This window comes from Motilimonas pumila (assembly GCF_003596335.1).
Lineage (GTDB): Bacteria > Pseudomonadota > Gammaproteobacteria > Enterobacterales > CBDFNC01 > Motilimonas > Motilimonas pumila.
In genome coordinates, this window is the sequence record NZ_QZCH01000014.1 from 1 (window position 1) to 57,671 (window position 57,671).

A 57,671-nucleotide genomic window follows, 5' to 3' on the forward strand; every position below is an offset into this window, starting at 1 on the left:
CAATGGATGAAGGTCTACGTTTCGCTATCCGTGAAGGTGGCCGTACTGTAGGTGCTGGTGTTGTATCTAAAATCTTCAGCTAATACTGAGATTTGATACTCACCTCAAAAGGTCGCTTAGGCGGCCTTTTTTTTATTCAAAAAAAGCCATATTGTGGTCAGCTTATTAGATTAAGTAGAACAAAATAGTTAGGAAAAACAATGAAAGTCGTGGTTACTGGAGCAAATGGTCAAGTCGGCCAAGAGTTATGTGCAAGAATAACAGCGCTAGGGTGGCAGCTCATTGCGTTAGATGTTGCGGGTTTAGATATTACCGACGAGCAAGCGGTGAGCGAGCTTTTATTAAAAGAAAGCCCAAATCTAGTCATTAACGCAGCGGCATACACTGCAGTAGATAAAGCCGAAGAGCAGGTTGATCTGGCGTATGCTGTCAATGAAAGCGGCTCCATAAACCTAGCAAAAGCGACCGCAACATTAAACATTCCATTGTTACATATCAGCACAGACTATGTGTTTGAAGGTAATAAAGAGGGGGTTTACCAAGAAACAGATGTAACAGGGCCGACCGGTGTTTATGGTAAAAGTAAGCTCGCAGGAGATGTCGCACTCGCAAAGCTAAACTCACAGCATATTATCTTGCGCACAGCCTGGGTATTTGGCCAACAAGGTAACAACTTCGTTAAGACCATGCTAAAGCTCGCCGATCGTGAAGAACTGGGTGTAGTCGCAGACCAATATGGCTCGCCTACCTACGCCGGTGATATTGCAGCTGCATTACTAACCATTGCTGAAAAGGTGCAAGCCGGTGAGCGTATCGCGTGGGGTGTATATCACTTTACAGGTTTGCCATATGTTAATTGGGCCGAGTTTGCTGAGTATATCTTTGAGCAGGCTAAAGCGCAGAAGTTGTTAACGGATACGCCAAAAGTAAACCATATCACTACGGCTGATTACCCAACACCCGCTACGCGTCCAGCTAACTCAAAGCTTGCATGCGGAAAAATACAGCAGGCATTTGGGATTGAGGCCAGTGATTGGCAAGCAGCATTGTTAACGCTTCATAAGTATCAAATTCACTAAACGTCATTCAAAACCTCTTGCGCAGAGCTAGAACAGAAGAGCTCTGCAAGAGTTGGTAGGAATTGCTTTATGTAAAGCGGCCTATAAATATCTAGCGCACAAATATTACTTTTCCATTGTTGTTTATGTGCTCCTCTATCATTCCCCCCTATACTTAAGACCAGTAAAGTATGAAAAACTGTTAAGATATTGATGCGTAACTCTATGTTGCAAATGGCGGTACTTAGATAGCGGAGGGTGACTTGCAAAAGCTTACATGTTTTAAGGCCTATGATATCCGGGGGAGGCTTGGTGACGAGCTCAATGAGGAAATTGCATACCGAATTGGTAGAGCTTATGGAGAAGTGATTAAGCCAAAGAAAGTTGTCATTGGTGCAGATGTAAGAGCCACAAGTGAGTCCCTAAAAAGTGCAACAATAAGGGGGCTAAACGATGCCGGTGTGGATGTCATCGATCTCGGAATGACAGGAACAGAAGAAATTTATTTCGCTACCTTTTTTTTGGAACTTGATGGTGGGATAGAGATAACAGCTAGCCATAACCCTATTGACTACAATGGCATGAAACTGGTTAAAGACAAAGCTCAGCCAATAAGTAGAGAATCTGGTTTAGACCAGATACAAGCACTTGCTGAAGCTGCCAACTTTTCAGCTATAAAAAAGCAAGGCCAGTCGAGAAAAAGCACGGTAATTGACGAATATATAAAACATATTTTGTCATATATCTCGTTAGCGAATATTACGCCTCTAACGCTTGTTGTTAATGCCGGTAATGGCGCCGCTGGCCATGTAGTTGATAAGTTAGAACGAATTTTTCTGGACCAAGATGTCCCAATTCATTTCATTAAAATTCATCATCAAGCCGATGCCAGTTTCCCCAACGGAATCCCAAACCCTCTATTGCCCGAAAATAGGTCTTCAACAAGCAAAGCTGTGATTGAACACAATGCAGACTTTGGCATTGCATGGGATGGTGATTTTGACCGCTGCTTTCTCTTTGATGAAAAGGGGCAATTTGTTGAAGGTTATTACATTGTCGGGTTACTTGCAGAAGCTTTCCTTACAAAAGAGCAAGGAGCTAAAGTCATTCATGACCCTAGGTTAACCTGGAATACGATAGACATTGCGCAGCAGTGCGGCGGACAAGCAATACAAAGTCAAACGGGGCATGCTTTTATTAAAGAGCGTATGCGTAAAGAAGACGCTGTCTATGGTGGAGAAATGAGTGCTCACCATTATTTTAAAGGCTTCTCTTATTGTGATTCAGGAATGATTCCTTGGCTACTTGTAGCCGAACTCGTTTGTATTAAAGGTGTACCATTATCAACAATGTTAGCGCAAAGGATCCAAGCTTATCCTGCGTCAGGGGAAATAAACCGAACCATTCTCTCCCCCCAACCGGCTATTGATGAAGTGAAAGCGGTGTTTGAGGGGGAAGCAATAGCAGTAGACCTCACTGATGGTTTAAGCATGGAGTTTAAAAGTTGGCGGTTCAACCTTCGAATGTCTAATACAGAGCCCTTAGTTAGGCTGAATGTAGAAAGCCGGGCAGATCAAGCGTTGATGGAACAAAAAACCAAACAGATATTAGGAATTTTAGACAATGCGAAATGATGTATTTCCCGTTATTTTATCGGGTGGCTGCGGCAGTCGACTATGGCCAGTATCGAGGAAACATTATCCAAAGCAATTTCTCAAATTAGCCTCAGAACACACCATGTTACAAGACACAGCTTTAAGGTTAAAAGGCTATAATTCACCCATAGCGGTTTGTAATGAAAGTCACCGTTTCATTCTGGCGGAGCAGCTACAACAAATTGGGCACCAACCTGCAGCCATTATCCTAGAGCCCGTGGCTAGAAATACAGCCCCAGCAATTGCATTAGCAGCACTGGCTGCGCAAGAGTTAAATGAAAACGCTATGCTAGTGGTGTTGCCGGCAGATCATGTAATCGAAGACCAAGAGGCTTTTCAATCCGCTGTTGAAGTCGCTTTAGAAGAAGCAAAAAATGACACGTTAGTCACTTTTGGCATTATCCCTACAAAGCCGGAAACTGGTTTTGGCTACATTCAGGCCCATGAACAAAAGACAACGGTGAGCAGGATCGCTCGATTTGTTGAAAAGCCTGATCAAAAAACCGCGCAAGCATACCTTGATAGTGGTGACTATTACTGGAATAGCGGCATGTTCGTTTTTAAAGCTGATGCATTTTTAAAGGAGCTGAAAAAGCATGATAATGCGATTTATCAAGCTGCAGCCTCAGCTTTTCAAAATGCGGCGTCTGATTTAGACTTTGTGCGTGTTAACAGCGATGACTTTATGCTTAGCCCAAATGACTCTATCGATTACGCCGTGATGGAAAAGACTGATAAAGGCATGGTCTTACCCATTAATGTGGGCTGGAATGATGTAGGTTCTTTCTCTGCAATCTGGGATATTCGTGCGAAAGATGCAGCGGGAAATGTGCAAATGGGAGACGTAGTTAACATAGATTCAAACAATTGCTTAGTGCAATCTGAAAATCAATTTATTGCGACAATCGGCGTTGATGATCTCATTGTGATAGGCACCAAAGATTCTGTTTTAGTGGCCCATAAAGATAAGGTTCAAGATGTAAAAAAAGTCGTGCAATACCTTGAGCAAACAAAGCGCTGTGAGCATTTACTGCACAGAGAGGTACATCGGCCCTGGGGCAAGTACGATTCAATCGATAATGGCAAGCGCTACCAAGTGAAGCATATAACGGTGAAGCCAGGTGCTTCTTTGTCACAACAAATGCATCACCATAGAGCAGAGCATTGGGTGGTAGTTTCAGGCACCGCCATTGTCGAAATTAATGAAAAAGAGCAGTTGTTATCAGAAAACGAGTCCGCGTATATTCCCTTGGGAGCAACCCATCGGCTTACCAACCCTGGTAAGATTAACCTTGAGCTCATCGAAGTGCAAAGCGGCAGCTACCTAGGCGAAGATGATATTGTTCGGTTTGATGACGTATTTGGGCGAAATTAACTGGCTTAGCCTGGGCCGATTGATTTGGCACTTATCTTGAATCAATGCAATAACGGTGAGCGGTCGCAAGGCTGTAGTTTGTACTTGAAATCTCATGGCGCTGCTATTAGCATGCTTCGCTTAAGATGTCAGATAGTAAGAAGCGCATGAGGCTCTCACAAGCAATTCCTTTAATTCATGTTCAAGCATGCATGAAGCTCAAGTCACAAGCCAACACACTGGTATTTAGTTACCTATGGTGGGTGTTAGAGCCACTATTATTTGTCCTGCTATTTTATTTCGTGTTTAAGCATGTATTAAACCGTGGGGGAGATGATTACTTCTTATTCCTCATGATGGGGAAAATTCCCTTCTTGTGGTTTTCTAAGGCCGTCAACTCTGGCGCAATGAGCATTCAACAAAACAAAGGCCTCATTAGCCAGCGGGTTATTCCTAAAGTCATATTCCCCTTAGTAAACTGTCAAGAAGCGTTATACAAACAGGCGTTTGCATTTTCTATACTAATAGTATTTCTTGTAGCCAATGGTCATCATGATGTGTTGAATTGGTGGCAAGCCATTCCCTTAATCATACTGCAGTACTTATTAATTGCGGGGGTCGCGGTGTTGTTCTCATGTTTTGCGACATTTGCGCGCGATTTTACCGTAGTAATAGGTATGTTTATGATGTGTTTAATGTTTACGTCGGGTATTTTCTGGGATGTAAATACCATCCAAGATCCCGCCTTGAGAGATTTGCTACTTATGATAAACCCATTAGCCGCTATCATTGATGGCTATCGGAAAGTCTTTATGTACCAAGAACTACTGAATTTAAAGTACATGTTGTGTGTTTTGGCGTGGTCGATTACAACCTTTGGGGTGGGGTATTGGGCGCTTAATCGTTACAGTAACACATTAACAAGAAGGTTATTTGCGTGACGCTACCTATCATTAATGTCAACAACGTAACAATCGAATACACTTCTAGGGTCGGCTTTTTTAAGCGCTTTAAGCATAAAGCATTGGATGACGTTAGCTTTGAAGTTCAACCTGGAGAGGTGTTTGGCATCCTAGGGGGAAATGGTTCAGGTAAGTCTACTTTGCTTAAGGTACTCGGCGGCATTCTTCACCCTGATGAAGGTGAAATACTCGTTAAGCCAGGGGTTTCTAGAGCCTTGCTGTCCTTGGGCTTAGGCTTTAACCCCGAGCTAACCGGGGAAGATAACGCAATAATTAGTTCAATGTTAAATGGATACAGCAAGAAGCAGGCGCAAGACTTGTGTAAAGATATTGCTGAGTATTCAGAGTTGGGCCATTTTTTCTACCAGCCGGTTAAAACCTACTCTTCTGGAATGAAGTCTCGCTTAGCTTTCTCAACTGCAGTATTGACAGAAGTTGATGTGCTGCTCGTTGATGAAGTTCTAAGCGTAGGCGATAAAAAGTTTAAACAAAAAGCGCAAGAGACATTGTCTGAAAAAATAAAAGGGCATCAAACAGTGGTCTTTGTTTCGCACAGTGAGCAACAAGTTAGAAAACTGTGTGACAGATCAATTTGGTTAAAAGATGGTGTCCTGCAAGCTTATGGACCAACAGCCGAAGTGATTTCAAAATACAATAATGGTTGAAGGCTTCAATGTTGCTTTCATCAGTAAAATCAAAAAATACACCCGCATGCAAGGTGCAAGAGAATTTATTGATAAACCTTTGAAGCTACGCATTGCTGACAAGCTTGTTATCATTCATAATTTGCACCCGCTAATATAGCTGAATAACTGAGATGGGCTTACGTAGATGCTTGTGTGCAGTTACGTATGTGGCGCGTGTTGCTATTAATTGATTTTTAGTTTTCCCGTACACCGTATCTTCAATTTGTAGGAATAATATCTATGACTAATGAAATATCTGCTGCAAGTAATAGGATTGTAAGCAAGATAGATGAATTAATAGATTTAGATAAAAAAATATTCATAACGTCATCATTTCAAACTCAAAGTTTACCCTTGTTACATATCATCTCCCAAGCTAAAAAAACGGTGCCGGTAGCATTTATCGATACAGGATACCTTTTCCCTGAAACGTACAAGTTTAAAGATTACCTCGTGGAACGTTTGGGTATAGAAGTGGTATCGCTTACTAGTAATGTCAGCATGTTAGAACAAAAATCTAGCAACGGCGATTTGCTGTTTCTGACCAACACCGAAAGATGCTGTCAGTTAAATAAAGTTGATGTGTTGCAAGAGTACTCAAAGAACTTTGATATTTGGGTGAGCGGTGTGCGTGCTGATCAAAGCAAAACCAGAAGTCATTTAAAAGAGTTTCAAACTAACACCAATGGTACTACTCGCTATCACCCTATGCTGCCTTGGACATCAAAAATGGTGTTTGATTATAGAAAACTGCATAACTTGCCTGAACATCCCCTTGAAGCTAAAGGTTATTTGAGCGTAGGGTGTATGCCTTGTACAAGCACTTACCTTGAAAGTGTTGGTAGCGAACGGAGTGGTCGTTGGCAAGGCATGAAAAAAGAAGAATGTGGATTACATACAAATTTAGCTTGATTAGGTTGAAAAATTGAAAGTATTGATTACCGGCGGCGCAGGGTATATAGGCGCAAATTTAACCAGTGAGTTATTGCAAGATTGCAAAATTGCTAAAGTGACAATTTATGACAATTTTAGTCGTCAAAACTTTAATTGTTTGTCTCTTTTAAAGAACAGAGATGATGATAAGCTAAGTCTAACTCATGGTGAAATCTTGGATGGCGAGGCAATTGCGGCTCAGGTAGAGCAAGCTGACTGCATCATTCACTGTGCAGCTGTCTCCAAAACTCATTATAACGGCGAAAACCCACACTTATTTGATCAAGTGAATCACTGGGGCACGGCTAATTTAGTACGAGAGTTATCCAAGGCAACAAGTCGTAAACGGGTTATCTTTGCAAGCAGTGGTGCTGTGTATGGCAGTACGTCTTCGACAGTGACGGAAGAACAAGAAGCTCACCCTACAACTTCTTACGCCAATTCAAAATACCATGCTGAGCAGCAGATTCGTCGTTTAGAAGGCTCTCATGATGTAAGCACCTTAAGAGTAGGCAGTGTTTTTGGGTTTGGCATAGCAACCCGGTTTGACTCCGTTATCAATAAGTTTTTTTTGAATGCGACCTTAGGTCGCCCAATAACCATCGAAGGCAACGGTGAGCAACGTAGGCCGTTTATTGCGATAAATGAAGTAACAAAACTATTGCACATGCTTATCCATAATTCGGAACATACTGGGTTATTCAACGTTAACACGCATAACTGGAGTATTAACGAAATTGCTCATGGGTTTTTAACTGAATTTAAAGATCTAGAGATTCAATACGTCAATAGAAGTGAAAAGTTACAAGATATAAATATGCAAGAAACCGCAATCGTAAAGAATGTTATATCTGAATACGAAAATAAAGATTTTATAAGCTATTTGCTTGAAATGAAAAAAAGCTTTGATGCCGTCGAAGCCAATTTATAGGAAAAGAAATGTATTTAAGTGATAAGAATATTTTAGTAACCGGTGTTTGTGGCACGGTAGGCAAAGAGCTTGTAAAACAAATTTTGTCTGGCAAGTTCGGTAAAATTAAAGAACTTGTTGGTATAGATAACAACGAGTCTGAGTTATTTTTTACACAACAAGAGTTCGGTTCAAAAACGGCTAATTTTTACTTACGTGACTTACGTGATTACGGTGGTGTAAGAAATGTAATGGAAGGCATTGATATTGTTTTTCACGCGGCAGCTCTGAAACACGTAGGTATTTGTGAGATTTCACCCAATGAAGCCGTCAGCACCAATATTGTTGGCCTGCAGAATTTAATTAAAGCAGCCAAGTGCTCACAAGTAGAGCGGTTTATTTTTACTAGCTCTGACAAAGCGGTAAACCCTACTAACGTAATGGGAACCTCTAAGTTGATGGGTGAGCGCTTAGTATCTGCGGCAAATAACTCAAGAGAAAACAAAGGCACCATTTTCACATCGACACGGTTTGGTAATGTACTGGGCTCTAGAGGCTCGGTAATCCCAATTTTTAAGAAGCAGATCCAAAGTGGCCAAAGTGTCACTTTGACTGACCGCGAAATGACGCGCTTTATTATGACAATTGATGAAGCTGCTAATTTAGTTTTAGACTCAGGGCAACTTGCGGTAGGAGGAGAAGTCTTTATTACCAAAATGCCGGTGTGTCGGATTGAAGATATTGCAAATGTTATGGTGGATGTATACGCAGAGCAAGGCATTATTTCAGAGAAGCCAGCAGTGACTGAAATTGGTGTGAAGCCGGGAGAAAAGCTATACGAAGAGTTGATGAGTCATGAAGAAATGCACCGTTCAATAGAAACGAAGCAGTATTTTGTGGTAAAGCCAGCTTTTAGAGATATGTACGATTTTGAATACAAGTATGACAACGTAGTGAGCGAAGAGGTTAATAACCCATATAACTCATCAGAAGAGCCTGCAATGTCAGTTGATGAGCTTAAGGCATACTTATTAAAGCATTCGATTATTTAACTTAAGGTAAAAAAATGAAAGTTCTAATTTTAGGTGGTGATGGGTATTTAGGCTGGCCAACGGCGATGTACTTCTCTGAGCGTGGACATGAAGTGGCAATTCTGGATAACTATCTACGCAGAAATTGTGCTCGCGACACTGACATGGAAATTCTTTACCCTACGCCGAATATGCATGAGCGAGTAAGCATTTGGAAAGAACATACTAATAAAGATATAGAAGTGTATGTAGGCGACTTAAACGATTGGGATTTCACTTCAAAAGTATTTGCAGAGTTTAAGCCTGACACGGTTGTTCACTATGCTGAACAGCCTTCAGCCCCTTATTCTATGTTGAATACAGACACCGCACGGCTGACCCTAAATAATAATATTGGGGCTACAGGTAACGTCATTTTTGCCATGAAAGAGCATTGCCCAGAAGCGCATTTAATCAAGCTGGGTACCATGGGTGAATACGGTACACCAAACATTGATATTGAAGAAGGCTGGTTAGACATTGAGCATAATGGTCGAACCGGTAAGTTCTTATTTCCTCGCCAAGCGGGCAGTTTGTATCACACCACAAAAGTGATGGATACCGACTTATTGTGGTTTTACGTAAGGACCTGGGGCCTTCGAGTCACCGACCTTATGCAAGGGCCTGTTTATGGCATTTTCACAGATGAAAATAAAGTTGACGAGCGCTTACTACCTTGTTTTGCGTATGACGAAATTTTTGGCACTGTGCTGAATCGTTTCATGGTACAAGCCGTAGCTGGCTATCCTTTAACGGTTTATGGTAAAGGTGGTCAAACCCGAGGTTACCTCAACATAAAAGACACCTTACAGTGTATCTATCTAGCGGCGCAAAACCCTGTTGAGAAAGGTGACTTAAGGATCTTCAACCAGTTTACTGAGACCTTCTCTGTAAACCAGTTGGCTGAAAAAGTGCAAACTGTAGGCCAACAAATGGGGCTTGATGTTGAAGTGAAAAGCATTGAAAACCCAAGAAAAGAAATGGAAGAGCACTATTACAATCCAAAACACACAGGTCTATTAGAGCTAGGCTTAGAGCCGAACTATTTAACTGACGAAGTGCTAGCCGAAGCGATGGAAAAAGTGCTGAAACACAAAGACGCTATTTCAGAGAATCGCATTTTCCGCGGAATCAAGTGGAATAAATAAGAGTTGAAGTAAAGGCACCCTGAGTCACATCGTGGCTTGGGGTGCTTTTGTTTTTGCGTAACAAAGAACAGTAATAGGGAAAAGACATTGAAAAAGTTAAATTGGTTGATTACGGGTGGTTTAGGTTTTGTGGGGCGCACACTCATTGCCGAATTATTGAAGCAAGATTTAGCGCAGGCTATTCGCGTTGTTGATAATTTTTCTACCGGCTCGCCAAGTGATTTACAACCTGTGACCGACTTTTCTTTAGTTACGCTAGATAATATTTCTGCTATGTCTGCTCACTCTGGCATTGAAGTGGTTAAAGCCGATATTAGAGATGCAGAGCCAGCCGTAAAAGTCACAGCAGGAGCGGATGTAATTATCCACCTAGCAGCCAATACCGGTGTACAGCCTTCTATTGAGTCGCCACGCTTAGACATGGAGTCTAACGTGATGGGTACGCTTAATTACCTCGAGGCAGCAAGACAAAACCAAATCAAGCAATTTGTACTGGCATCATCTGGTGCACCTATTGGGGAAGCTGAGCCGCCTATCACGGAAAAGTCACCGTGCCGCCCAATATCGCCTTATGGTGCCAGTAAGTTAGCTGGTGAAGCTTACTGCTCTGCATATAATGGCAGCTTTGGCATCAATACTATTGTGCTTAGATTTTCAAATGTGTATGGCCCACTTTCGGGCAAAAAAGGCAGTGTGGTTGCTAAGTTTATCAAACAAGCTTTGGCTGGGGAAACTTGGACGATAAATGGCAATGGTGAGCAAACTCGTGACTTTATTTATTCTCAGGATCTAGCCAAAGCGGTGGTTAAGGCTGCATATCATCCTAAAGGTGGAGAAATCTTCCAGGTAGCCACGCAAGAAGAAACCAGCGTCAGAGAGTTAGCTGACCTGTTGTCTGCTCAAATAAAAGAAGTTTTTGAATTGGAAGTTACCATTGATTATGGCGAGCCATTAATTGGCGATGTGGCAAGAAATTTTGCTGATATTACACATTCGAAGCAAGTGCTCGGCTGGCAACCAGAGGTTAAGCTCGCTACGGGAATTGTTGATACGCTAAATTGGTTTAGAGAGAAAAATAAGTAGCGATAAAATGAAAAGATTTAATAAAAGTGAAGTCGTTTCTGATTTTTATCTCAAAGAAGAAATCTCATACTTTAATCCAGTTGATCCAGAAAGGATTAAAATGGAAAAGAGATTTCTAAAAGTGGGGGCGATTGTTAGCGATAGGCTAGCTGATGGTTTAGAACCTGAAGTTGATCTTCACTTTCTATTGGAAGAAACTTGGAAAGGCTCTGTTAGTTATAGTGACTTAGACTTTATTCTCATTGAATCTTGTTTAGAAGATTGCTTTGGAAACTGGAAAGGGGAAATATCAAATTTTAAAAAAACAAATGAACTTTCCGAATTAATTGCTCATGCTAGAGAAAAAAGAATACCTGTGGTGTTTTGGTTTACAGCAGATAATTTATACCACAACCTCTATAAGGGAGTTGCAAGTGAAAGTGACTTCTGCTTTTGTGCTGACGAAATAGAAAAAGAAAAGCTAATATCTGATGGAGTTGGTTGTGATATTTTATTGCCTGCTGTTCAGTTTAAAAGCTTTAATCCTATAAAAAAATATAATGTTAATTCTGACTTTTTTGTTAGTGAAAACTTAGTGTCAGTAGTCAAAAACCGCAAAGAAAATGAAGAGATACTGAAAAATTACTCCCAGCTTAATGGCGTTTTATCTGATCCTAGAGCTAGTTTATCCTATGAGGATACACAATATATTCCGAAAGAAGTAATACTTGGTCGAGTTAGAAAAAAAACTAGAAAAAAGCTACTCAAAGAATCTTTGGCTTACGTTATTTTCAATGATAAAGATACTTCGAAGACGGAGCAGGCATGGCGAGCACTAGATGCAGCAGCATCAGGTGCACCTCTACTCATAGAATCAGGGTTAGAAGAACGTTTTGAATTTCTGCAGGGGTTTTCTCAGGTTTTTGAAAAAACAGACCATTTATTTCTAGAGTTGCTTAGAATAAAAAGAGATAAAAAATATCATAATATTAGAAAGAAGGAAGTTTGGAATAAAAAGCTGTTCGAAAATTCTTTCTCTGAAAGACTAGAAAGTATTTGCAAAAAAATTGATTTCTACTTACCTACTTCTTCATGCATAAAAGCTAATTTTTATTCTAAAATTGATAGTTTATATTCTATTAAGTCGACGATTAGCAAATATGATTCAATCGATTTTGATGGAAAATCACTAACAATTTATACTTCTGAAAATTCTATTTTAACAGAGCTGTCGGAAAAAGTTTCTGACAGGGACGATATTATAATTGAGTTTTACCCCGGAGAAGTTTACGAAGGGCATATCATAAACTCTATTGCTTATAAATCTAATTGTGATTACTTGGTTTTTATGGATAGGGATATAGAAGTACTAAATGTCTTTATAGAAGACTTTAAACGTTATATTTGTTTTTCAACTTTTGATATTTCAGTCAAGCTGAGAGATATTGATTATCGCTCTGATTGGCTTATGTACAATTCGGAAACGAAAAATGAAAAGAGCATAATTGACATTTACTCGTTAAAAATTGATTTCTTGAAAAAAAATCCATTCCCTGAATCTTTTATTGGAGATGTAGAGACTCTCTACTGTAAAAATGTCTCGCAGGATGTAGATGCTTCAATCCTTGTCTTTTAACAGCTTAAATCGAGGTATTAATTGAAAGTTTTTATATATTGTCAGCCACTAGCAGCCGGCAAGGGTGGCATGGAAAAAGTGGCAACAAACTTAGCAAACTATTGGGCTGCTAAAGGTTGGGAAGTATACGTTGGGTTTATGAGTTACCCGAAGAAAGGACGCTTAAAACCAGCTTATGATGTATCTAGAGCTATAAATCTAGTTCCTTGGGATAGAGAAGAAAGCTCCATATTCGACTATAGAGAAGTCGTAGGTAACATCAATCCAGATGTGTTTCTGGCATTTGGTTGTTCACATACCGCTTTAGATATTGCTTATATTCTTGATAATCAAAATATTCCTTACATTATTCATGAAGGAAGTAACCCTGAGAGAATTATTGAAAACAATTGGGCGAGACCATTAGGGTTGTCAAAAGTTGAAGCTATGTGGCAGAGGGAGCTACTTCTCTCTAGAGCTGATGCAATAAGGTTGACTATGTCTAATTATAAGGCATCTATTCCTGAAGAGTTCCAATATAAGGTTCGTGCATTCCCTAATGCATTCAAAGTGAAAAGTTTCACTTTAGATAATAAAATATCAGAAGATGCACCTGTTAGAATTATAAATATTGGGGGGTTAAAGAAGAATAAGAATATTTTCCCTTTATTAGAAGCCATGCTAATTTTAAAGAAAGAATACAATAAATCTCTACAACTTTCAATATTCTCGAATAGCAACCAGAAAGACTACATAAAAAAAATATCAAATTTTATCAAAATAAACGGCTTGACCGACTGTGTGTTATTGGAAGGTGAAACTAATAATATTGATAAAGAGTATTTGAAAAGTGATATGCATATTATTACCTCATTATCAGAAGGGCTAAGTTCGTGTGTTGCCGAAGCTATGTGTCATGGTATTCCAAGCATTGGTATAAAGAATGTTCCTGGTGTTGATGGCTTGATAGAGCATGATGTGAATGGCATTTTAGTCAGTAATAATAATTTACCTATTGATTTAGCCAGAGCCATTATGAAATTGTTAGATTCGTCGGAATATAGAGCGAAATTAGGAGCTCAGGCAAAGGAAGATGCAAAGATATTTAGCCCAGAAAAGGCTTATAAGAATTGGGAAGAGTTAATAGATTTAGCTATTGAGAATAGGTTTTCAAAAGCGAAATCCAATGCTTCCTATGGGATTCTTCAGCAACATTATGACTCAGTTCGCTATGATTTTTATCTAAGAAAATATGGGGTAAAAAGCCTGGATATTTTGAATGGAGAAAAGCGGACATACCAAAAACCTTACTCAAATAAAGAAGAATTCTTGAGGTTTAAAAGACATGAAGTCACACTTCGGTGGAGTGAATATGAATTCTAAATTTAAGTTACTGCTTTTTGCCGCAGGTAAATTAGATAAAATCGGGGGGATTCAACGTTCTTATCAAATTTTACTTAACTTTTTAATAGAAAACGGATGGGATATAACGCTAGTTGGATTTTGGGAAGGGAGAGAATATGATAGAAATAAACTGAGTTACTCTCTTTCTAATAAAATTAAAATTAAAATAATAAATTATGGCTTCGAAACCAATGATTTGAAAGAAGTTGAAAAAGTTAAAAATATCATAAGGGAAGAAAGTCCCAGTATATCCTTGATTGTCAACAGTAGTAGAGTCGGTCTCTCGTTCGCTCAAATTTTGAATGAAATGAATGAGAGCTATGTGTATTCGATTAGAGGGAGCTCGGAATATTGTCTAAAATATCTTTGGCCGTGTAGAAAATCACTAGAAGTGGTTTTTCAAGCATCTAATTATAGCCATGTCCTAATGCCTTCATATGCAGATTTTTTTCCTAAAGATATTAAAGAAAAAATACGTGTTATTCCAAGTCAAATTGAACCAGCCCAAGTTATGGCTAATGTTGCTGATAAAAATTCGGATGAGGATTTTGTTATTCTTTATTCAGGGCGATTTTCATTTGAGAAAAGAATTGATTTACTAATTTCGGCTTTTAGCATGATAAAAGACTCGAACCCAGAGTGGAAGTTATTACTTGTTGGAGATGGACCTGAAAAAGAGTCCTTAATCAACCTAGTAAAGGATCTTAGTTTATCTACCCATATTAGCTTTTTGTCAGTTAATAATACTGAGGCTATGTATGATATCTACCCGAGAGTACATCTTAAAGTCCTCCCCTCTGAGCAGGAAGGATGTCCAATGGCTTTAAGAGAAGCTATGGCTCATTCAATACCTGTCATTGCTTTTGAAGAGTGCTCAGGAGCAAATGAAATTATCGAGCATAATAAAAATGGGCTGCTAGTTGGCGGAGGAGATAGAGTTAGTAACTTAGCACAAGCAATTGAAGTACTTATTCACTCGCCTGAATTAAGAGAAACTATGGGAGGTAATGCACTTGAGACTTCAAGAGAATATGATCCCGAGATTATAAATAAAGCTTGGGAGAAGCTAATTTTAGATGGAATGCAAGCTGAGAGTAATTACTCGAAAGAAATGATTTCATCTAGAGCTGAAGCGAAGCATACTCTGAGAAAGTTTAGTGAGTCCGAAAAATATTGGAATCATTATTTGTTTGAGCGCGATAAAACGGTCTTTGAAAACCATAAAGATGATTACTACCTAGTTTTTGGTAGCACATTTTTTGATCATGTTTACTACTTGGAAAACTATGTTGATGTAAAAAGGAGCGGAGAAGATCCCTTACTTCACTATATTAGTGTTGGCTGGAAATGTGGGTTTAACCCTTCAGAAGAGTTTTCAACAGAAAAATATATAAAATACTATATGGATGGTGATGCGAAGGGGCTATGCCCTCTCACTCATTATTTAGAAGTCGGGCGTTTTTCGGGTGCGAGAGCTATTTTTGTTTCCTCTGGTTATTATACTAAATGGCCACGAAGAAGAAGAACATGGAAGCAGAATAAAAAAGATCCATACTTGACAGTTTTTAACAAAAATTTAAAAAAGTAAAGGCAATGAAATCTAAACGAAACACTGTTGTTTTAGTCGTTGGTTCTGGTAGGTCTGGAACTTCTGCCGTAATGAGCACATTAAGTGAGATAGGCTGTTTTATATCAAGTAATTTAATTCCAGCTCAATATGAAAATCAGCGCGGATATTTTGAGAATGTTAGTGTAGTCAATTTTAACAAAAAAACCATAAGTGATATAAACTCTGATTCAAGTTTTTTGTTACCAAGCCAATTGGAGTCTCTTCAAGTTAGCGATTACGCAGTAGCGTTACGAAAAGTTCTTGCAAAAGAAGGGTTTACCGATAAGAAGATGACCGCGATTAAAGACCCTCGAATTTCTACACTTTTCCCTATTTATAGAAAAGCTCTAAGTAGCTCTGATCTAAAAGTTGTCCTCGCTATTCGAAATCCAGCCTCAGTTGTTGAGTCTCAAAGAAAGGTGAGCATGCAAAAAACAATAGATATAGAGTTAGTTTGGTTAATAAGAAATGTACAAGTTCTGACTCAAACTGCTTTAGATTGCTTTATTTTACACTATGAAGATCTCGTGAGTGTAAATAAAGATATTCATATAAGTGCTCTCTCTAAATATATAGGTGGATCTCACTGCTTAGATAAACCAGTGTCCTCTATAGATGAAAAATTGAATCGAGCACAGTTTATTACTCAGTATGAATGCTCACCGTTAGTCAATTATTTATACAGTTTACTTATTCTGTGTAAAGGAATGGAAAGAAAGGTACACAAGAAAAAATTAATATTATTGTTAAGCTACATTCGAAAAGAGTTCGACAATAGCTACGATGGAAATTTAGAGTTGTTTGGTGAAAGGATGGAAAAAGTAATGAACCTAGAGGTGGATAGCTCTAATGAAGTAAATGAAATAATGAATTTAGATTATTCTGGTATTTCTGAAGAAGAGCTTAATGAAAAGGAGAAGGAAAATAAGCAACTCAGATACGACCTTTCAGAAATGCTAGAAAAATATCAAGCACTTCTATCAGAAAACCGCGAGCTTTCAGCTTCAGTTGATGAGTATCGAGCAGCCGTTATTAAATTTAAAAGTAATGATGTATTGGTTCCTCCTTCTCCCGCAAAAAAGTGCCAGAATGAAAATGTTAATAGTGTAATTTCTGGAGAGAAAAATTCATCTTCAAAAGAAAAAAAATCGCTTCCTTCAACTAGAAAAAGTGAGGTTAGAGATAAGAAAATATTGAACTGTTTATATGAGTCAATTTACATCTTTTTCTCTAGAGAGTTCGATTCAACCTGGTATAAGAATCAATACCCGGACCTAAAAAATTACAAATTACCTGTTGTTTATCACTATGTTTGCCTTGGCGCTAGTGAAGGTAGAGAGCCGAATGGGAATTTCAACAGCAAGGTTTTTAAAAAAGAAAACACTGGTTTAGATTTTAAGCTACATACACCTCTTTATTATAAATTAAAATTTTAATTTTAATTTTGGAACTGATTGAACAATGAAATGCTGATGTTGATGATGTCAGAGCTTGAAATATTGAACTTGTGGTTCTTTATCATGCGGGGTTTAGTTTTTTACACTTGTAATGTAGCTGTGTGATTTTATTAGTGAAGGAATAATGGAATTTTTAAGTAAAGTAAATGGCTGTTATAGAAATGATGTTCAAGCTCTTAGAGCTTTTTCTGTATTTTTAGTCCTTATTTTTCACGCAGAACCAAGCTGGCTGCCCGGAGGGTTTTTAGGTGTAGATATTTTCTTCACGATTTCCGGGTTTGTCATATATCGAATTTTGGTTAATGGAATTTACGATAATTCATTCTCCTTTCCGAAGTTCTATGCACGTCGAATTACTCGTCTTCTTCCTGCTGTTTCCGTTACTATACTTCTTTCCGTCGTTCTCAGTGTTATAATTCTGCCAAGCGAATTAGTTAGGGAATCGGTGAACTCAGCTGTTTGGAGTTTTTTTTCATTATCTAATTTCTACTTTTACTTTGATAGTGGCTATTTCTCTTCGGAAGCACTTGATAAACCTCTGCTTCATCTTTGGAGTTTAGGTGTCGAAGAACAATTCTATTTATTCTTTCCTTTAGTTTTATTTCTAGCATTTAAATTAAAAACTAGCTTTAGAATGGTTGTTTTTTTCATCTTATTCTTGTCAAGCTTGTCACTTTCAATCTATCAATCGATGTACTTTCCCGAGGCTGCTTTCTTTTTGCCTTTATCTCGTGTATTTCAATTTATGCTTGGAATGATAGGCGCACACCTATATTTTAAAGGTAATACAAGAAATCTGAGCTTTTATTGGCTTACAGTTGTTGTGATGATTACTTTTCTTGCTTTCTTCTATTTTGATGAAACTTTGTTTCTTCCTGGTTGGAGAGCACTAATCCTTGGTCTATTAGTAGTTTCGTTGCTTGTAATAGGTGGTAGTATTCCAGCTGACTCCTGGGTGAATCGTAATCGTTTGTTACAATACTTTGGAAACGCATCCTACTCTATATACCTAGCTCATTGGCCTGTTGCGGTTTTCCTAGACTATAGATATGCCGGTACTGATTCAACCTTACTGGGTTTTTCAAAGTTTTTTTTAGGTCTAATGCTTGGCTGTGCTTTATATCATTTAGTTGAAAAAAAATGCAGAGGGATGAATTTAAAGAGTGTTTTTATCTACTTAATCGCATTTCCTTTTCTTCTCACTTTTATTGCTTTTGTTTTTATTCTTTCAGTAGAAAATGACGATACAGTTGTTGATGTAGAAGTAAAAAGTGATATAAATTCTTTTACTATTATCGGGGATAGCCATGCCCGAGTTTTCTCTTTTTCCGATCTCTATATTGGCAGTAAAGAAAAAATACTTCACTGGTACCCTGGTTGCGCTCCACTTTTTGATGTGTATAAAATTTACAATGTTAAAGCAAATATTGGAGCTGTTAAGACCGAAAAGTGTATAGCTAAGAAGGCAGCCTGGAAAGACGAACTTGACAAGGCTCAAACTTCAGAAATTAGCTTAATCGCTTCGAGGTGGGATTTTTACCTTGGAGAACGTTCCGATGATGCCCCTTTTTTCAGACGGGATATACTTAAAAGTATGGATTGGGTTGGGATGACTGTGGTAGAACAACCTTGGCGAAAAGGTTGGAAGGATGAGAATATGAAACTCCTTACCACTGGTTTATATAATTTATTAAGCAGTATGAAGAGCGAAAAAATTGTGCTGGTTGGACAAGTGCCACTACAATTTAAGAAATCTGTAAAATGTGCAAAAAAGATGCTTGAAGATACGAAAAGTATCAATATAAACAAAAGCTGTAACGCTATTAGTAGGGAAACATTTAATAATTCTAATGTGACTATATCGGCACTGCTTAAAAAAGTTGCTGGGAGTTATGAGAATGTGATTTTAGTTGAACCTGGTGATATTTTCTGTGATTCAGATATCTGCCCTATCGTCAAAAACGGAAAGCTAATCTACTCTGATAACAACCATTTATCACAATATGGTGTCAATGTTGTCTTAGAGCATGCAATGGCAATGTTTAACTAATTAGTTTACTTACTTCTTATAATTGAGTTTCGGAGTTTTAAATGAATAAAAAGAGTGTCAGTGTTGTTGGTGTTTCAAATGGGGACCTGAGGTATATTACCCAAGATGTGATTAACATAATTTCAGGTGCTGACTATATCTATGTTATGGCTGGAGAGAACTCATGGATGTATCATTTTGCGACTGAAAATAGCAATGCAAAAGTTATAAGGTATCTTCCAAGCACTCTGGAATGGGCAAAATGGCATAATGATGAGGTTCTAGACCAAGTATCTGATGATATCTGTGGGTTATCTGACGATTTTAACATTGTTTTGTTACTTGCCGGTGATACCACAATCTATAGTAATTTCTCTCCTTTAGTTAGTAAATTTGAACAGTTAAATATTCCTTTCTCGCTGCAACCAGGCATGTCTTTTATGAGTGTAGCAATGGCGGAAGCTAAAATTGTGTTACCCGAGGGAGCCTCGATGTTAGTAACTAAGCTAGAACATGGAAGTGAATTAAAAAATATAAAACAGTATGCAGATGTCGTTACTTTGTATAACCCGAATAAAACCGAACTATTAATAGAGCATGTTTTAGCCCTTAAACCAAAGGTCGCAAAATGTGTAGTCGTTGGCGTAAATGGCAAGAAAACTATAGTTAAGGATATAAGCTTTGAAAGTAAAATTTCTGGTATTGTTATTTTGGTTTTTTAAGTTCTTTTTGACTTTTTTTACGGCTAAACCGAGTGCCTATAAAAACAGGAAGTTCTACTTTCTTACTTCTGATAAATTTTTTATTGTTGGGTTTTTCTATCTTAAATCATTCAGGCTGGAAACAATTCTTGGGTGCTCGGAGTTTTCGAGTCTAGACTTTAGAGCTCTTTTTCCAATCAACAACGAGAAACTATTACTCTCTATAAAAGGTTTCGATAGTGGGGATTATGGAAGGACATATCTTGTCGATATTAAAAGTAATAGTTCTACTTTAGTCCTACCCTATTGTGTTTGGGGAGTTGATAGTCATAATGGTGACTTATTTTGTGGTGTCTACCATGAAATTAATGAACCAGGCGGTGTTTGTAAAGTATTCTCATCTGAAGACTTTGGTCGAACATGGCACGATATCACTCCGCAACAGTGGCTTGGTCAAAATCACGTGCACAATCTTAGAGTAGATGTTGAAAGGAATTTGTTAGTAGCTAATTTAGGTGACGTGGATGCATTTTCCGGAGCTTGGGTATTACCTCTTCAGTTTCTAGAAGGCAATGACCGTTCTATAACTAGAGAAAAATGGGTCAACACATTTTGTGAGATATCTATTGGCACACAATTTATTGGCTATGCGCGCATAGGCAACAAAGCTTTTCTTTCTGATGATACGGGACCAAGAAAAAACCCTGCACGAAATGGCGTTTATAGCGTGGATTACTCTACCGGTGGTTTCGTTCCTGCATTTATCATTGAGCCCGATTTTGGTTGGGGTTGCTTCTTCCTAGAGCCTTTCTGGGGGGGGCTCTTAGTTGCCGTTAGACCGATAAAAGGAAAAGGAGGCCTGTTTTATTCTAGCTGTGGAAATAAATGGCATTGCCTATTAAGTATTCCTGAAATGAATGTGAAAGACTGGCGAAGTAATAGAGTCTTAGCGTACTTCCCTCGTATGCTCTGATTGACCTTATTCCGAAAAATTATAACAATCAATATGGTAGTCGTATTTCTAATGAAATAGAAATTCAATTCTATTTAACTACTTTCTGCTTTGTGAGTGTCTATGTCGATAAGTGTAATAATTCCATGCTTTAATGCTGAGGCTACGATAAAGCGAGCATTTGAAAGTGTAAAAAATAACCAAGTTGCTACTACAGTTATTTTTGTCAATGACTGCTCTTCGGATGATTCGCTTACAGTCGTGAAGCGACTAATGAGCGAACATGAAGATATACTGCTTATCAATAGTAATATCAATCATGGAGTTAGTCGCTCCCGCAATTTAGCATTGGATATACTTCCCGTTGAGTCAGATTTTGTTTACTTTTTAGATGCCGATGACTGGTTGGAAGATGGAGCGTTAGACCTTCTCCACTCTATTGCTGTAAAAGATCATGCTGATGTGACTTTAGGTAAAGTGCGTACTTTCAACGGTCATGCTTTTAAACCTCATATTTACAATGAACATTTCTTAAACTCGTCAAAACAACTCACAGATATCAATGAGTTTCCTGAGCTGCTTCTTTGCCCAACCTTAAGTAATCGCTTAATAAAAGCAGACTTAATTCGAAAACTAAACTTACGGTTCGTCGAAAAGCGTTATTATGCAGAGGACTTCCACTTCTCTTTACGGCTAATGCTAGCTGCTTCAAACATATCGATTATTTCTGAAACAGTCGTTAATCTTGAGGATCTTGGGGCTGATGCTAAAAACACATCACTTTGGAATACCTCTTCACCAGAACGGGCTTGGAACACACTGGCGTCGATTAAAGATATGCACCAATTCATCGAGGAAGGCAGCCACAGCCATCTAAGGGATGTTATTTTGTACCATTCCCTTTACCGACTCCCAAGAAACTTGATCACTATGTCGAGTAGTTCAGAGTGGAGTAAGTATTGTGATGAGGTTAGGGGTTGGGCAGCTAAAGAATCCCTAATAAATGTGCCTTCGTCTATTCGTTTTAACCGATATTGTAAGTCGGCTTCGTTAGTTTCCCTTTTTCTCTTAACCATGGTGCTTAGCGGTAAGGACGACGAAGCAGCGCTATTTTGCAAAGCTAATGATGAAACAAAAAGAAGTTTACTCCTCAACTTCTTCCGTGAATGTAACTTGATTTCATGGGAAAATGGCAAGGTTGTCAGCCGGGACTATTTTTTTGCTGCCAACGAAGCTTACGTAGATAGGAAGAAAAATAGCTTTTTTCAACAGTTACTTCAGTTAAGGTATTTCTTTAAAATTAAGGAGTCTGGACTGTTTCAGAGTCGCTATTATGTTTCCTTAAATAATCTTAAAGGGCTGTGGGCTTTTTTTCCCCTGTTTCATTATCTTTTAACGCATAAAAATGGCACTTGTCATACGGCGAAAATGTTTAATGACAATGATTACTTGATGTTAAGACAAGATGTCGCGGAATCTGGGACAAGCCCTCTCGGGCACTTTCTAGAATATGGAATACTGGAACTATAATTATGCTAAATCAAGGCAATGTTGCGGTAGAGCACAAGCCACTCGTCTCTGTTGTCACGCGCACTAAGAATAGACCTCTTCTCTTACAGCGTGTTTTTGAATGTCTGTTGCAGCAGTCTTTTTCGTGTTTCGAGTGGGTAGTTGTTAATGATGGAGGCATTTCAGCACCTGTCACAGAAATTTGCCATGCGGCAATAGCCAAAGGGTTAACAGTTACCTGCATTACTCATGAAACTTCCAAAGGAATGGAAGCAGCTTCAAACGTTGGTGTTAAAGCTGCTATGGGAGAGTTTATTGTTATTCTTGATGACGATGATACTTGGCGTCCCACTTTTCTTGAAAAAATGGTCTCCGTTTTAAATGCTAACCCTTTTTCTGTGGGAGTTGTTTCACAATCTAATAAGATTGTTGAAGAAGTCTCTGAAACACAAGTTACTACTTTGTCTGATCTTCCTCTAAATCCTGATCTTAAATCGATAAGCCTTGCAGATTTAACGGTGCAAAATCAGTTTCAAACCAACGCATTTTTATATCGGAAGCATTTCTATGAGGAAGTGGGAGGATACAATGAAGACATGCCTGTTCTTGGAGACTGGGATTTCAACTTACGGATGGTTTTGTTGGGTGAAATCGTAGTACTGCCAGCGCCGTTAGCGAATTATCATCATCGAGCGAGTCAAGTAAACAGTAGCTCTAGCTATGATAATAGCCAGATCAACTTGCACCATTACTGGGATGCAAAGTATCGTAATGACGCTATTCGTAAAGATATAAAAAATAACTGTGTTGGCTTAGGTTTTTTATTGGCGCAAGGCAAGCAAAGCCAAGTAACTTATCAAGATCTTGAAAAGCTAAGGATCGTAGGTGCTTTTTACCAAGCCCTATATGGCTTGTTTGATAAGTTAGGCATCAACCGCTTGTATCGCGCATTGTTTAACAAAGGGTAGGGATTTAGCTATTGTTATGTCTATATTAAATCGTTTGATGAAGAAGGGAAAATCTCGATTTTTTGTTCATATCCCTAAAACGGCAGGAACCAGTTTTCGTAAAGCTTTAGAGCAGAATTCTAATGTAATCAGTGATTATTCTGCTGCCGATCCGCAAACCTCAAAGGTTTTTCATCAAACCCTCTACAAGAATCAAGATAAGTACGCTTTTGCTTTACGCTTAAAAAAGATGCGTAATACTGTTATTTCAGGCCATATGCCTCTGGCCAAATACAGTCCGTTTGTGGGGATCGAAAATTGTGTGGTTTTTTTACGTGAACCATCAGAACGTTACATTAGTCATTATAAGCACATTGTACGTACTGAATACCCTAACTTAAGTATTCAAGAGTTTCTAGCGGATGCAAACAATACAGATTTAATGAGCCGTTTGATTACGCTTGAAGGGCTATATTCTATTGGCTGCATAGGCCTGACAGAGAGATATAATGACAGCCTTGCGCTGATCAGCAAGCTGTGGGGGGAAGTGTTACCGCGACTTACTGAGAATTGCGCCGTTAATTTCCGGCCTTTAAAAAGTGAAGAAGACTTATCACTATTTTCTGAACAGATCGCCACGGCTAATAAGCGAGATTACGCACTGTATCACGTGGCTTGTAAGTTATTCGAAAATAGCATGTTCTTTCGTCAAAAGGGGGTTTTAGACCGCCGTGCATTTGCTCAGTTAAACGCTCGCCGCGGAGTGATTCAAGGGTGGGGCTTTCTTATTGGTTCCCAGGACGTGCTGGAGATTAACCTTGATATTAATGGCAAACAGGTAGCAGTAAAGAAATGCTTTAAATTTCGACCTGTATTAAAAGGCAAAGGCTTCCCCAGAGAGGGCTGTGTCAGTTTTGATTTTAAACATACTTTATGCCCAGGAGATCAGGTAAGCATAAAAGATGTTGAAACAGGCCGAGTATTATTTGAAGGGTGCGTATAGTGTATACACAGGCTAAAGTCGTTGTTTTATTGGCTGCTTATAATGGTGGGAAATATATTCGTGAGCAGTTAAAAAGCATCCTAGAGCAAGATTTTTCTGGCCATATAAAGGTGATAGTTCGGGATGATAACTCCCGCGATGATACTGTTACGATTGTTAATAGCTATCTAGATTTACCTTCCAATCGCAGTATCACTTTGATACAAAACCCTGACTCTGAACATGGCCATCTAGCGAACTTTTCAGCGTTATGTCAGATTGGCCTCACAACAGAGAGTGAGTACTTTGCTTTCGCTGATCAAGATGATGTCTGGCATAAGAATAAGATAAGTCGTATGTTTGCGCTTATGCAAAGTGAACTGAAAGGCAAAGATAACCTCGTACCTATAATGATCCATAGCGACCTTAGAGTGGTGGATGAGGCTCTGAATCAACTCTCTCCTTCCTACATTAAATACCAAGGTTTACCCGACCCTGATGCTCAGCTATTCCCTACTATATTACGGCAAAATGTTGTTACAGGCTGCACTACCTTTTTTAACCGGGTGTTGTTAGAAAAAGCCTTTCCGGTCCCACAGGGGTTAGTTGTTCATGACTGGTGGTTTGCATTATGGGCGAGGTTTTACGGTAAACTCATTTATATTGATGACGCGACTATCGATTATCGGCAACATAATTTAAATGCTATTGGTGCACAAGAGTTTATGGGGGGGCCTGATTACACGAGTTATAGATTCTACAAACTGCTGTTTGAGTTTCCGCGACTATTTCAAAAGTCTATCAAGCAAGCTATTGTTTTTAAAGAGAGAGCTTCCGCATTCTCCTCTGAGTCGGAGCTCGCTCGTGCTGGGATATCAGAGTACGCTGACTTTAATAACTTAACGACAAAAAAACGCATAGCGATGATTGATAAGCTCTATCCTGTTAGCATTTCGAAAAAAGAGAAGCTCTACTTAATGGTTGTATTCACTTTAATGCCTTGGATTAAGCCTTAGCATATGCATATTTCTATTGTCATTCTGAACTGGAATGACGCCCTCGCTACCATACGTTGTGCAGAGTCAGTTTTGAAAGCTATCGAATCTTGTCCTTGCTCTAAACTAACTGCAGATATTTATCTCGTAGATAACGACTCAGAAGAAGTTGATATTCTTCAATTGTCTGAATGGCATCAACGTCAAGCAAATAACAATGTGAGCATAGTGCTTAATCAAAGCAACCTAGGATTCTCTGGTGGCATGAACCGGGGGATTAGGGCTGCACTAAAGAATGGTACTGTAGATTATTTTTGGTTGTTGAATAACGACGCTATTTGCATGCCGAGTGCTCTTTACGCATTGGTTCTTGCTGCCCAACAGCAGCAACAAGTGGCGATTTGGGGAGCAACCATTATTGATTCTAAAACAGGCGAAGTAAGCTGCCATGGTGGTCGCAGCTACAATAAGTGGCTTGGCATGGACAAGCCTTGGACTCCAAAGGTTTCTAAACAACCTGTACCGGATTATATTTATGGCGCAGCTATGCTGATTAAAGCAGAAGTGTTATCACGTATAGACGGCTTGGACGAAGCATATTTTTTGTATTTTGAGGAACTTGAGCTTGTGCATCGTTTAGCTTCTAATGAAACGATTGCTTGGTGTGAAAATTCGGTCGTTCGCCATGTTGGCGGTGGCAGCTGTACCAGTGATTTAGTGAAAGAAATAACAGTAAAACACGCTGCGCTTAGCGCCTTTATTTTTACTCAAAGGTATTACCCTTTGTGCTTGCCATCTGTGATTTTAGCGAGACTCTTGGGGTTGTTTCTCCGAAGTTTTCAACAGCAAAAATGGTTACACATTAGGGCTGGTTGGCAAGCTTTCACTGACTTTTTAACAAGGTGTAGTAAGTGAAAATTCTCCATATAGGTAAGTATTACCCTCCATTTATGGGCGGCATCGAGAACTTTATGGCAGATTTATTGCCTGAACAGTCCCGGCAAGGGCATCAAGTCGCCGCCATTGTTCATCATCATGAGAAGCATCTACCTTATTTAAAGGAGGTCATTCATGGTTGCGCTATTCACCGTGTGCCTTTTTACGGCCAAATGGCTTACGCGCCGATCTCCCCTAGTTTTGGCTCATATTTAAACCAAGTTATTTGTGAATTTTCACCTGATGTAATTCATATTCACATGCCGAACTTGTCGGCGATCTGGTGTTTATTTTCTTCACAAGCTAAAACTATTCCTTGGGTTGTTCATTGGCATGCGGATGTTATTGGAGCGGTTCCGGATCTAAAGATAAAAGTGCTTTACCCTATGTATGCATGTTTTGAAAATAGGATTTTAGATCGTTCAACTAAGGTTATCGCTACTTCTCCTCCTTACCTTTCCTCTAGCCTTCCGTTACAAAAGTTTCGTCACAAAACAACGGTTATCCCGCTCGGAATTAACATTTCAGCTAAACCTTTTCAGTGTTTAGCTACTCGTTCAACTAAAGGTTCAGGTACTCGCCTAAGGCTTTTAGTCATTGGTCGACTCACTTATTACAAAGGACATCGTTATTTATTAGAGGCTGTTGCTCAATTATGCGCAGAAGGACTAAATGTGCATTTAGATATTGTGGGGGGGGGAGAATTAGAAGCTGAAATTAAACAGCAGGTTTTACAACTTGAACTGGCTGCTAACGTACATTGTTTAGGTAAACTTTCTGATGATGACTTACACACAGCATTACATTCGTGCGATCTCATTTGCTTGCCTTCGATAGAACGGACAGAAGCTTTTGGTGTTGTTTTATTAGAAGCCGCGCGAGTGGAGAAGCCAGCTTTGGTGACTGATGTTAGTGGCAGTGGAATGTCTTGGGTGGTTCAGAGTGGCGTTACAGGGCTTGTTGCAAAGGCCGGCGATGTTGCTTCTTTAGCGCAACAGTTAAGAATGGCCTATGATGCTAGAGATTCACTGCATGCGATGGGAAAAGCAGCCAAGCAACGTTTAAATGAGAACTTTGACATATCTGTCATCTCAAGCAAAATCACAGCTTTGTGTTACTGCTGATGGTTGAAACGGGTCGCAAAAAAGGCGTCAAATCTATACAATACGCACTTATTTTTTCTATCTATCAGTAACGGGCTAAGTTTGGCACCAGTTTCAACTAGAGATGTAGCGGTTGTGATACCTGCTTATAATGAGCAAGAAAGCATCGCTGCTGTTATCACAGAGTTAAAGCAAGCCGGCTTTAGCCACCTTTATATTGTTGATGATGCGAGCACTGATGAGACCATTGAAGTTGCAAAATCAACGGGTGTTACTGTTATTCCCTTATTAAGGAATCTAGGCGCCTGGAAAGCGACGCAGACGGGGCTAAGGCATGTCTACCATCTTGGGTACAGCCAAGCGGTTACCTTTGATGCCGATGGGCAACATCAAGCAAGCTCTATTCAAGCTTTGCTTCATACTCAATGGGAACAAGGTTCAGATGTTGTGATTGGCAGTTGCTCTGAACGTGGCAGTGCATCGAGGCAAGTTGCATGGCAGTATTTTCGAATGCTAACGGGCTTAAATATTGCTGACCTGACTTCAGGTTTGAGGTTGTATAACCTTTCAGCGCTACGGGTCTTATCTGCGAATGAAGCGACAATGTTAGATTATCAAGACTTAGGTGTATTATTGTTACTGCGACAGGCTCAATTAAGCATTGCCGAAGCTAAAGTTACCATGCGACAACGAGGGGACGGTATATCTCGTATTTTTAGCTCCTGGCGCGCGGTTATTGACTATATGCTTTACTCTTCATTTTTATGTTTAAGTAAAACGTCACCAAGTAATACTTTAAAATTACACTCTACCCTCAAAAGGAACGTCAAAGATGAGTCATGAGCTTTTATCGTCGATAATAGGCTTAGTCATTTGTGCTGGCATAATCTGTTTAGTGCGTAAAGATCAGCTTCATGTGAGAGCTGCATTACGTTGGATGCTTTTGGCTATTGTGATTGCATTTATTGGCATTGCTCCAGGCGTTATTGATGTAATTGGTCATGCGTTTGGTGTGGCATATCCTCCTATTATCCCCGTACTGATTGCACTTGGCTTATTATTGATCAAAGTATTGATTGCTGATATCCAACTCTCCAAAGCCAGGTTGCATTCAGAAAGGTTGGTGCAGCGAATTGCCATTTTAGAAAGTCGCATTGCAGCAGTTGAAGACGTAAAGGCAACCAAGTCATGAAAATACACAGTTCTCCTTTATTTTCCATATTCACTCTGGGCTTGTTACTCACTGTTGCTGTCTTTATTACTTACTGGCCAAGCTTGTCGGTTCCTTTTTACTTCGACGATTACTCCAGCATAGTCAGTAATGACGCAATTAAGGATTTATCAAATACCCAAGCTATTTGGGAATTCGCTCATTTGCGTTTTGTTACCTACTACAGTTTTGCGCTGAATTATCATTGGGCTGAGCTCGATTTATTTCATCTGCATACTACCAATATCCTGCTGCACTTAGTTACCTGCTTTAGTGTGTGGTGGCTAGCAGCTATGTTATTGCCTAAGCAAGGTATCAAAGCGGCCTGGGTGCCCTTCATTATTGCCCTCTTGTTTGCTTTACACCCCCTTAATACTCAGCCTGTAGTGTACCTTGTTCAACGAGGAGTGATTCTAGCTGCATTAGGGTTTGTTGTTGCGTTATGCTGCTATGTAAAGCTGCGGTGCGCTGAGACCATTCCAACGCGCGGTCTTTGGCTTGGGGGGGTAATTCTAGCCAGCGTATTTGCTATTTTTTCAAAACAAAACGCTGTGGTTCTGCCTGCTATATTGGTCTTAATAGAAGTTACCTTTTTTCAAAAAAATTGGCGCCCAAAGGGAGTTGTTGCCTCACTGGCGTTCCTGGCTGCGATTGCTGCTGTATTGGCCATGAATCTGGTTTTAACCGGTAATCCGGTTGAATTTTTAGCTCTTGATCAGTTACTAAGAGAGACGGATTTACTCTCTCGACAAGAGTACTTTCACGCTCAAGTTTCGGCAGTTTGGCTATACATTAAATTGTTTTTTGTTCCTGAGCCTTTGAAGCTGCACTACAATTACTATTTTTATTTAGCTTCCAGTGAGCATCAATTTTGGCTTGCGTCAATGAGTCATCTATTGTTAATCGCATTTGCGTTAGTGATGAATAAGCGTGTTGCTGTTATTAGTTTTGCCATTTTATTTTATTACCTTACCCACTTAGTCGAGTCTTCGGCACTGCCAATTAAAGATGTTATTTTTGAACATCGCGCCTACTTACCCAATATGGGATTATGCTTTCTTGTGGTGACGGTTGTTTATTGGTTTTTACAAAAATTTGAGGTGCTAAAGAAGCCTGCTTCCCTCCTGTTCGGGTGTGCACTTTTACTACTCACATACATGGCTTTTGAGCGAAATCAGTTATGGCAAGATCCCATTGCTTTTTCGAAGCAGAATGTGGTTGCGGAGCCAGGCAGTCAAACGGCGTGGAATATGTATGCCTTCTATTTACTTGAGCAAGAACGCTATGAAGAGGCCTTGAAAGCATTAGAAAATGCATTTAAAACGGATAAGTACGGCAATGGTTCTAACTATTTCGATTCTGAAATGGTCAGTAATTTATTGCTCACATACTGGCGTTTGGGTTTATATGATAAAGCGGAAGATTTGTATCAAAAAACTGAAAGCCATATAGTAGACAAAAAATTAAAAACCGGCTTTTTGGTAGAAAGAGCCAATGCCTATGTCAAGCAAGGTGAACTGCAAACGGCGGTTGATCTTTATGCTCAAGCATTAGAGCTGGATGAAGAAAATGAAGCAGCATGGGTCAACTTAGGCACAGCACATGCGATGGCGGGCAGTTACCAGTCTTCTGCGCAAATCTTTGAGCATGTTTTATCTTTAAACCCAGCCAACCAAGAAGCGATCAGTAACCTTGCCAAGTTAAAAGCAATGTTGAGCAATAAATAAGAAAAATAAGGTTCTATATGAAAGGTATCATCTTAGCGGGAGGCAGTGGCACGCGGTTGCATCCTGTCACGTTAGCATCAAATAAACAGTTATTACCTGTTTACGATAAACCTATGATCTATTATCCGTTAACAACGCTTCTGTTGTCGGGTATCAAAGATATTTTGATCATTGCAACGCCACATGATAAGCCTATTTATGAAAAGTTATTTGGCAATGGTGAACAGTGGGGTATCAAGCTGCAGTTTGCCGAGCAACCCAGCCCAGATGGATTAGCACAAGCATTTATCATAGGTGAAGGTTTTATTGGTGATGACAGTGTGTGTTTGGTGCTTGGCGATAACATCTTTTATGGCCATGGTTTAGCGGATACGTTACAACAAGCTGCAGCCAGAGAATCTGGCGCGACTGTGTTTGGCTATTACGTACAAGACCCAGAGCGCTATGGCGTGGTGGATTTCAACGCTGATGGCAAAGCCCTAAGCATTGAAGAAAAGCCTGCGCAACCAAAGTCTAAATACGCAGTGACCGGCTTGTATTTTTATGACAATAAAGTGGTTGAGTATGCCAAACAGATCAAACCTTCTCATCGAGGAGAGCTTGAGATAACGGACATTAATAGTCTTTATTTAGAAGCCGGCACCCTCAATGTGGAATTGTTAGGCCGAGGCACAGCTTGGCTTGATACCGGCACACACGACTCTTTGCTGGATGCCGCCAACTTTATTCGTGTCATTGAAAAGCGTCAAGGATTAAAGGTAGCATGTCCCGAAGAGGCTGCCTACAGAATGGGCTATATAGATGCTAAGCAATTAGACGCCCTCGCTCAGCCATTAGTGAAAAGCGGTTATGGTAAATACCTATTGTCTATCTTAGAAGAACAAAGAGTGATTGTATGAAGGTCGTAAACACCACCATTGCAGACGTTAAAATCATTGAGCCAACTGTTTTTGGTGATGACAGAGGCTTTTTTATGGAAACCTTTCAGTTGCGAGCTTTTCAAGAGCAAGTTGCCAATGTCGATTTTGTTCAGGATAATCACAGTAAGTCTAAACAAGGTATTCTTAGGGGCTTACATTATCAAACTCAACACACGCAAGGTAAGCTGGTTCGTGTAGTATCTGGCGAAGTTTATGATGTCGCGGTTGACTTGCGAAAAAACTCAGCGACTTTCGGCGTCGCTGTTGGGGTATTGCTTTCTGCTGAGAATAAGCGCCAACTCTGGGTGCCAGCAGGTTTTGCGCATGGCTTTTATGTTACAAGTGAAACGGCTGAATTTGTCTACAAATGTACTGACTACTATCACCCTGAAAGTGAGGTTTCTATTTTATGGAGCGATCCAGAGTTGGCCATAGAATGGCCACTGGTTGATGGTAAACAGCCTGACTTATCTGGCAAAGACCAACAAGGGCTCGCTTTTTCTCTGGCCCCAACCTTTTAGTTTTTAGCAGTGTTAGGTGCTGGTTTTGGCACCGCATTTGATCATAATTTTTATAAAGTAGGAAACCATGCAACGATTATTAGTAACCGGCGGAGCTGGATTTATTGGTGCTAACTTTGTCCATTACTGGTTAAGCAAGTACCCTCAAGATAAGGTTGTGGTGCTGGACGCATTAACCTATGCCGGTAACTTAAACAATTTGTTAAGTGCTAACGACAATAGCCAGCTGAGATTCGTTAAAGGCAGCATTAACAACCAAGAACTGGTTGAAATGCTTATGCTTGAAGAGGGCATTGACACTATCGTACATTTTGCAGCAGAGTCTCATGTAGATCGTTCTATTACCGGCCCAGATGCATTTTTAGATACCAATATCAATGGTACTCATGCTTTACTTAAGGCTGCCCGAAATATTTGGCTTGCAGACCCGGCAAATCCAATGCCACATCGTTTCCATCATGTGAGCACCGATGAAGTGTATGGCACCTTGGCAGCTGATGACCCCGCATTCACCGAACTTACGCCTTATGCTCCTAATTCGCCTTATTCAGCCAGTAAAGCGGCGTCTGATCATTTAGTGCGGGCGTACAATGAAACCTATGGTTTACAGGTGACTACCAGTAATTGTTCTAACAATTATGGCTTTTTTCATTTCCCAGAAAAACTGATTCCACTTTGCCTAACGAATATTCTTGATAACAAAGCGTTACCAATATATGGCGACGGCAAACAAATTCGAGATTGGCTTTACGTTGAAGATCATTGCCGGGGCATAGATTTAGTCATTAAACAAGGTCGCATTGGTGAAACGTACAATATTGGGGGAGTGAACGAGTGGACTAATATTGATATCGTTAACTTATTGTGTGAACTCATTGATAAGCGTTTTGCTGATAACCCTGAATTGGCCGCGCAGTATCCAAATGCCCCCGCAGCTAACGGTAAAGCGAGTAATTCACTGATTACCTATGTTGAAGATCGTGCGGGGCATGATCGTCGATATGCGGTGGCAACAGATAAGATTAAATCTGAATTAGGCTATGAGCCAGCCGAAACATTTGCCACGGGCATTGAAAAAACCATTGATTGGTATCTCAACCATGAGTCATGGTGGCGCAATGTACAAACCGGTGAATATCAGACGTTGAGACATTTATAATGTTAGCGTTTTTTTCTGCGCCCATTCGCCATCGTGCACTTATTTGGGCGATGGCTAAACGAGATATTGCAACAAAATACAAAGGCTCCTTGCTCGGCGTATTTTGGAGTTTCCTTAACCCCTTGCTGATGCTTGCCATTTACACTTTTGTTTTTAAATACATTTTTAAAGCTAAATGGGGCGTGGATGAGAGTGGCATTGAGGTGGATTTTGCTACTTTATTATTTTCGGGTTTGCTGCTTCACGGCTGGCTAGCTGAAGTTTTCTCGCGCTCAGTATCTCTTATTATGTCAAACGTAAACCTAGTTAAAAAGGTGCAGTTTCCACTGGAGGTTTTGCCTTGGGTAATGTTAGTCGCATCGGGAATACAGTTACTTATAGGCTTTGTGGTATTACTGGGCTTTATCATTTTTAACGGTATTGCTATTCAATGGCAACTCTTGCTTGTGCCCATTTTATTGTTACCGCTTGGGATGTTTTTATTAGGTGCTTCTTGGTTGGTTGCTGCGCTGGGTGTATTTATCCGTGATATAGAGCAATTTATGGTTTCTTTTATCACTGTGCTGTTATTTACCAGTACCATCTTTTTTTCACTGGATAACGCGCCAGAGGTCATTCGGCCTTTATTATTGTTTAACCCATTAACTATACCTGTTGAGGCTTTACGCGAAGCGGCGATATTTGGTCGTTTTGATGCTTGGGGGCCTTGGCTTATTTATACTGCGTCTGCGGCTATATTTATGTTCTTTGGACATTTTGTCTTTAAGCGTTTAAAGCCTTTGTTTTCTGATGTTCTATAGGCTATTTGATAGCGCGTGTTGTTGAATCTTGGTTGTGATAAATGAAGTATCTAGGTGAGTATTTAGTTGAAGCGGGTGTGATTAATGAACAAGATATTGATGACGCTTTGGCACAACAAAAAAAAGAAGGGCATAAACGTCTACTAGGCGAGATTTTTGTTTCGTCAGGGGTATGCTCTGAGTCTGAAATTTTAAGTGCGCTTTCCCAGCAGTTATCATTGCCAACCTTAGAGTCAGTGTTGGCTCAGATGGGGGAAGATGACATTGACATGGTTAAGCCATTAGAGACTGAACTGGCGTATTCATGGTGGCTCAGCAATGCTGCTTTTCCATTGTTAATTGAGAACTCAACGCTGTTTGTTGCAAAAGAAGATATCTTTGATGACTTTGTAGCAGATGCAGTACGCCAACAACTGGGCTTAAAGTATCAGGTGATCTTAACATCGCACTATGAGTTTCGAAAACTAGCACAAACTTTAGAAGACCCTGACAATGATAAGTTAGAGCAGGGGGCCGAAGAAGAATCCAGTTCAGCACCTATTATAAAGTTAGTTAATAGTGTTATTCAGCAAGCCGTAGACGCAAAGGCTTCTGATATCCATTTTGAGATATTCCGCGGTGTATTTCGTGTGCGCATCCGTATCGATGGAGTATTACAAGAGGTTGAAAGGCCAAGCTTGGCCTTGCACGCTGCCGTTATTTCCCGCATTAAGCTAATGGCGGGGTTAGATATTTCTGAGAAGCGTTTACCACTGGATGGCCGGATTCGAGTAAAATTATCAGGTAAAAATATAGACATTCGTGTCGCGACCACGCCCACCGTTTACGGAGAAAATGTGGTCATGCGTTTGTTAGTGAATGAGCAGCAAAAAACGGAACAAAATAAAGAGCTGCACATGTTCCCGGATCACATGCAATCTTTGTATAAGCTAACAGAAAAGAAAGAGGGTATTTTCTTGGTCACAGGACCAACGGGTAGCGGTAAAACCACCTCTTTGTATACCTTGCTCGGCAAACTCAACGATATGGATACCAAAATCATCACCGTTGAGGATCCTGTTGAATATCAAATGCCGGGTTTAACTCAAATTCAAGTGAACAGTGATATAGGGCTACATTTCTCAACGGTACTCAGATCTGCCCTGCGACAAGATCCAGATATCATGTTAATTGGTGAAATGCGTGATAAAGAGACTGCACAAATTGCGGTGCAATCGGCATTAACCGGTCACTTCGTATTATCCACTCTGCATACCAATAATGCGCCAAGCAGTTTTATTCGTTTGAAAGACATGGGTATCCCAGATTATCTGATCAAATCTACCGTTGTAGGTATTATGGCTCAGCGTCTAGTAAGGCGCTTATGCCCTCACTGTCGCAGTGCTTGTGAGCATGAAGCCGACCGCGCGGGAGCATTAGGTTGGCAAAAAGTCGCACAAACATGGCCAGACATTTGCCCTAAAGATGTGACTTTTTATCGTGCGAATGGCTGTGAGCATTGTAATGACACCGGCTACGTAGGACGGCTTGCGATTTTCGAGCTTTTGGTGGTTGATAATGAGGCCGGTGAGTTTGAAATTGAAAACGAAAGCTTAAAGCAGTATGCCGAGAAGCAACACATGCGTACATTGAGGCAAGATGCATTAATTCGTGCCGCCTGCGGTGATACCAGCATTGATGAAATTATGAGGGTCGTGGGTTAGTGTATTTTGAATATGTAGCACGGCAAAAAGACGGCACCTTAGTCGACGGTTGGGTACCTGCAAAGCATAAACAACATGCCTCTGACGTGTTGAATTCGCGTGGTTTAAATGTGTTGGTTATCAAGCGCGGACTTACTCGGATCCCACTTAAGGTTTCACGAGAAGATCTGTTAACCGCTTTAAGAGAGCTGGCAAGCTTACGCGCCAGTGGCATGCCATTAGATAAAGCTATCTCTTCTCTTGCTAAAGTGGCCGAAAGTAAAGTATTGCGAAAAGCATGGAGCCAAATACTTGCAAGTTTAGAAAATGGTTTATCACTGTCGGATGCGATGGAAACCTTGCCTCACGTATTTCCACAATATGTTCCGCCAATGCTTCGCCTAGGCGAAGCAAACGGTGATTTGCCCGGTGCACTTTACAGTGTGGCTGAGCGGGTTGAGCGAGAAGAAAATTTGTTGAGTGAAGTCCGCAGTGCATTGACTTATCCGGCATTTTTATTATTCATTAGCTTTGCCATTATGTTATTTCTATTCTCTTACGTGCTGCCAAACTTCAAGAGTATGGTTGAAGGTAAAGATAATGATACGGCACTAGCAAGCTTGATTGCTGTGTCTGACTGGGTTAATACCAACTTTGATTTTATTCTTTTGGGGCTCATGATAATGGTGAGCTTACTTTGGTATTTCAATCATAGAGGAATATTACAAGCCAAGCTGTTTTCGCTGTTAACCTACTTGCCTTTTACCAAACGTTTGCTTTTGGCATGGGATATTGTGCAATTTTCTAGTAGTATGCAACGTCTACTTAGCTCTGGTGTAGAGCTCGTGGAAGGCGTTGAGCTGTCTACTGAGAGCTTAGCGAGCGCTTCATTAAAGAAGCGGCTTGAAGACGTCATCATAAAAGTAAAACAAGGAAGTTCGCTGGCTGCTGCCATGTCTCAGCTTAAGGTTTTCCCTGATATGGTCTTGCAAATGATCCACACGGGTGAGGCAGGGGCAAATTTAGGCCAAAGTTTTGGTGAAATAAACACGCTATACGAAAGACGCTTGAAATTAGGCTTACATCAGGTTGTCACGTTATTAGAGCCTGCGGTTATCGTTTTTATGGGCGGTCTAATCGGTTCTATTATGGTCGTGATTATTTCAGGTATTATATCCGTCAATGAAATTTCTCTTTAAGGGTTTTACAAATATGAAAAAACGCACTTCGGGCTTCACGCTCATCGAAATGCTAGTGGTATTAGTGCTTATCTCACTGTTAGCCGGCTTAGTTGGACCAAGACTCTTCCAACAAGTGGGTGGCTCAAAAACAAAAGTTGCAGCGGCTCAAGTGGAGCTCTTAACTTCTGCGCTAAATACCTACCGCTTAGACGTAGGTGAGGCCCCTACTACCGAGCAAGGTTTAAGTGCATTGATGAGTGCGCCTAATGCTGCAAGAGGTTGGAATGGCCCTTACCTGACAAAAGATGTACCAGTAGACCCTTGGAATCGCCCTTACATCTATGAGCTTAAAGCAAACGGTGATTTTGCCCTGTACTCTTTTGGCCGCGATGGCAGTAAAGGTGGAGAGGGCGAAGATCAAGATGTTGGCTTATTTTAGCCAATCATTCCCTACTGATATTCCTGTAGAGTAATACATAGTGTTTCGCAAACATGCTGGCTTCACCATGATAGAGTTATTGGTGGTGCTTGCGCTTATCGGTTTGATTGCCGGCATTGCGCTGCCTCGATTATGGGGGCAAGTGACAAAAGCGCAGCAGCGACAAGCTGTTGAAAATATCTGGTCACTGACCTTTAGCAATATTCGAGCTGAACTGAGAAGCGGACGTGCGGTAGCTTTAGACGCAGACTTCGTCCGCCAGGCAACGGCAAAGCGTGAACAACTTGAGCAGTGGCAAGTAGAAGTGCCTGTGGCTATCGTATATCGCCCTCATAAAGTAACCACGGGTGGAGATATATACTTATCTGACCAAGAAGGCGCAAGCTGGTTAATTAATATCTCCCGCCTTGACGGGCATGTGGAAATACGTCAGCGATGAAATGCAATCGAGGCTTTACGCTGATAGAGGTGTTGGTAGCATCTGTGGTTCTCGTGGCGCTGTTGTCTGCATTGTTGCCTTTATTTGACCAATCTAACTTGAGCACACAAAAAGCCATCGAGAGTAATGCAAAGGTCGCGCTCGAACGAAATATTTTCAATAGCATTAAAACCATCAACCCCCATCAAGAGTCTCGTGGCAGGGGGCAGGTTGGCCGTACCCATTACACCTGGGCCAGCAAAGCTATCACGCCGGAAGTTCCAGTCAGATTAGATAAAATCTCTGTCGGCAGAGATCGCATCATAAGGCTTTATCTCGTCACAGTGAATGTATCTCCAGCAGAGGAAACGCGCTTCAAACCTTGGCAGTTCCAATTTGAGCAAATCGGCTGGGAGTCGTGATGCGTCAAAAAGGTTTTACCCTGATTGAAATGTTGGTGGCATTATCTATTTTCTCAAGCGTGATGGGGTTAGCTTTATACGCATATGAGCAAGGTCGGTCTACTTGGGCTCGAAGCCTTGCTCGAGGAGCTGATGAGTTAAGGCTAATACAGCGTGAGCAATGGCTACGATTAACGTTTGAACAAAGTGTAGCGGCGCCATTTCGGGATACTCGTACTTTTAGTTCCTTTCCTTATTTTTATGGTAATAGCCGACAGGTATCTTTTTTAAGCGCTGCGCCAATTTTTCAAGGACCGGGTAAGGTTGCGGTGGTTGAGCTAAAAGCGGAGCAGCGCGATAAGCGTTGGACACTTTATTACCGCGAACAGCTTGGAGCAGACCCCCAACGTGGTATTTATCTGAGTGATGTTGACTGGTTTCCGTTGTTGACAGATTTAAATTCGGTCGAATTTGTTTACGAAGCGGATATCCATATGCCTTTTAGCGGTTCTTTGGGTGATTTAGAACAGAATAAACGGAGGTACTATCGTGATAGACCTGATTGGATTAATTACTTTGAAAGTAATTTTGAAGAAGGCATTCCAAGACGGGTTATGATCAGGTTTGTCAATAAAGAAGGTTTGTTATTCGAGTGGTTTTTTAGTCTTGCGCGTTATTCCGATGTGTTAGAGCCTGTTTACCGGCCATGGGATAAAAACCAATGAGGCCATTTAATACAGTCTCAAGCTGCTTGTTACAAAAAGGCGCAGTATTACCTTTAACACTGATTATTCTGGCCATTTTGAGTATTTTAGCCATGACTCTGAGTCAACGAGCCGCTGGCTATTTGGATACTGCGGTGGATTATAAAAAACAATGGCAAGCAGAATTAACGATTCATAATGCCGAGCAAAGGGTGTTATTAACGCTCATTGCGGGGGACTTTAAACCTGGTCGTATAGATATAGGTAATACTCGTTTACCCATTTATGGCAAACCTTACAAGCTAAGCAATGGTGTGATGGTAAAGGTGCAAGATGAGGCTGGCATATTAAATATTTTGCATGCACGGCAAAAAGACGTCATAAGCCTGTTCAGAAATTTAGGGTATGGTACAGTATCAGCCTCTTTGGCTGCAGAGGCATTTGCTTGGCAGAATCCAAGTTCAAATTATACAAGCTCTGATAACGCGAGGGGGTTCCCATATCGCTCTCAAGATGAATTTTTAGAGTTAACACAAATGAAGCCAGAGCTGTTTAATGGTAGAGGCCACAACGCTCTAGCAATTAAAGACTATTTATTAGCGGCTGGCCCAGGGTGGTTAAATTATGCTGCAATGCCTGAGGTGATTCTTCGCTCAGTGATGAGTGTGAAGCAAGAAGAGTTGCAACAAATAAATACTTTAAGAGAAAGAGGCCGCTGGCGTGAGTTAGAAATGATGATGCGGCGCTTAGGCATGTATGGTGATGGTTTGGAGTTTACCCCAAGCCCAAATTTTGTTGTAAATTATGAAGTTGATGGCTTTAGAGCAAAAGGTAATTACAAGTTGGTTACCGCGAGTCATGTGTTATTTGAAAAAAGAATCTGGCAATTCCCAGATCAGGATAGATTTTAATAATGAAGTTTTCGCTCCAATCGACATACTTTTGCCGCCTTGCTGCAAACGGCAAAGTAGTTGATGTGCCTCAATCGGTGAAACCCTTTGATCGTGTAATCATGCTTATCCCTCAGTCCTGCCTGCTATATAAAGAGCTAGAGTATGACTTAGAATATGTGTCACGGGCTGAGCTAGATGAATGCGTGGATAATGACCTTAAGCAAGTAACACCTTGGCCCCATTATAATAAGTACTTTCTATCACAAAAATCAGCCGATAAATGGTTAGTAAAGGTATGGATCTGGCCTCAAGTTGAACAAGAAATAGTTACGCATCAAATACCTGAAATGGCCTTTCACCTCGGTTGTATGAAACCTGGTAGCTTATATTGCTGGAAAGATGGTGAGCTAGAGTTTGCATCGTTACGCCAAACTAATGGCCTGCCAAGCCAAGTTTGGGCGTTGCATCAACCTCATCAGTTACGTCGGTTCCTCAGTTGGTTACAACAAGCGCCTGACATAGAGGGGATCTATTTAGACGGAGTTGAATTACCAGAAACAGTTTCACAGCCTATCATTTCTTCGAAGAAAGCAATGGCTGAGTTTTCTTGGCTAAAAGCGGGCCAAAAAGAAAATGCGATTGATATTTCATCGCCTTGGGGCTTAAAGAAATTATGGACGAGTTGCGCCGTTTTGTTTTTAGTATGGTCTCTTGCCACATTTGGTCTGTTTTATTGGCAAACGACGCAGCTTGAATATAGCGCTCAAAGTGATTCGATGCAGTTACAACAATTACAAAGGCAGCGCAGCGAGCTTAATACCTTCGTCAGTACCGTTGATGCGGTGATCATAGAAAGAGCAAGGCAGCAAAGATTTAAGTACATTATGCAGTCTTTGTCTGATGAATTGCCAAAAGATATTGTGTTGACACGAATCAATTACAGTTATGACAAGGTTGAGTTAGAAGGCACATCAAACAACACAAATGGTTTACTTGAGTTATTGGAAAGCATGCCGCGAGTCGCAAGTGCTACGTTTACCAGCGATATTGTCAGCACCAAATCCGGCAAGCAGCGCTTTGCGGTTGAATTGACGTTACAACAAGGTGAAGTTGACGATGTTTGAGCAACTTAAGCAACAATTTGAGTCTAGCGGCTATAAAGAAGAATTAGAAAAGCCCATGGTACAGTGGGGCGGGTTTGTTTCTGCTCTCATTATCGTGTGGGCGCTGTTAGTGCAGCCTATTCTAGATTGGCGCCAGCAAACACTGGATGAACTGGCACAAGCGCAATTACAGCGGGGTAAAGAAGCCAGCTTGTTACATTCTCAAGCTGAGTTGCAAAAAGCCTTGACTCATTATCAAAGGTGGCTAACCAGCAGCAAGGAAGGGTATTTGAAAGGTCGCTCTGAAGGCGCCGCTACTTCCAGCTTGGTTGTATTACTGGAAAAGAAATTTAAACCGCTTGATATCAGTTTTAGCTCTCGTCGCTTTGTGCCGGCAGTTGTGGTGCCTTGGGTGGGCGAAAAGATAGAATCACGCTGGGTATTTAAAGGCCCTGCTGACAAACTGATCGATTTTGTGCATCAGGTTTCTGGCCATGCACCTGAGGTGTTGGTTATAGATAAGGCTGAGTTTCGTCGCACGGCCAATAATCAGTTTGAATTATCGATGAACATATATGGCTTTAAAGCGATGGCTGAAAGAGACTTGATTGCACAGAGTCGAGAGCTGGAGGCAGAGCGATGAAGCCAAATATTGTATTAAATATTGGTTACGTATTTGGTTTTTTTATGGTGGCAACCCTTGTTTTTGGAGACTATCAAACCCTTAATCCGGAACGTTCTAGCTCATTAAGGCAGTACGACATCCCGCCAAAATTTGAACAAAATAATTATCAAAAACCGACATCCAATTTATTTGTGGCAAATAGACAATGGGGTGAAGCGGATGATAAAGCGCCTAAAGTTGAAACTAAGCCGGTAAAGAAAAAGGTTGACCCTACCAAATGGTATTTACGCGCCATTGCGATGCAACAAGGAGAGTATGTTGCTTGGATAGAAAGGCCTGGTCTTAAGCCAAAATTTAAAGGCTACAAAGCCGGTGAGAAATTGCCGGATGGCCAAGTGATAAAAGCAGTTAACAAGCACGATTTAGCTTTATCTGGCGCTAAGCCGGGTAAATCAGAGTCGAATAAACTTTTTCCAATTAAATAGAAAATAAGTGCTCTTAAAGATGATGTTTAAAAACGCCTGTACAGTTCTATTCCCCTTTGCTTTTATAGTGGGGTGTGTGTCTACTACCACTCCGACTATTACCAAGACGCAGGATATGGACAGAACCATATCGACTGAGAGTATTATTCAAGAGTCTCAAGCGGAATTAGAACAACCAAAATCGACAACAACCAAATCTGCCTCGGTGGCGTCTGCACCATTACTGAGAGCGTCGCAGCAACTCAGCAATACCAACAGTTTGCAGTTGCCTGCTGAGAATGTCACCTTAAATGCGGATAAAATGGCGCTGCCTGCATTTGTAAACCTAGCTTTGGGTGAAGTGCTGCAACTCAATTACGGTGTCGACCCTGCTGTCACTAAAAATAAAGCCAAGGTGACTTTGCGGGTCAATGAACCCGTCTCTTCCGCACGCTTACTTGGTTTGGTAGAAGAAGTGTTGCAGTTAAACGGCGTCTCTTTATTGGACAACGAAGGCTTTATTAATGTAGTGCCCAATAATAAAGCCAATAACCGTGCGCCAGAGTTTGTCAATGACACTATTGCTCCTAAGCTAAAATACGGCAAAGTCGTAGAAATTGTGCCTGTTTATTACCTGCCTCTTACAGAAGCGAGCCAAGTTGCCTCACGTTTGCTTAAGCCATCTGGCGGTACCGTATTGATGCAATTGAACCTCAACTCTCTTGTCGTGATTGCTAAAAAGTCTGAAATAGACCGATTACAAGATATGTTACACCGCTTAGACGTACCGGCTGCGGCGGGTACCTTCCTTGCTTCGATTCGACCTGCTTATGTGCCCGTTGAAGAGTTGATTCCTGACCTAACGCAAGCTTTAAAAGCAGCGGGCGTGCCTATTACTTTAAATGCGGGTACTCGTGGCGTAGTTATTTACCCACTAAGTAATAATACTTTTATCTTGTCTTCCACTACTGAAGCCTGGATGAATTATGCCAAAGCTTGGGTCAGGCAGTTGGATAAACCTATGCCAACGCAAAGCGGCAGCGACGGTATTTATACCTATTTTATGAAAAACACCTCTGCCAAAGACGTCTATGGCGTAATTTCTAAAGTATTTGGTCAAGGTGGGTCTTCAGCTAAAGGGGATTCGCAGAAAAAAGCAGAAAACCGATCGGATACTAATACTGGTAGAGATTCTACCTTGAATATCTCTAGTATCAATGCCGATTACAAAGCGCCCGAGCGACCAAGTCGAGACAGCGCGGCGATTGTGTCGGATGATTATCGTATTGTGGTAGATGACATTCGTAACTCGCTTATTTTTGTTGGTAAATACCAAGACTATAAGCGTGTGATAGACCTGCTAGAAGTGGTGGACAGAAGGCCACGACAGGTATTGCTAGAAGCATTAATTTTATCGGTAGACTTAAGTGAAGGCTTTAACTTTAATAGCAATTTTAAAGTGAGCGACAGTATTGCCGACGGCGATAAAGTACTTAATGTCGGTGGCGGCTCTTTGTCGTTTGCCGGCTCATTTAACAATGTAGAAGCGTCTTTAACTGCAAACATGAGCAACGGTAACACTAAAATATTGTCAAGCCCTCGGCTTATCGCCATGGACCAAGAAACCGCTTCTATCAATGTGGGCGATCAAGTGTCGGTGAAAACCGGAGAAATAGGGGACGGCGGTGATAACGGCAACATTACCAGTTCTTATAAATATGTGGATACTGGTGTTAAGCTCGAAATTACTCCCTCTATTAATGAGTCAGGAGTCGTGGAGCTCGATATTAACCAAGAAGTCAGCAATGCGGCTGCCGCTTCTGGCGATGATAACCCTAAAATTCAGCGAAATGCAATTCAAACTAAGGTTGCGGTGGAAAGTGGGCAAACTATTTTTATGGGTGGCTTAATCCGCACTGACAGCATTGAATCTGTCAAAAAGGTACCCTTACTCGGTGATATACCTGGCTTGGGTTTATTATTCCAAGAAGTCTCCGACACCCTACAGCAAACCGAGATGGTCATGATGATAACTCCTCATATTCTTTATAATCGTGAAGATGCTGACTTTTACACAAATCAATTTAAAACGGTCAGTGGTTGGGAGCCGGTAGTAGAAAGCAAATAATAGAATAACATTTCCGCCGATGCAAAAATGGCTCAATAGCAGTAATGTTATTGAGCCATTTTTTATGCGGTTTTGAGCGTATTTCGGGTTAAGTTTTGAACTAAGTTGAGTGGTAACCGGTCAAAAAATGACTTAGCCTGATCGCTAACGCAGCTGATACTTTTTCAAAAGCCGATAAACGCGTTTGTGGTTGATAGGCTTGAAGCCGTCTAGCAGCAGGCGTCTGTTGACTTCTTGTGTCAGCTTTTTATAACCAAGGTGAGGCGTTTTTGTTATTTCTGCTTTCAAATAATGGATGTACATTAACTCCGAGGAAACATGAAGTTGACTGCTTCCTTCTTTTATCTGTTTCAGTCTTTGCGATAAGTAACCCCGAGAAATATTTAATACTTGGCATACATGGGCCGGTTTGAGCTGATATTCAACTACTAACACTAAAGCTACGCTTATTGCGTCAAAGGTATATTGAGTCAATTCATTGTGCTTTTGCCTTAGGCTACGTTGCAATAGAATTTCTTGGTGACGCAACTGTTGTAATTCTGAGAAGAGCACAATGTACTCTTGTTTCATTGCTATGTGTGCTAAAAGCCGCTTTTGTAAATCTCCTTTCATATATTGTTTTTTCCAACGGTATAAGGTTGCCATTGTTAAACCTGTATCCGCTGCGAGCTCGACGAGAGGCCGATCATTGAGAGTGTGTTGCTCGATCAACTGGATCTTCTCTTCGGGAGTAAATCGCTTAATTAGATGTGCCATAAGGCTTTGAACTCGTATGTTGCTGGCAAACCTTAATGGCAAAATCCGCTGTACTTTCAAGCTCTTTAAGTTGTTCTATCTGTCTTTGGGCTACTTTAATCTCTTGTTTTATTAAGGTTAGATTTTTTTTTGATATTTTCAGTTGAAGCATAGTCAGAATTCTCTACTTGATTAACAAATATACACAATTGGGTGATTTTTGACCGACAATTATTGTTTATATTCATAATGATAAATCTATTTTATAAATATATGTTTGCAAAATGGGGTCGAGTCGACGTTTTGGTGAAGTTCAACGGGTTTTTTGTATTCTTAATTTGACAGATAGGCCATTTAGCATAAAAATAACCGTGCGCGCTTTGGTGCGAATTCGGCTTTTGTGGGTCTGATTCATCCCACGGCCTGATTTTTTGATGCAATTTGCATCAAAGTTAAGGATCCATACGTAACGTACGGATCTTAGGATCCAAAAAAAACTTTTTAAAGGAAATAATAATGTTTCAAAAGAAACTGATTGCTGCAGCAATCCTTGCAAGTGTAGCGGCTGCGCCAGCAATGGCTGACGTAACTATCTCTGACAAAGAGACTATGGTATCAACTCGTCTAGCTACAGTAACTAAAGCGCCAGTACTAGCGCTTACTACTGCAGACCAAGATATCCACTTCACTATTCCAGCTAACGAGCTTAAGCTTGATGGTACAGTAACTTTCGTTATCAATGGCGCAGCTACATACAATGATGCAGACGTACGTAAGTTCCTTACTGAAAATGCTGGCGTATACGAGCTAGGTCTGGCTGCTGCTGGTGGCACGATTAGCTTCGCAAAAGCTGATGTTGAAGCACAGTTCGATACTGATACTGACGGTGTTGCTACTTGGTTAAAATACGTAATTGACGAAGACGGTAAGCGTATTCGTTTATTCTCTAAAGCGACTAACGATGGTACTGGTTCTTCAAACGAACAGTTTGAAGTTAACTTCTCTAAAGCTAACCAAATCTTTAACGTAACTAAAGGTTTCTCTAGCGACATTACTCTGTCTATTGGTGCATTACTAAACGCATCTTACACTTCAGATCCTGATACTACTCCTGCAATCTTCAGCCCAGTTGATCTTTTCCAACTAGAGCAAGCTGACATGGTTCAAACTGGTATCGCGCAAGTATCTACTGGCTTTAAACAGCTTGATCTTGCTGACAACACTATCTCTACTAGCAGCCTGTTAATCCGTAACTTGTCTACTAACCAGCAAATCCAAAAGTCTAAAGTAACTATTGGTATTGAAGGTGACTTCACTGGCGCTAAAGTAAGCGCTAACGGTGAACTACAAGACAAAGACGGTAACGGCATTGGTTGGGCACTAGCAAACGGTGTTGCAACTCAAGTACTAGCTGCTTCTGGTAACCTAGAAGGTTCTGGCGCAGACCAAACTACTGGTGGTTCACAAGATATCACTAGCTTCCTTCTTGCGTTCAACGGCGAAGATGCAATCGAAGCGTCTAGCTACAAAGCGACTGCAACTATCCTAGGTAGCGACAACGCAACTTACGATGACTTCACTACTTCTCTAGCTGACGTATTCATCGTTACTCGTGACGGTCTGAAGTTCGATACCATCACTACTGGTACTACTTCATCTAACACTATCTACATCCGTGACGTGTCTGATGCACTTCCAGAAGCTGGCGGTAAAATCTACGTTACAGTTATCGAATACGGTGAGCACGGTGTGAACGGCGCTGGCGACGGTACTGTACTTGTAGAGCGTGCTGCGCTATCTACTCTTCTACCAAGCTTCGGTGCGGTAACTCTTGACCCACGTCAAGTACAAGAAGATGTAGGCGTAACAGTTACTGAAGGTCGTCAAGCTCGCTTCATCTTTGAAGTTGAGACTAACAAAGGTGAAGTTGCTATTAAGAAGCAAGTATCTGGCGTTGGTGTTGACATCCAAAACGGTACTAAAGGCGCAGACATGGTTGACTTCACTCTTTAATTTGAGTTGAGTTAACATTCTGTTAGAAAGAGGCGCTTTGCGCCTCTTTTTTTTGCCTGTTTTTTTTGTGATAATGATCCTTTTTAAAATGGCGTGCCTGTGGTTATTCAAGTTAGCAATATTTCTAAATCCTTTTTGATGTTTGAAAACCCGGCTCAAGTCATCAAAGAGCGCCTACTCAAACAAAGCAAAATCCCGCAATTTCACGCGTTATCCGATATTTCATTTTCAGCCAATAAAGGCGAGACCATTGGCATTGTTGGCCATAATGGCTCGGGTAAGTCAACTTTGCTGCAGATAATCACTGGCGTCATGCAACCCAGTAGCGGCTCCGTAGAAGTAAAAGGGCGCGTTGCCGCGCTGCTCGAGCTGGGTTCCGGCTTTAACCCTGAATTTACAGGCCGTGAAAATGTCTATTTTAGTGCTTCGCTATTAGGGTTAACCGACGCTGAAATTACGGAGAAATTGGACGATATATTAAACTTTTCTGCTATTGGCGAATTTATCGACAGACCGGTTAAAACATATTCAAGCGGCATGATGTTACGCTTGGCATTCTCCGTTATCATAAATACAGAACCCGATGTCTTGATTGTGGATGAAGCGCTCGCGGTAGGTGATGATGCTTTCCAGCGTAAGTGCCACGCCAGAATAAAACAATTGCAAGCTCGTGGGGTAACCTTGTTGTTTGTATCTCACTCTGCGGGGCAAGTTATCGATCTCTGTGATCGCGCGATCTTACTTGATAAAGGTGAATCTCTGATGGAAGGTGAACCTAAGCAAGTAGTGCATAACTACCATAAGTTACTGCATATGTCGGGCGACGAGAGAGAGCAGTTTCGACAAGATATTTTGCAAGGAAACCTCGCCATAGATCGTAACGAGGTCGTTGCACAAGAAGATGACGATTCAGGTCAGTTTGACGAGGGCCTTACTCCTAGTTCCACGGTATGGTATCAATCGAACGGCGCTTTAATATCTAATCCTGTCCTTCGTAACTTAGCCGGGCAAAAGGTTAATCTACTGCAGGCAGGGCATAGTTACGAATATTGTTTTGACGTAGAATTTTTTGATGATGCCTTTGAAGTCGGATTTGGCATGTTAATAAAAACAGTTTCAGGTGCTGAGTTAACGGGTGCTACAACGGTAAGAAACCACGAAAAGCGTTTGCCGTTTGTGGCCAAAGGCGCAAAACATCAAGTACGATTTAAATTCCCCTGTTTGTTGCGTAACGGCTCCTATTTTTTAAACTGCGGTTGTTCTGCGATTGCACAAGGCGAAAGAAAGTTTTTACACCGCGGCGTTGATGCCGCGATGTTTACTGTAGTAGAAGAAAATACAGATGCCACTGGCGTTATTGACTTTGGTATTGAGTGTATCACTGAGCTTAAGCATGAAGCCTAACCTTTTTATTCTTGGCGGACAAAAGTGTGGTACTACGGCTCTTGCAAGTTTTCTAGATCAGCACAGTGATATTGCTATTGTAGAGGGTAAAGAGGCTCATGTATTTGATTCACCAAGGCTACAACAAGCCAGTGAGCAAGAGTTAACCTTAGCTTATCAGAACCTGTCTAAGGATTACGAGTCACAGCGCTACTTGTGCGATGCAACCCCTATCTATGCGTATTTAACCGATATTCCAGAGCGGATTAGCCGTTATACTCCAGATGCTAAAATTATCTTTATGTTAAGAGATCCCGTTGACCGTGCTATTTCCCATTATCAAATGGAACGAAGGCGAAACATTGAGACTGAAAATATGTTGCGTGCTTTTTTATTGGAGCCCAAGCGGCTGGCAAAAGAGTTATCGCCTGTTGCGGATAATTCTGCATTTAGGGTTAGTTCTTACCTCGATCGAGGGCGCTTTAGCCAGCAACTCGCTAACCTTTATCGCTTTTTTAAACCCGAACAGGTGTTGATAATTCATAATGAGGATTTGCGTGTTCACCATCAGCAGACGTTAGATCGAGTGTTTGATTTTCTTCAAGTTCCGAATCAGAAGATCCCGGCAAAGACTGTTTTTTCAGGTACTTACCGACAGCAAGGCTTGATTCAATATTTGGCCTCGTTATATGCAGGCTTTATATTGCGTAAGGAATGCAAATTCGTTAAGCAACATCATCAATTTTCTAGGAAACAAGATAATGACAAATAAAGTTGCGGTGCTTGTGCTCGGCATGCATCGAAGTGGCACCAGTGCAGTGACTGGAATGTTAGGAGCTGCGGGCGTAGCTCTAGGCTCTGAGTTTATCGATGATATTAGTGACGTTAACAAAAAAGGCTTTTGGGAGCACAAACAGCTTGTTGCTATTAATGAATCTATTTTGGAAAAACTCGGTAAAAACTGGTTTTCTTTAGGCGTTGAGCAGGCACTCGTGTCTGCCACTTCAGACCTACTTGCGGAAGAAAAGCAACGGGCGTTCGACTTTATCAATCAAGAGTTTGCTGATGAAAGCCTCTTTGCTTTAAAAGATCCTCGTTTGTGTTTGTTACTGCCTTTTTGGAAGCCAATATTTAAGCAATTAGAGATAGAAATTAAGGTTGTAAACCTAAATAGGGCTCCGGCGGAGGTCGCTAAGTCTTTAGGTAAAAGAGACCACTTTCCTGCGTTACTTGCTCGTTACCTTTGGATTGAGCATACACTTAGCGCGGCGCAGTTTTGCCTTCAAGTGCCAAGTCTTAGCTTTACATTTAGTTCGTTTTTATCGCAACCGGATAACACTCTCAGTGCTGTATCTGATCTGCTGGGACTCTCTTTAGACACTGGTGCGATACTTGAGGCTGCGAGCTTTGTGGAACAGGGATTACGTCATCATCAATCTACTGAGCTTATTGACGGTGATGCCGCAGATAATTTATATCATCTAGTATCTGCTGAATCAGGCGTAACGGACTCTGACTTGCAGCAACAAGTAACGGCGTATAACCAACAAAAAGCACCATTTAGCGCATATTTAAGCGCACTGGAAACCGTGTTTATTGACTTGAATCATGCTGTTATTAGTGCTCAAAAGTTAGGAGAACAGCACTGCCAAGCGCTGATGACTATCACCCAAAGGGATAATGAGCTACAAGCTCTTAATACTCAGCTCAAAGCGTTAGGGGAAGAACATTCTTATGCGCTACAGGTCATCACAGAGAAAGATGCATCGATAGAAGGCTTGCTCGCGACAAAAGCTGAACTCGAAAAGCAGAATCAAGAAACACACAAACGATTAGTTCAAGAAGGTGAAGCTCATGGTCATGCTTTGACCATTATTACCCAGAGAGAGCAAGAGTATTCAGCCCTGGAAAACTTAAGTGTTGCGCGGTTTGCGGCAAAAAAAATAAAACGAACATTGGATAAATAATGAAACCAATTATAGACGTCATCATTCCTGTATATCGCGGTTTAGAAGAAACTTCAGAATGTATTGTTTCTGCCTTAGAAACGATAGACTTTAATATTGCGAACCTTATCGTTATTAATGATTGTTCTCCCGAGCCTCGGTTGACCGAGTATCTTCGAGATTTAGCCGCGAAGAATAAAATACAGCTGCTGGAAAATGAAGAAAATTTAGGCTTTGTTGCAACGGTTAATCGAGGGATGAAGCTCAATCCTGCGAACGATGTTTTATTACTGAATAGTGATGTTGAAGTCGCCAATGATTGGTTAGAAAGAATACAGGATGTGGCTTATCACGCCGATAATATAGGTTCTGTCACGCCCTTCTCTAATAACGCTACGATTTGTAGTTTCCCTAATTTTTGTGAAGATAATGAGCTATTTGAAAATTTGAGTGTGGCAGAGATTGATAACCTATTTTCTCAAAATCTTTCTGAAGCCGATTATGTGGACGTTCCAACAGGCGTTGGCTTTTGCATGTTCATTCGTCGAGATTGTTTAGATGAAGTAGGGTTATTTGACGAAGAGACTTTCGGTAAGGGTTATGGTGAAGAGAATGATTGGTGTCAAAGAGCTATTAAAGGCAACTGGCGTAATGTACACGCATTACATGTGTTTGCGTATCATAAAGGCGGCGTGAGTTTTGCTGAAGAACAAGATCCTAGAAAAGAAAAAGCATTAGAATTACTTAATGGGTTACACCCAAACTACCAACCTGATGTAATGTCTTTTATTACTAAGGATCCTGCCAAATACGCTCGCTTAAAAGTTCTTTTGTCTTATGTTTCAAAAAATGATAAGGCTACGGTATTAGCGGTTTCTCACGGAATGGGCGGTGGAGTCATTGAGCACATAGAAGAGTTGAGCTATTATTTGATGCCTCGCGTAAATACGTTACTGCTACAGCCTGTGAATGGCTCTGTAGTCAAGCTTTCTTTTAGCATGCTCAGTAACGTAAATGATACCCTATTTTTTGATGTTGAAAGCCAATATGACGAGTTAATCGCCATATTACGATTCTGCTGCGTTGATAACGTTCACTTTCATCATACAATGCAATTGCCGACTTCTATTTGGGGAATAAGCAAAGACCTAAACTGTGAACACGATGTAACCATTCACGATTATTATCACATAAATGGCAACCCTAGCTTAACTGACTCGAACGGTATTTTTTGTGGCGACAGCGATGAAGTGGATCAAGAATGTGCTGAGCATTATCCTATTCCTGTTTCTGCGCAGCAGTGGAGAGATAATCAAAAAGTCTTATTAGAATCAGCGAAGCGAGTCATTTTTCCGTCTTCTGATACTAAGCAACGTTTTTGTCAGTATTTTTCACTGAATAACACTGTTGTTGCGCAGCACCCAGATGGATTGCTGCATGATTTTTATTCTCAAGATATTACTGATATTGCACCACGAAAGAAACTTAAGGTACTCGTGCTTGGCGCGATAAGCCGAGAAAAAGGCGCAGATATATTAGAGTCAGTAGCGTCTGCATTAGCCAAGAGTAATATTGAGTTTCACTTATTAGGTTACGCCTATCGCCCTTTAAAAGCTGTGATCACTCATGGCAAGTATGACAAATCTGATTTAGCTGCCAAAATGCAAGCACTTGCACCGGATGTGATTTGGTTTCCTGCTTTATGCCCAGAAACATACAGTTATACGCTGAGTAGCGCAATGTTATCTCAGAGCGCAATTGTTGCACCTGATTTAGGCGCGTTTCCTGAGCGGTTAGCCTCCCGAAGCAATGCTTTTGTTGTCCCCTGGAACCAAACCACTGAACAGTGGAGTGACTTTTGGCACTCAATGCTTAAAGGTGTTCCTAGTATTGGCAGCGTAGCAAACTTAGACAGGGTATTTGGGTACGAACAATTCTATGCCGATGGTTATGTTGATTTTGCTATTTCTTCAACAGGATCCAAACTGTTACTTGATGATGATTTACTACTAAGAGTTGTGGAAAAGCGTAAGCTTGAAATCATCGGTAAACGTGAAAAGCTTCTTGCGAAAGCGGTAAAATTTAAACACGCGCGTTTTACTAAATGGCTGGTAAAACTGGTTCCATACTCTTTACAGGCTCGGTTGCGACGATACCTGATGAGACAATAGTTTTAGTTATTGTGAATTTCTGAGCTTGGGGCTGTTTATTTCAGCCCTTTACACGCCCTTCTTCTTTTAATCTTGTGTAATAATAGAGAGCAGTTGCGTCCAGTTTTCTACAACTGTGCCATGTTGCTTATGTTGGTGCGCTGAAAAAATATCTGTGCCATTACAAATTTGAGTGATTGATTTTGCCAGGGCTATAGGGTCATCTGCGTCGACAAAATGAGCTTTATCATAGTTACCCAAAGTTTCATGTGCGTACGGTAAATCGACGAGAATTAATGGTTTCCCGTGCTCTTTTGCTTCAGAGATGGGCAATCCCCAAGTTTCTAATTTTGATGGAAAAATAACAACCTCTGTTCGATTGTATAGCTTGAGTATTTCGTCGTAGGGTTGTTGGCCAAGAAACGTGACATTCTCTAGGGTATGGTATTTTTTAACTAAGTGTTGCGCGTACTGATTGCTGCCTTTGTCGATGGTGAGTACTAACTCAACTTTATTATAGCAATCAGGTGCATTTGTTTTTAAGTGTAAGAAAGCATCAAGCACTAATTCAAAATTTTTGAACGTTCTTGCAAGAGCTGGATAGAAAAAAGTCACTTTCTTATTAGTAGCTACTAGCTGCGTTGTGTTTTCGGTACTTGTTATTTGCGTTTTTTTACTAACAGGTTTAGCAATAATTGCTTTTTTAGCTCCTAGCTCAGTTTTAAAGTATTCCGCAATCCAGCTTTGTTGACACACAACAGCATCATTTTTTTTAATGTTTAATTGGTATAACCATTTATAAAAAAAGCTGAATAAAACCATTTTATACTCAAACCGATAATCTACTTTTACCGCAGTATAAAAGGGGCTAGGGTTGTGGCAGTACACGAAACGTTTTTTGGCTGTGACATTGGGGGTCATGTCATGCATCGCGAACCAAATGTCCGCATTGAGGTTTTTACTGAGATTCTTGCAGTGAAAGTATTCAAACCAGCAGCGTTTTAGCCAACTTGATTTGATCGAAGGGAACTCAAGAAAACTAACATTGTGCGCTGTCACATCAGAAAATAGTGCTTGCCTGTGGACTAGACAAATTAACTCAATGTCATTGTTTTTTGAAAACGCGAGGATCGCATCTTTAAATACCCTTAATGTTCCCCCTTCTACAAGATTGACGCCTGAAAGTACTATCTTCATAATGTTTCTTAAATGTAGCGTTTATTTTACGAGTTTTAGGTAGGTTGTATCAGCCTCATGTGTATCGGTTACATAATGACTATTTTCAGGCCTAAAGTTAATCGGTGCATTCAGTAGCGCTTGGAAGATGTCGTCATATAAGTACTCTCTGCATGATTCATCCAATGGCGACAACATTTTCTGCATTGTTGGCCAATCAACAAACTCTTCATCTGCTGTCATGATGCTAGGGTGAACCGTCCCCGATACATTTTCTCCAATTAATAGCTCTTCAAACAGCTTTTCACCTGGTCTAAGCCCGGTGTATTTAATTTCTATATCACCAAACGGCTCATCTTTGTTTTTTACTTCTAGCCCTGAAAGTTTGATCATTCTTTCTGCTAGGTCAGCAATTTTTACCGGTTGTCCCATATCAAGCACAAATACGTCGCCCCCTTTTGCTAAAGAGCCGGCTTGAATAACCAGTTGGGCCGCTTCAGGAATCGTCATAAAGTAGCGGATAATATCGGGGTGAGTAACTGTAACTGGACCACCTTTTTTGATTTGGTCTCGAAATAAAGGCACGACAGATCCTGAGGACCCAAGAACATTGCCAAACCTCACCATAGAGAAAATTGTGCTATGTTCTTCTTGTGCCATCGCTTGCAATGTTAGTTCAGCCATGCGCTTAGAAGCCCCCATGATATTGGTAGGCCTTACCGCTTTGTCTGTTGAAACTAAGACAAAATTCTTCACTTTGGTAATAATGGCTGCTCTTGCGCACCTGCTAGTACCGAACACATTGTTTCTCACTCCTTCGACGATATTTGCCTCGACAAGAGGTACATGCTTGTATGCTGCGGCATGATAAACGGTTTCAACTTGTTGCGATTTCATAATGATTTCAAGCCGACGTTGCCGTTGCACTGAGCCTAGAAGTGGCACCAGTTCGGTTTCAATATCTGAGTTTTCGATGCTGAGTTTTAGTTCTTTCTCTATGCTGTATAAAGCAAACTCATTAAGTTCTAGTAGGATTAATTTGGCTGGCTTTTGTTTGATTATTTGACGGCACAGCTCTGAACCAATAGAGCCTCCAGCACCTGTTACCATGACCACTTTATGTTTGATGCAACTCGACAGCAGCTGATAATCTGGAGTGACCGGAATTCGGCCCAATAAATCTTCGATTTTTATGTCTTGAAGCTCAGAAACTTTGGCTTTTCCCGACGAGATGTCTTGCATTGAGGGCATGGATTGTACTTGCGCGGAGCAGTCTTCTAGTTCCAGTAAGACTTGATGGCGCGTGCTGCGTGAGGTTTCCCCCAGTGCTAACAGAACTTTAACCACTTTCCGTGCCCTGATGAGCTGCTCTAAGTGAGTTCTAGGGTAAACTCTAAGCCCATGAACAATACTGCCTTGTTTTTTAGGGTTGTCGTCTATAAAAGCAATCGGGCGGTATTCGGCACCTGAAAACAGTGAATGCGCAAGTTGGTAGCCGGATTGTCCGGCGCCATAAATGATCACTGCAGGTTTGTATCTTTGTATTTGCTTATGCACTAAACCTCTAATGATAAGCCGCGGCGCGCCTAAAATAATAAATGCAACAAAGCCGTAAATGAGTGGCACTGACCTTGGTATAAACGATTGAAAGTAAAAACTAGAGGTCGTCAGGATAATAGTTGATAGCGCAACGCCTGTTGCAATCGTTGTGACAGCATGACCGGCCATGTAACGCAAAATAGCGCGATATAACCCCATTTTTATGAAACAGGTTAACGTAATAAAAATGGTCACGAAAATAGTGGCAACTTCTTCCGTTGTAATTTCTATTTCTAGTTGTGTGGTTTCTAACCTAAGCGCAAGAGCTAAATAGAGTGAAAGCACTATGCCTATTGCATCATAGATCAAAGAGAAGAGGCGTTTGGCAGTTCGGGGGGTGTTATGAAGAATATTATTGATGAAATCGTGCATTGTTAACCAACATATCTGAAGACGTCATAATACTAGCATAAAAACACGTACTAAAGTGAAGGTCATCGTGCAAACCCCTTTCAACTCAACGTTAACAGTGAGAAGTGCGGCTTTTTCAAACTCCCCTTTCGCCTTTGCACAGGTGCTCTCTAGTTCTGTATGGGGAGTAATGAGAACTGTGAGCGCGCTTATATTTACAGCGAAAAGCGTATGGCCGTTGGCATAACGTGATCAGTCTTTAGTATTAGATTATTTTTATTTTAATTCAATGGTTTGTGTTTTTTTAGGGAGGAAGGAAGGTGTTTTTTTGTGGTCAAAAATTAATCTTGATAAAAATAGATGAATCAATAAAATTGCTCGTGTTTGGGAAATAATTCCCAAATTTATTAAAGGACTAAAAAAATGCGTAAATCCCTTTTAGCTAGCCTTATTGCTGCTTCCCTCTCTGTGCCCTCTTTTTCCATCTTGGCTGACAGTGACATCGACTCTGTTAATGTTGAGGTGTTGACTCAGCAAAGTACCGAGATCATTCCTTCTGCATCTGGCGTAGAGTGGAGTGGCGATATTTTGTATGCGATCAGTGACGACTCTCCTTGGCTTTTCCGTTTAAATAGTGATCTATCTTTGATTGATAAATTGACTTTAAAAGATTACCCAATGGATGCTGATGGTCGTATTCCAAAAGCCGAAAAGCCTGATTATGAAGCGCTTGCTATTGATGCCATTGACGGCGTTGAACACGCTATTATTCTGGGCTCTGGCTCAAAGTCGCCATTACGAGACTTTGCCTACATTGTCGACTTATCTGATGACACTATTACTGAAAAAGTGATGACGGATTTATACGCGCAGCTCAAGCTGCAAGCAGGTATTGCAGACGAGCAAGACATCAATATAGAAGCAATTACAGCGACAGACGATGATATTTTAGTTTTTCATCGCGGCAACAATACTGAAAATGTGATTTTTGAGTTTGATAAAGAAGATTTTTATGACTTCTTGTTGGGAGAAGAAGAACTACCTGAAGCTGAAGTGATGAAATTTCAACTGCCTAGCATAGACGGAGTGATGTCTGGCTTTTCTGGTGCAAGCTATTTAGCTGAAGAAGAAGCACTACTTATTACCAGTTCAGTCGAAGATACTTCTGATGCGTATAATGATGGCCAAGTATTAGGCAGTTTCGTTGGTTATGTTGATTTGGATGATCTGGAAGATTTAGACGACCTTACTCCTTTTATGACGTTGATTACCATTAATGGCGAAACGCTTACTACAAAGCTAGAGTCAATTACGCCAAAGCAATATAACAACGAAGGTGATTTAGAAGTTGTTGCTGCAAGTGATAACGACAACGGCATTTCGGAGTTTTTTGACTTAGCTATTCAAGTGAGCTTCACCGACGAAGATGAAGATGAAGACGAAAGAGACGACGAAGACGAAAGAGATGACGAAGATGAAAGAGATGACGAAGACGAAAGAGATGACGAAGACGAAAGAGATGACGACGATGACGAGGTGGTACCTTCTGTAGAGCCTACGTTAGTACCAACGGTTACACCTACAGCAGCGCCAACGCTTGAACCGACAGCTGCGCCAACGGTAGAGCCTACAGCTGCGCCAACGGTAGAGCCTACAGCAGCGCCAACGGTAGAGCCGACAGCGACGCCAACGGTAGAGCCAACACTTGAACCGACAGCTGCGCCAACGCTAGCGCCAACAGCAGCGCCAACGCTTGAACCGACAGCTGCGCCAACGGTAGAGCCGACAGCGACGCCAACGGTAGAGCCAACACTTGAACCGACAGCTGCGCCAACGTTAGAGCCGACAGCGACGCCAACGGTAGAGCCAACACTTGAACCGACAGCGACGCCTACAGCTGAACCGAAATCATAAGCTAACCTTGCTTCTGTAATCTTTAATGAAAGCTCTCTATTCTCGATAGAGAGCTTTTAACTTTAGATGATTAAATATCATGATTCGTTTAATTTAATTGACATTTATTCATTTAAAGGTAGATTGAGACGTATAGATGGCTAAATTAACTGTTTAGCCAAAGGTAAGAGGATGAATACAGATGGGAAGTCAAAGCGCGCGCAATATTGAAGTATTGAATCAAAACATCGCCGAGTTAAACGGTGATATCAATGTCTCGTTTGAATTCTTTCCTCCTACCTCCGAAGCGATGGAAAACACCCTGTGGCAGTCGATAGACCACCTGAAAAAATTAAAGCCTAAGTTTGTATCTGTTACTTATGGCGCGAATTCGGGTACCCGTGATCGCACCCATGGAGTGATCAAAGACATTAAAGAGCGTACCGGACTGATTGCCGCTCCACATTTAACTTGCATTGACGCCAGCAAGGACGAATTGAAGCAAATCGCCTTAGACTATTGGAATAGTGGTATCAAACACATAGTGGCGCTGCGTGGCGACATTCCTGAAGGTGGCGATAGGCCTCATATGTATGCAGCAGACTTGGTGGAATTGTTAAAAAGCCAAGCCAGTTTTGACGTTTCTGTTGCCGCGTACCCTGAAGTGCACCCGGAAGCAAAAACGGCGCAAGCAGACTTATTAGCGCTGAAAGCAAAAATGGACGCGGGGGCCGACAGAGCCATTACGCAGTTCTTCTTTGATATTGAAAGCTATCTGCGCTTTCGTGACCGTTGTGCCGCCATTGGTATTGATCAAGAGGTGGTACCAGGCATTTTGCCTGTGTCTAATTATAAGACCCTAGTGAAGTTTTCTAAGTTGTGTAACGTAAAAGTGCCTAACTGGATGCATAAAATGTATGAAGGTACAGACGATGACCCAACAACACGCAATTTAATTGGCGCCAGTATTGCG

General features: G+C 40.9%; 52 protein-coding genes (1 of these 52 running past the window's edge). 49 read left to right on the plus strand and 3 right to left on the minus strand.

Translation table 11 applies throughout. The annotated features are described in order from the left end of the window. From D1Z90_RS11425 to D1Z90_RS11630, 42 genes are all read left to right on the plus strand, one after another. On the plus strand, positions 1 to 83 hold an 83-nt coding region (locus tag D1Z90_RS11425; RefSeq protein ID WP_198419152.1), incomplete at its 5' end, for an EF-Tu C-terminal domain-related protein. Positions 84 to 200: 117 nt separating this feature from the next. After that, on the plus strand, positions 201 to 1,079 hold the full coding sequence (rfbD, locus tag D1Z90_RS11430; protein ID WP_119910896.1) for a dTDP-4-dehydrorhamnose reductase: 879 nt from the start codon (positions 201 to 203) through the stop codon (positions 1,077 to 1,079). A 242-nt stretch (positions 1,080 to 1,321) separates the two neighbouring features. Next, positions 1,322 to 2,692: a phosphohexomutase domain-containing protein gene (locus D1Z90_RS11435; RefSeq protein WP_119910897.1), complete on the plus strand. Its 1,371-nt coding sequence runs from the start codon at positions 1,322 to 1,324 to the stop codon at positions 2,690 to 2,692. Continuing rightward, complete coding sequence (locus tag D1Z90_RS11440) at positions 2,682 to 4,088, plus strand: mannose-1-phosphate guanylyltransferase/mannose-6-phosphate isomerase (protein ID WP_119910898.1); 1,407 nt, start codon at positions 2,682 to 2,684, stop codon at positions 4,086 to 4,088. The genes D1Z90_RS11435 and D1Z90_RS11440 overlap by 11 nt, the downstream gene beginning before the upstream one ends. A gap of 191 nt (positions 4,089 to 4,279) precedes the next feature. Further along, positions 4,280 to 5,008 carry an ABC transporter permease gene (locus tag D1Z90_RS11445; protein ID WP_158587110.1) on the plus strand — a complete coding sequence of 243 codons (729 nt, stop codon included), beginning with the start codon at positions 4,280 to 4,282 and terminating at the stop codon, positions 5,006 to 5,008. Next, positions 5,005 to 5,694, plus strand: a complete 690-nt coding sequence (locus D1Z90_RS11450; RefSeq protein WP_119910900.1) for an ABC transporter ATP-binding protein — start codon at positions 5,005 to 5,007, stop codon at positions 5,692 to 5,694. Before D1Z90_RS11445 ends, D1Z90_RS11450 begins: the two co-directional genes overlap by 4 nt. A 261-nt stretch (positions 5,695 to 5,955) precedes the next feature. Then, positions 5,956 to 6,627 (plus strand): phosphoadenylyl-sulfate reductase, encoded by a 672-nt coding sequence (locus D1Z90_RS11455; RefSeq protein WP_119910901.1) that lies wholly within the window; start codon positions 5,956 to 5,958, stop codon positions 6,625 to 6,627. A 13-nt stretch (positions 6,628 to 6,640) separates the two neighbouring features. Continuing rightward, the gene (locus D1Z90_RS11460; RefSeq protein WP_119910902.1) at positions 6,641 to 7,579 is read left to right on the plus strand and encodes an NAD-dependent epimerase/dehydratase family protein; all 939 of its coding nucleotides are present in this window, start codon (positions 6,641 to 6,643) and stop codon (positions 7,577 to 7,579) included. An 8-nt stretch (positions 7,580 to 7,587) separates the two neighbouring features. Next, positions 7,588 to 8,610 (plus strand): polysaccharide biosynthesis protein, encoded by a 1,023-nt coding sequence (locus tag D1Z90_RS11465; RefSeq protein ID WP_119910903.1) that lies wholly within the window; start codon positions 7,588 to 7,590, stop codon positions 8,608 to 8,610. Positions 8,611 to 8,624: 14 nt separating this feature from the next. Continuing rightward, positions 8,625 to 9,776, plus strand: coding sequence for an NAD-dependent epimerase/dehydratase family protein (locus D1Z90_RS11470; RefSeq protein WP_119910904.1), 1,152 nt, complete (start codon positions 8,625 to 8,627; stop codon positions 9,774 to 9,776). An 87-nt stretch (positions 9,777 to 9,863) separates the two neighbouring features. Then, entirely contained in the window at positions 9,864 to 10,859 is a 996-nt protein-coding gene (locus D1Z90_RS11475) for an NAD-dependent epimerase/dehydratase family protein (RefSeq protein ID WP_119910905.1), read from the plus strand. A gap of 7 nt (positions 10,860 to 10,866) precedes the next feature. Further along, complete coding sequence (locus D1Z90_RS11480) at positions 10,867 to 12,474, plus strand: CgeB family protein (protein WP_119910906.1); 1,608 nt, start codon at positions 10,867 to 10,869, stop codon at positions 12,472 to 12,474. A gap of 21 nt (positions 12,475 to 12,495) precedes the next feature. Continuing rightward, on the plus strand, positions 12,496 to 13,836 hold the full coding sequence (locus tag D1Z90_RS11485) for a glycosyltransferase (protein WP_119910907.1): 1,341 nt from the start codon (positions 12,496 to 12,498) through the stop codon (positions 13,834 to 13,836). After that, positions 13,826 to 15,445 (plus strand): glycosyltransferase, encoded by a 1,620-nt coding sequence (locus D1Z90_RS11490; protein WP_158587111.1) that lies wholly within the window; start codon positions 13,826 to 13,828, stop codon positions 15,443 to 15,445. The genes D1Z90_RS11485 and D1Z90_RS11490 overlap by 11 nt, the downstream gene beginning before the upstream one ends. A gap of 5 nt (positions 15,446 to 15,450) precedes the next feature. Then, positions 15,451 to 16,902, plus strand: coding sequence for a sulfotransferase family protein (locus tag D1Z90_RS11495; RefSeq protein WP_119910909.1), 1,452 nt, complete (start codon positions 15,451 to 15,453; stop codon positions 16,900 to 16,902). A gap of 145 nt (positions 16,903 to 17,047) precedes the next feature. Beyond that, the gene (locus D1Z90_RS11500) at positions 17,048 to 18,973 is read left to right on the plus strand and encodes an acyltransferase family protein (RefSeq protein ID WP_119910910.1); all 1,926 of its coding nucleotides are present in this window, start codon (positions 17,048 to 17,050) and stop codon (positions 18,971 to 18,973) included. Between the two features lie 41 nt (positions 18,974 to 19,014). Continuing rightward, on the plus strand, positions 19,015 to 19,674 hold the full coding sequence (locus D1Z90_RS11505; protein ID WP_119910911.1) for an SAM-dependent methyltransferase: 660 nt from the start codon (positions 19,015 to 19,017) through the stop codon (positions 19,672 to 19,674). Further along, on the plus strand, positions 19,634 to 20,626 hold the full coding sequence (locus D1Z90_RS11510) for a hypothetical protein (protein WP_119910912.1): 993 nt from the start codon (positions 19,634 to 19,636) through the stop codon (positions 20,624 to 20,626). Before D1Z90_RS11505 ends, D1Z90_RS11510 begins: the two co-directional genes overlap by 41 nt. 102 nt (positions 20,627 to 20,728) lie before the next feature. After that, entirely contained in the window at positions 20,729 to 22,135 is a 1,407-nt protein-coding gene (locus tag D1Z90_RS11515; RefSeq protein WP_119910913.1) for a glycosyltransferase family 2 protein, read from the plus strand. Between the two features lie 2 nt (positions 22,136 to 22,137). Further along, entirely contained in the window at positions 22,138 to 23,082 is a 945-nt protein-coding gene (locus D1Z90_RS11520) for a glycosyltransferase family 2 protein (RefSeq protein WP_119910914.1), read from the plus strand. A 16-nt stretch (positions 23,083 to 23,098) separates the two neighbouring features. After that, a complete protein-coding gene (locus D1Z90_RS11525; protein WP_119910915.1) occupies positions 23,099 to 24,064 on the plus strand; it encodes a sulfotransferase family 2 domain-containing protein in 966 nt (321 codons plus the stop codon). Further along, positions 24,064 to 25,059 carry a glycosyltransferase family 2 protein gene (locus D1Z90_RS11530; protein ID WP_158587112.1) on the plus strand — a complete coding sequence of 332 codons (996 nt, stop codon included), beginning with the start codon at positions 24,064 to 24,066 and terminating at the stop codon, positions 25,057 to 25,059. The genes D1Z90_RS11525 and D1Z90_RS11530 overlap by 1 nt, the downstream gene beginning before the upstream one ends. A 3-nt stretch (positions 25,060 to 25,062) precedes the next feature. Then, a complete protein-coding gene (locus D1Z90_RS11535) occupies positions 25,063 to 25,953 on the plus strand; it encodes a glycosyltransferase family 2 protein (RefSeq protein WP_119910917.1) in 891 nt (296 codons plus the stop codon). Then, on the plus strand, positions 25,950 to 27,098 hold the full coding sequence (locus tag D1Z90_RS11540) for a glycosyltransferase (protein WP_119910918.1): 1,149 nt from the start codon (positions 25,950 to 25,952) through the stop codon (positions 27,096 to 27,098). Before D1Z90_RS11535 ends, D1Z90_RS11540 begins: the two co-directional genes overlap by 4 nt. Before the next feature lie 114 nt (positions 27,099 to 27,212). Next, positions 27,213 to 27,920, plus strand: a complete 708-nt coding sequence (locus D1Z90_RS11545; RefSeq protein WP_232525248.1) for a glycosyltransferase family 2 protein — start codon at positions 27,213 to 27,215, stop codon at positions 27,918 to 27,920. Further along, complete coding sequence (locus tag D1Z90_RS11550; RefSeq protein WP_119910919.1) at positions 27,910 to 28,269, plus strand: DUF2304 domain-containing protein; 360 nt, start codon at positions 27,910 to 27,912, stop codon at positions 28,267 to 28,269. Before D1Z90_RS11545 ends, D1Z90_RS11550 begins: the two co-directional genes overlap by 11 nt. After that, on the plus strand, positions 28,266 to 30,014 hold the full coding sequence (locus D1Z90_RS11555) for a tetratricopeptide repeat protein (protein ID WP_119910920.1): 1,749 nt from the start codon (positions 28,266 to 28,268) through the stop codon (positions 30,012 to 30,014). Before D1Z90_RS11550 ends, D1Z90_RS11555 begins: the two co-directional genes overlap by 4 nt. Positions 30,015 to 30,031: 17 nt before the next feature. Further along, entirely contained in the window at positions 30,032 to 30,913 is an 882-nt protein-coding gene (gene rfbA / locus D1Z90_RS11560) for a glucose-1-phosphate thymidylyltransferase RfbA (protein ID WP_119910921.1), read from the plus strand. Next, the gene (gene rfbC / locus D1Z90_RS11565; protein WP_119910922.1) at positions 30,910 to 31,455 is read left to right on the plus strand and encodes a dTDP-4-dehydrorhamnose 3,5-epimerase; all 546 of its coding nucleotides are present in this window, start codon (positions 30,910 to 30,912) and stop codon (positions 31,453 to 31,455) included. The genes rfbA and rfbC overlap by 4 nt, the downstream gene beginning before the upstream one ends. A gap of 67 nt (positions 31,456 to 31,522) precedes the next feature. Next, positions 31,523 to 32,614: a dTDP-glucose 4,6-dehydratase gene (gene rfbB / locus D1Z90_RS11570; RefSeq protein WP_119910923.1), complete on the plus strand. Its 1,092-nt coding sequence runs from the start codon at positions 31,523 to 31,525 to the stop codon at positions 32,612 to 32,614. Continuing rightward, positions 32,614 to 33,414, plus strand: coding sequence for an ABC transporter permease (locus tag D1Z90_RS11575; RefSeq protein WP_119910924.1), 801 nt, complete (start codon positions 32,614 to 32,616; stop codon positions 33,412 to 33,414). The genes rfbB and D1Z90_RS11575 overlap by 1 nt, the downstream gene beginning before the upstream one ends. A 41-nt stretch (positions 33,415 to 33,455) precedes the next feature. Then, positions 33,456 to 35,117 (plus strand): GspE/PulE family protein, encoded by a 1,662-nt coding sequence (locus tag D1Z90_RS11580; protein WP_119910925.1) that lies wholly within the window; start codon positions 33,456 to 33,458, stop codon positions 35,115 to 35,117. Beyond that, positions 35,117 to 36,295, plus strand: coding sequence for a type II secretion system F family protein (locus tag D1Z90_RS11585; protein WP_119910926.1), 1,179 nt, complete (start codon positions 35,117 to 35,119; stop codon positions 36,293 to 36,295). The genes D1Z90_RS11580 and D1Z90_RS11585 overlap by 1 nt, the downstream gene beginning before the upstream one ends. A 13-nt stretch (positions 36,296 to 36,308) precedes the next feature. Continuing rightward, complete coding sequence (gene gspG, locus D1Z90_RS11590) at positions 36,309 to 36,716, plus strand: type II secretion system major pseudopilin GspG (protein ID WP_119910927.1); 408 nt, start codon at positions 36,309 to 36,311, stop codon at positions 36,714 to 36,716. Between the two features lie 40 nt (positions 36,717 to 36,756). Continuing rightward, positions 36,757 to 37,155: a type II secretion system protein gene (locus D1Z90_RS11595; protein WP_269777038.1), complete on the plus strand. Its 399-nt coding sequence runs from the start codon at positions 36,757 to 36,759 to the stop codon at positions 37,153 to 37,155. Continuing rightward, a complete protein-coding gene (locus tag D1Z90_RS11600) occupies positions 37,152 to 37,556 on the plus strand; it encodes a prepilin-type N-terminal cleavage/methylation domain-containing protein (protein WP_119910929.1) in 405 nt (134 codons plus the stop codon). Before D1Z90_RS11595 ends, D1Z90_RS11600 begins: the two co-directional genes overlap by 4 nt. Beyond that, complete coding sequence (locus tag D1Z90_RS11605; RefSeq protein ID WP_119910930.1) at positions 37,556 to 38,260, plus strand: PulJ/GspJ family protein; 705 nt, start codon at positions 37,556 to 37,558, stop codon at positions 38,258 to 38,260. The genes D1Z90_RS11600 and D1Z90_RS11605 overlap by 1 nt, the downstream gene beginning before the upstream one ends. Further along, a complete protein-coding gene (locus D1Z90_RS11610) occupies positions 38,257 to 39,150 on the plus strand; it encodes a hypothetical protein (protein ID WP_119910931.1) in 894 nt (297 codons plus the stop codon). The genes D1Z90_RS11605 and D1Z90_RS11610 overlap by 4 nt, the downstream gene beginning before the upstream one ends. Positions 39,151 to 39,152: 2 nt before the next feature. Further along, positions 39,153 to 40,256 carry a PilN domain-containing protein gene (locus D1Z90_RS11615; RefSeq protein WP_119910932.1) on the plus strand — a complete coding sequence of 368 codons (1,104 nt, stop codon included), beginning with the start codon at positions 39,153 to 39,155 and terminating at the stop codon, positions 40,254 to 40,256. Further along, complete coding sequence (locus D1Z90_RS11620; protein ID WP_119910933.1) at positions 40,249 to 40,878, plus strand: type II secretion system protein M; 630 nt, start codon at positions 40,249 to 40,251, stop codon at positions 40,876 to 40,878. The genes D1Z90_RS11615 and D1Z90_RS11620 overlap by 8 nt, the downstream gene beginning before the upstream one ends. After that, a complete protein-coding gene (locus D1Z90_RS11625) occupies positions 40,875 to 41,345 on the plus strand; it encodes a hypothetical protein (RefSeq protein ID WP_119910934.1) in 471 nt (156 codons plus the stop codon). Before D1Z90_RS11620 ends, D1Z90_RS11625 begins: the two co-directional genes overlap by 4 nt. A gap of 115 nt (positions 41,346 to 41,460) precedes the next feature. Beyond that, the gene (locus tag D1Z90_RS11630) at positions 41,461 to 43,452 is read left to right on the plus strand and encodes a secretin GspD/PilQ domain-containing protein (RefSeq protein WP_158587113.1); all 1,992 of its coding nucleotides are present in this window, start codon (positions 41,461 to 41,463) and stop codon (positions 43,450 to 43,452) included. 144 nt (positions 43,453 to 43,596) lie between these two features. On the opposite strand, the gene D1Z90_RS11635 is transcribed toward D1Z90_RS11630, so the two are convergent. Continuing rightward, on the minus strand, positions 43,597 to 44,208 hold the full coding sequence (locus D1Z90_RS11635; RefSeq protein ID WP_119910936.1) for a transposase: 612 nt from the start codon (positions 44,206 to 44,208) through the stop codon (positions 43,597 to 43,599). Between the two features lie 495 nt (positions 44,209 to 44,703). On the opposite strand from D1Z90_RS11635, the gene D1Z90_RS11640 reads away from it, so the two are divergent. From D1Z90_RS11640 to D1Z90_RS11660, 5 genes are all read left to right on the plus strand, one after another. Further along, a complete protein-coding gene (locus D1Z90_RS11640; RefSeq protein WP_119910937.1) occupies positions 44,704 to 46,200 on the plus strand; it encodes a VapA family S-layer protein in 1,497 nt (498 codons plus the stop codon). 99 nt (positions 46,201 to 46,299) lie between these two features. Further along, positions 46,300 to 47,604 (plus strand): ABC transporter ATP-binding protein, encoded by a 1,305-nt coding sequence (locus D1Z90_RS11645; protein WP_119910938.1) that lies wholly within the window; start codon positions 46,300 to 46,302, stop codon positions 47,602 to 47,604. Beyond that, positions 47,594 to 48,355, plus strand: coding sequence for a sulfotransferase family protein (locus D1Z90_RS11650; RefSeq protein ID WP_119910939.1), 762 nt, complete (start codon positions 47,594 to 47,596; stop codon positions 48,353 to 48,355). The genes D1Z90_RS11645 and D1Z90_RS11650 overlap by 11 nt, the downstream gene beginning before the upstream one ends. After that, entirely contained in the window at positions 48,345 to 49,550 is a 1,206-nt protein-coding gene (locus tag D1Z90_RS11655; RefSeq protein WP_119910940.1) for a sulfotransferase family protein, read from the plus strand. Before D1Z90_RS11650 ends, D1Z90_RS11655 begins: the two co-directional genes overlap by 11 nt. After that, positions 49,550 to 51,700 carry a glycosyltransferase gene (locus tag D1Z90_RS11660; RefSeq protein ID WP_119910941.1) on the plus strand — a complete coding sequence of 717 codons (2,151 nt, stop codon included), beginning with the start codon at positions 49,550 to 49,552 and terminating at the stop codon, positions 51,698 to 51,700. Before D1Z90_RS11655 ends, D1Z90_RS11660 begins: the two co-directional genes overlap by 1 nt. A 66-nt stretch (positions 51,701 to 51,766) precedes the next feature. On the opposite strand, the gene D1Z90_RS11665 is transcribed toward D1Z90_RS11660, so the two are convergent. Both D1Z90_RS11665 and D1Z90_RS11670 read right to left on the minus strand, forming a co-directional pair. Further along, the gene (locus D1Z90_RS11665) at positions 51,767 to 52,876 is read right to left on the minus strand and encodes a glycosyltransferase (RefSeq protein ID WP_119910942.1); all 1,110 of its coding nucleotides are present in this window, start codon (positions 52,874 to 52,876) and stop codon (positions 51,767 to 51,769) included. 21 nt (positions 52,877 to 52,897) lie between these two features. Continuing rightward, a complete protein-coding gene (locus D1Z90_RS11670) occupies positions 52,898 to 54,739 on the minus strand; it encodes a nucleoside-diphosphate sugar epimerase/dehydratase (RefSeq protein WP_232525249.1) in 1,842 nt (613 codons plus the stop codon). Positions 54,740 to 55,228: 489 nt separating this feature from the next. On the opposite strand from D1Z90_RS11670, the gene D1Z90_RS21530 reads away from it, so the two are divergent. Both D1Z90_RS21530 and metF read left to right on the plus strand, forming a co-directional pair. Beyond that, the gene (locus D1Z90_RS21530) at positions 55,229 to 56,719 is read left to right on the plus strand and encodes a DUF6929 family protein (protein WP_198419148.1); all 1,491 of its coding nucleotides are present in this window, start codon (positions 55,229 to 55,231) and stop codon (positions 56,717 to 56,719) included. A gap of 181 nt (positions 56,720 to 56,900) precedes the next feature. Further along, positions 56,901 to 57,671: the 5' portion of a methylenetetrahydrofolate reductase gene (gene metF, locus D1Z90_RS11680; protein WP_119910944.1), read on the plus strand. 114 nt of this gene lie beyond the right edge of the window; 771 of the gene's 885 nt are visible here — the first part of the coding sequence; the start codon lies at positions 56,901 to 56,903; its stop codon lies off the right edge, out of view.

What these genes read in the sequence shown, in the direction of transcription:
- rfbD (WP_119910896.1), top strand. Translation starts at nt 201, where the DNA reads ATGAAAGTCGTGGTTACTGGAGCAAATGGTCAAGTCGGCCAAGAGTTA.
- D1Z90_RS11440 (WP_119910898.1), top strand. Translation starts at nt 2,682, where the DNA reads ATGCGAAATGATGTATTTCCCGTTATTTTATCGGGTGGCTGCGGCAGT.
- D1Z90_RS11445 (WP_158587110.1), top strand. Translation starts at nt 4,280, where the DNA reads ATGAAGCTCAAGTCACAAGCCAACACACTGGTATTTAGTTACCTATGG.
- D1Z90_RS11455 (WP_119910901.1), top strand. Translation starts at nt 5,956, where the DNA reads ATGACTAATGAAATATCTGCTGCAAGTAATAGGATTGTAAGCAAGATA.
- D1Z90_RS11465 (WP_119910903.1), top strand. Translation starts at nt 7,588, where the DNA reads ATGTATTTAAGTGATAAGAATATTTTAGTAACCGGTGTTTGTGGCACG.
- D1Z90_RS11470 (WP_119910904.1), top strand. Translation starts at nt 8,625, where the DNA reads ATGAAAGTTCTAATTTTAGGTGGTGATGGGTATTTAGGCTGGCCAACG.
- D1Z90_RS11480 (WP_119910906.1), top strand. Translation starts at nt 10,867, where the DNA reads ATGAAAAGATTTAATAAAAGTGAAGTCGTTTCTGATTTTTATCTCAAA.
- D1Z90_RS11490 (WP_158587111.1), top strand. Translation starts at nt 13,826, where the DNA reads ATGAATTCTAAATTTAAGTTACTGCTTTTTGCCGCAGGTAAATTAGAT.
- D1Z90_RS11495 (WP_119910909.1), top strand. Translation starts at nt 15,451, where the DNA reads ATGAAATCTAAACGAAACACTGTTGTTTTAGTCGTTGGTTCTGGTAGG.
- D1Z90_RS11500 (WP_119910910.1), top strand. Translation starts at nt 17,048, where the DNA reads ATGGAATTTTTAAGTAAAGTAAATGGCTGTTATAGAAATGATGTTCAA.
- D1Z90_RS11505 (WP_119910911.1), top strand. Translation starts at nt 19,015, where the DNA reads ATGAATAAAAAGAGTGTCAGTGTTGTTGGTGTTTCAAATGGGGACCTG.
- D1Z90_RS11515 (WP_119910913.1), top strand. Translation starts at nt 20,729, where the DNA reads ATGTCGATAAGTGTAATAATTCCATGCTTTAATGCTGAGGCTACGATA.
- D1Z90_RS11520 (WP_119910914.1), top strand. Translation starts at nt 22,138, where the DNA reads ATGCTAAATCAAGGCAATGTTGCGGTAGAGCACAAGCCACTCGTCTCT.
- D1Z90_RS11525 (WP_119910915.1), top strand. Translation starts at nt 23,099, where the DNA reads ATGTCTATATTAAATCGTTTGATGAAGAAGGGAAAATCTCGATTTTTT.
- D1Z90_RS11535 (WP_119910917.1), top strand. Translation starts at nt 25,063, where the DNA reads ATGCATATTTCTATTGTCATTCTGAACTGGAATGACGCCCTCGCTACC.
- D1Z90_RS11550 (WP_119910919.1), top strand. Translation starts at nt 27,910, where the DNA reads ATGAGTCATGAGCTTTTATCGTCGATAATAGGCTTAGTCATTTGTGCT.
- D1Z90_RS11555 (WP_119910920.1), top strand. Translation starts at nt 28,266, where the DNA reads ATGAAAATACACAGTTCTCCTTTATTTTCCATATTCACTCTGGGCTTG.
- rfbA (WP_119910921.1), top strand. Translation starts at nt 30,032, where the DNA reads ATGAAAGGTATCATCTTAGCGGGAGGCAGTGGCACGCGGTTGCATCCT.
- rfbC (WP_119910922.1), top strand. Translation starts at nt 30,910, where the DNA reads ATGAAGGTCGTAAACACCACCATTGCAGACGTTAAAATCATTGAGCCA.
- rfbB (WP_119910923.1), top strand. Translation starts at nt 31,523, where the DNA reads ATGCAACGATTATTAGTAACCGGCGGAGCTGGATTTATTGGTGCTAAC.
- D1Z90_RS11575 (WP_119910924.1), top strand. Translation starts at nt 32,614, where the DNA reads ATGTTAGCGTTTTTTTCTGCGCCCATTCGCCATCGTGCACTTATTTGG.
- D1Z90_RS11580 (WP_119910925.1), top strand. Translation starts at nt 33,456, where the DNA reads ATGAAGTATCTAGGTGAGTATTTAGTTGAAGCGGGTGTGATTAATGAA.
- gspG (WP_119910927.1), top strand. Translation starts at nt 36,309, where the DNA reads ATGAAAAAACGCACTTCGGGCTTCACGCTCATCGAAATGCTAGTGGTA.
- D1Z90_RS11600 (WP_119910929.1), top strand. Translation starts at nt 37,152, where the DNA reads ATGAAATGCAATCGAGGCTTTACGCTGATAGAGGTGTTGGTAGCATCT.
- D1Z90_RS11605 (WP_119910930.1), top strand. Translation starts at nt 37,556, where the DNA reads ATGCGTCAAAAAGGTTTTACCCTGATTGAAATGTTGGTGGCATTATCT.
- D1Z90_RS11610 (WP_119910931.1), top strand. Translation starts at nt 38,257, where the DNA reads ATGAGGCCATTTAATACAGTCTCAAGCTGCTTGTTACAAAAAGGCGCA.
- D1Z90_RS11615 (WP_119910932.1), top strand. Translation starts at nt 39,153, where the DNA reads ATGAAGTTTTCGCTCCAATCGACATACTTTTGCCGCCTTGCTGCAAAC.
- D1Z90_RS11620 (WP_119910933.1), top strand. Translation starts at nt 40,249, where the DNA reads ATGTTTGAGCAACTTAAGCAACAATTTGAGTCTAGCGGCTATAAAGAA.
- D1Z90_RS11625 (WP_119910934.1), top strand. Translation starts at nt 40,875, where the DNA reads ATGAAGCCAAATATTGTATTAAATATTGGTTACGTATTTGGTTTTTTT.
- D1Z90_RS11630 (WP_158587113.1), top strand. Translation starts at nt 41,461, where the DNA reads ATGGACAGAACCATATCGACTGAGAGTATTATTCAAGAGTCTCAAGCG.
- D1Z90_RS11635 (WP_119910936.1), bottom strand. Translation starts at nt 44,208, where the DNA reads ATGGCACATCTAATTAAGCGATTTACTCCCGAAGAGAAGATCCAGTTG.
- D1Z90_RS11640 (WP_119910937.1), top strand. Translation starts at nt 44,704, where the DNA reads ATGTTTCAAAAGAAACTGATTGCTGCAGCAATCCTTGCAAGTGTAGCG.
- D1Z90_RS11650 (WP_119910939.1), top strand. Translation starts at nt 47,594, where the DNA reads ATGAAGCCTAACCTTTTTATTCTTGGCGGACAAAAGTGTGGTACTACG.
- D1Z90_RS11655 (WP_119910940.1), top strand. Translation starts at nt 48,345, where the DNA reads ATGACAAATAAAGTTGCGGTGCTTGTGCTCGGCATGCATCGAAGTGGC.
- D1Z90_RS11660 (WP_119910941.1), top strand. Translation starts at nt 49,550, where the DNA reads ATGAAACCAATTATAGACGTCATCATTCCTGTATATCGCGGTTTAGAA.
- D1Z90_RS11665 (WP_119910942.1), bottom strand. Translation starts at nt 52,876, where the DNA reads ATGAAGATAGTACTTTCAGGCGTCAATCTTGTAGAAGGGGGAACATTA.
- D1Z90_RS21530 (WP_198419148.1), top strand. Translation starts at nt 55,229, where the DNA reads ATGCGTAAATCCCTTTTAGCTAGCCTTATTGCTGCTTCCCTCTCTGTG.